Annotated in this window: 50 protein-coding genes (2 of these 50 cut by a window edge); 30 read left to right on the top strand and 20 right to left on the bottom strand. The window is 42.1% G+C overall.

Features of this window, described 5'->3' with window-relative positions:
• On the top strand, window positions 1-493 hold the 3' end of the coding sequence (serA, locus tag KA713_05700; GenBank protein ID UXE68080.1) for a phosphoglycerate dehydrogenase. The gene continues 1,412 nt to the left of window position 1, outside the view; the window shows 493 of its 1,905 coding nt (coding positions 1,413-1,905); its start codon lies beyond the left edge, outside the window; its stop codon occupies window positions 491-493.
• Here the strand turns inward: serA and KA713_05705 are convergent.
• On the bottom strand, window positions 477-1,244 hold the full coding sequence (locus tag KA713_05705) for a hypothetical protein (GenBank protein UXE68081.1): 768 nt from the start codon (window positions 1,242-1,244) through the stop codon (window positions 477-479). The two genes, serA and KA713_05705, sit on opposite strands and share 17 nt — an antisense overlap.
• A 440-nt stretch (window positions 1,245-1,684) precedes the next feature.
• Between KA713_05705 and KA713_05710 the strand changes: the two genes are divergently transcribed.
• From KA713_05710 to KA713_05740, 7 genes are all read left to right on the top strand, one after another.
• Window positions 1,685-2,752 (top strand): aminotransferase class V-fold PLP-dependent enzyme, encoded by a 1,068-nt coding sequence (locus KA713_05710; GenBank protein UXE68082.1) that lies wholly within the window; start codon window positions 1,685-1,687, stop codon window positions 2,750-2,752.
• 137 nt (window positions 2,753-2,889) lie between these two features.
• On the top strand, window positions 2,890-3,426 hold the full coding sequence (locus KA713_05715) for a sigma-70 family RNA polymerase sigma factor (protein UXE68083.1): 537 nt from the start codon (window positions 2,890-2,892) through the stop codon (window positions 3,424-3,426).
• A 49-nt stretch (window positions 3,427-3,475) separates the two neighbouring features.
• The gene (locus KA713_05720; protein ID UXE68084.1) at window positions 3,476-3,895 is read left to right on the top strand and encodes a hypothetical protein; all 420 of its coding nucleotides are present in this window, start codon (window positions 3,476-3,478) and stop codon (window positions 3,893-3,895) included.
• Between the two features lie 5 nt (window positions 3,896-3,900).
• Window positions 3,901-4,419: a hypothetical protein gene (locus tag KA713_05725; GenBank protein ID UXE68085.1), complete on the top strand. Its 519-nt coding sequence runs from the start codon at window positions 3,901-3,903 to the stop codon at window positions 4,417-4,419.
• Window positions 4,419-5,369, top strand: a complete 951-nt coding sequence (locus tag KA713_05730) for a hypothetical protein (protein UXE68086.1) — start codon at window positions 4,419-4,421, stop codon at window positions 5,367-5,369. Before KA713_05725 ends, KA713_05730 begins: the two co-directional genes overlap by 1 nt.
• A gap of 56 nt (window positions 5,370-5,425) precedes the next feature.
• Window positions 5,426-7,273, top strand: a complete 1,848-nt coding sequence (locus KA713_05735) for a M1 family metallopeptidase (protein ID UXE68087.1) — start codon at window positions 5,426-5,428, stop codon at window positions 7,271-7,273.
• Between the two features lie 34 nt (window positions 7,274-7,307).
• A complete protein-coding gene (locus KA713_05740) occupies window positions 7,308-7,757 on the top strand; it encodes a hypothetical protein (GenBank protein UXE68088.1) in 450 nt (149 codons plus the stop codon).
• 10 nt (window positions 7,758-7,767) lie between these two features.
• On the opposite strand, the gene KA713_05745 is transcribed toward KA713_05740, so the two are convergent.
• Window positions 7,768-9,558, bottom strand: a complete 1,791-nt coding sequence (locus tag KA713_05745; GenBank protein UXE68089.1) for a hypothetical protein — start codon at window positions 9,556-9,558, stop codon at window positions 7,768-7,770.
• Window positions 9,559-9,701: 143 nt separating this feature from the next.
• Between KA713_05745 and KA713_05750 the strand changes: the two genes are divergently transcribed.
• Together KA713_05750 and KA713_05755 are read left to right on the top strand one after the other, a co-directional pair.
• The gene (locus KA713_05750) at window positions 9,702-10,295 is read left to right on the top strand and encodes a hypothetical protein (GenBank protein ID UXE68090.1); all 594 of its coding nucleotides are present in this window, start codon (window positions 9,702-9,704) and stop codon (window positions 10,293-10,295) included.
• 516 nt (window positions 10,296-10,811) lie between these two features.
• Entirely contained in the window at window positions 10,812-11,459 is a 648-nt protein-coding gene (locus KA713_05755) for a TlpA family protein disulfide reductase (protein UXE68091.1), read from the top strand.
• Between the two features lie 45 nt (window positions 11,460-11,504).
• Here the strand turns inward: KA713_05755 and KA713_05760 are convergent, their stop codons facing one another.
• The 3 genes from KA713_05760 to KA713_05770 all read right to left on the bottom strand — a co-directional run bounded on the left by KA713_05760 (window position 11,505) and on the right by KA713_05770 (window position 14,814).
• Window positions 11,505-12,197: an NAD-dependent deacylase gene (locus KA713_05760; protein UXE68092.1), complete on the bottom strand. Its 693-nt coding sequence runs from the start codon at window positions 12,195-12,197 to the stop codon at window positions 11,505-11,507.
• 74 nt (window positions 12,198-12,271) lie between these two features.
• A complete protein-coding gene (locus tag KA713_05765; GenBank protein UXE68093.1) occupies window positions 12,272-14,308 on the bottom strand; it encodes a S9 family peptidase in 2,037 nt (678 codons plus the stop codon).
• 146 nt (window positions 14,309-14,454) lie between these two features.
• Window positions 14,455-14,814: a DUF3276 family protein gene (locus KA713_05770; protein UXE68094.1), complete on the bottom strand. Its 360-nt coding sequence runs from the start codon at window positions 14,812-14,814 to the stop codon at window positions 14,455-14,457.
• A 126-nt stretch (window positions 14,815-14,940) separates the two neighbouring features.
• Here KA713_05770 and KA713_05775 point away from each other — a divergent pair, with 126 nt between their 5' ends.
• Entirely contained in the window at window positions 14,941-15,846 is a 906-nt protein-coding gene (locus tag KA713_05775) for a DUF58 domain-containing protein (GenBank protein UXE68095.1), read from the top strand.
• 1 nt (window position 15,847) lies between these two features.
• Here KA713_05775 and KA713_05780 read toward each other — a convergent pair whose 3' ends face one another.
• Window positions 15,848-16,204 (bottom strand): 4Fe-4S dicluster domain-containing protein, encoded by a 357-nt coding sequence (locus KA713_05780; GenBank protein UXE68096.1) that lies wholly within the window; start codon window positions 16,202-16,204, stop codon window positions 15,848-15,850.
• A gap of 106 nt (window positions 16,205-16,310) precedes the next feature.
• On the opposite strand from KA713_05780, the gene KA713_05785 reads away from it, so the two are divergent.
• Window positions 16,311-17,330 (top strand): acyl-CoA reductase, encoded by a 1,020-nt coding sequence (locus tag KA713_05785; protein UXE68097.1) that lies wholly within the window; start codon window positions 16,311-16,313, stop codon window positions 17,328-17,330.
• Between the two features lie 216 nt (window positions 17,331-17,546).
• On the opposite strand, the gene KA713_05790 is transcribed toward KA713_05785, so the two are convergent.
• The 3 genes from KA713_05790 to KA713_05800 form a co-directional block, all read right to left on the bottom strand.
• The gene (locus KA713_05790; protein UXE68098.1) at window positions 17,547-25,472 is read right to left on the bottom strand and encodes a gliding motility-associated C-terminal domain-containing protein; all 7,926 of its coding nucleotides are present in this window, start codon (window positions 25,470-25,472) and stop codon (window positions 17,547-17,549) included.
• Window positions 25,473-25,489: 17 nt separating this feature from the next.
• On the bottom strand, window positions 25,490-25,807 hold the full coding sequence (locus tag KA713_05795) for a SprB repeat-containing protein (protein UXE68099.1): 318 nt from the start codon (window positions 25,805-25,807) through the stop codon (window positions 25,490-25,492).
• A 159-nt stretch (window positions 25,808-25,966) separates the two neighbouring features.
• The gene (locus tag KA713_05800; protein ID UXE68100.1) at window positions 25,967-26,563 is read right to left on the bottom strand and encodes a hypothetical protein; all 597 of its coding nucleotides are present in this window, start codon (window positions 26,561-26,563) and stop codon (window positions 25,967-25,969) included.
• A 248-nt stretch (window positions 26,564-26,811) separates the two neighbouring features.
• Here KA713_05800 and smc point away from each other — a divergent pair, with 248 nt between their 5' ends.
• A complete protein-coding gene (gene smc / locus KA713_05805) occupies window positions 26,812-30,354 on the top strand; it encodes a chromosome segregation protein SMC (GenBank protein ID UXE68101.1) in 3,543 nt (1,180 codons plus the stop codon).
• A 68-nt stretch (window positions 30,355-30,422) separates the two neighbouring features.
• Here the strand turns inward: smc and KA713_05810 are convergent, their stop codons facing one another.
• Window positions 30,423-32,576: a PQQ-binding-like beta-propeller repeat protein gene (locus tag KA713_05810; protein UXE68102.1), complete on the bottom strand. Its 2,154-nt coding sequence runs from the start codon at window positions 32,574-32,576 to the stop codon at window positions 30,423-30,425.
• 162 nt (window positions 32,577-32,738) lie between these two features.
• On the opposite strand from KA713_05810, the gene thiL reads away from it, so the two are divergent.
• From thiL to KA713_05830, 4 genes are all read left to right on the top strand, one after another.
• Entirely contained in the window at window positions 32,739-33,767 is a 1,029-nt protein-coding gene (gene thiL / locus KA713_05815) for a thiamine-phosphate kinase (GenBank protein UXE68103.1), read from the top strand.
• 149 nt (window positions 33,768-33,916) lie between these two features.
• Window positions 33,917-34,321 (top strand): hypothetical protein, encoded by a 405-nt coding sequence (locus KA713_05820; protein ID UXE68104.1) that lies wholly within the window; start codon window positions 33,917-33,919, stop codon window positions 34,319-34,321.
• A gap of 143 nt (window positions 34,322-34,464) precedes the next feature.
• Entirely contained in the window at window positions 34,465-34,689 is a 225-nt protein-coding gene (locus KA713_05825; protein ID UXE68105.1) for a DUF2281 domain-containing protein, read from the top strand.
• Window positions 34,689-35,024, top strand: coding sequence for a type II toxin-antitoxin system PemK/MazF family toxin (locus tag KA713_05830; protein UXE68106.1), 336 nt, complete (start codon window positions 34,689-34,691; stop codon window positions 35,022-35,024). The genes KA713_05825 and KA713_05830 overlap by 1 nt, the downstream gene beginning before the upstream one ends.
• On the opposite strand, the gene KA713_05835 is transcribed toward KA713_05830, so the two are convergent.
• Both KA713_05835 and KA713_05840 read right to left on the bottom strand, forming a co-directional pair.
• Entirely contained in the window at window positions 35,002-35,367 is a 366-nt protein-coding gene (locus KA713_05835) for a hypothetical protein (protein ID UXE68107.1), read from the bottom strand. The two genes, KA713_05830 and KA713_05835, sit on opposite strands and share 23 nt — an antisense overlap.
• Window positions 35,368-35,443: 76 nt before the next feature.
• Window positions 35,444-36,058, bottom strand: a complete 615-nt coding sequence (locus KA713_05840) for a DUF479 domain-containing protein (GenBank protein ID UXE68108.1) — start codon at window positions 36,056-36,058, stop codon at window positions 35,444-35,446.
• 94 nt (window positions 36,059-36,152) lie between these two features.
• Here KA713_05840 and KA713_05845 point away from each other — a divergent pair, with 94 nt between their 5' ends.
• From KA713_05845 to KA713_05865, 5 genes are all read left to right on the top strand, one after another.
• Window positions 36,153-37,394, top strand: a complete 1,242-nt coding sequence (locus KA713_05845) for a hypothetical protein (protein ID UXE68109.1) — start codon at window positions 36,153-36,155, stop codon at window positions 37,392-37,394.
• The gene (locus tag KA713_05850; GenBank protein UXE68110.1) at window positions 37,391-38,065 is read left to right on the top strand and encodes a response regulator transcription factor; all 675 of its coding nucleotides are present in this window, start codon (window positions 37,391-37,393) and stop codon (window positions 38,063-38,065) included. The genes KA713_05845 and KA713_05850 overlap by 4 nt, the downstream gene beginning before the upstream one ends.
• Before the next feature lies 1 nt (window position 38,066).
• Entirely contained in the window at window positions 38,067-39,380 is a 1,314-nt protein-coding gene (locus KA713_05855) for a HAMP domain-containing protein (protein UXE68111.1), read from the top strand.
• A 107-nt stretch (window positions 39,381-39,487) separates the two neighbouring features.
• The gene (locus KA713_05860; GenBank protein UXE68112.1) at window positions 39,488-39,883 is read left to right on the top strand and encodes a TerB family tellurite resistance protein; all 396 of its coding nucleotides are present in this window, start codon (window positions 39,488-39,490) and stop codon (window positions 39,881-39,883) included.
• 22 nt (window positions 39,884-39,905) lie between these two features.
• Window positions 39,906-40,799: a lipid A biosynthesis acyltransferase gene (locus tag KA713_05865; GenBank protein UXE68113.1), complete on the top strand. Its 894-nt coding sequence runs from the start codon at window positions 39,906-39,908 to the stop codon at window positions 40,797-40,799.
• Between the two features lie 34 nt (window positions 40,800-40,833).
• On the opposite strand, the gene KA713_05870 is transcribed toward KA713_05865, so the two are convergent.
• The 4 genes from KA713_05870 to KA713_05885 form a co-directional block, all read right to left on the bottom strand.
• Window positions 40,834-41,289 (bottom strand): DUF4199 domain-containing protein, encoded by a 456-nt coding sequence (locus KA713_05870; GenBank protein ID UXE68114.1) that lies wholly within the window; start codon window positions 41,287-41,289, stop codon window positions 40,834-40,836.
• Between the two features lie 132 nt (window positions 41,290-41,421).
• Window positions 41,422-41,649 (bottom strand): hypothetical protein, encoded by a 228-nt coding sequence (locus KA713_05875; GenBank protein ID UXE68115.1) that lies wholly within the window; start codon window positions 41,647-41,649, stop codon window positions 41,422-41,424.
• A gap of 113 nt (window positions 41,650-41,762) precedes the next feature.
• On the bottom strand, window positions 41,763-42,386 hold the full coding sequence (locus tag KA713_05880) for a CoA pyrophosphatase (protein ID UXE68116.1): 624 nt from the start codon (window positions 42,384-42,386) through the stop codon (window positions 41,763-41,765).
• 1 nt (window position 42,387) lies between these two features.
• Window positions 42,388-43,566, bottom strand: a complete 1,179-nt coding sequence (locus KA713_05885) for a tetratricopeptide repeat protein (GenBank protein UXE68117.1) — start codon at window positions 43,564-43,566, stop codon at window positions 42,388-42,390.
• A 306-nt stretch (window positions 43,567-43,872) separates the two neighbouring features.
• Here KA713_05885 and KA713_05890 point away from each other — a divergent pair, with 306 nt between their 5' ends.
• From KA713_05890 to KA713_05925, 8 genes are all read left to right on the top strand, one after another.
• Window positions 43,873-44,724, top strand: a complete 852-nt coding sequence (locus KA713_05890) for an ATP phosphoribosyltransferase (protein ID UXE68118.1) — start codon at window positions 43,873-43,875, stop codon at window positions 44,722-44,724.
• A gap of 131 nt (window positions 44,725-44,855) precedes the next feature.
• Window positions 44,856-46,127: a histidinol dehydrogenase gene (gene hisD / locus KA713_05895; protein UXE68119.1), complete on the top strand. Its 1,272-nt coding sequence runs from the start codon at window positions 44,856-44,858 to the stop codon at window positions 46,125-46,127.
• A gap of 10 nt (window positions 46,128-46,137) precedes the next feature.
• The gene (gene hisC / locus KA713_05900; GenBank protein UXE68120.1) at window positions 46,138-47,175 is read left to right on the top strand and encodes a histidinol-phosphate transaminase; all 1,038 of its coding nucleotides are present in this window, start codon (window positions 46,138-46,140) and stop codon (window positions 47,173-47,175) included.
• A 24-nt stretch (window positions 47,176-47,199) separates the two neighbouring features.
• A complete protein-coding gene (hisB, locus tag KA713_05905; protein ID UXE68121.1) occupies window positions 47,200-48,324 on the top strand; it encodes a bifunctional histidinol-phosphatase/imidazoleglycerol-phosphate dehydratase HisB in 1,125 nt (374 codons plus the stop codon).
• A 15-nt stretch (window positions 48,325-48,339) separates the two neighbouring features.
• Window positions 48,340-48,927 (top strand): imidazole glycerol phosphate synthase subunit HisH, encoded by a 588-nt coding sequence (gene hisH / locus KA713_05910; protein ID UXE68122.1) that lies wholly within the window; start codon window positions 48,340-48,342, stop codon window positions 48,925-48,927.
• A gap of 22 nt (window positions 48,928-48,949) precedes the next feature.
• On the top strand, window positions 48,950-49,696 hold the full coding sequence (gene hisA / locus KA713_05915) for a 1-(5-phosphoribosyl)-5-[(5-phosphoribosylamino)methylideneamino]imidazole-4-carboxamide isomerase (GenBank protein ID UXE68123.1): 747 nt from the start codon (window positions 48,950-48,952) through the stop codon (window positions 49,694-49,696).
• Between the two features lie 114 nt (window positions 49,697-49,810).
• Window positions 49,811-50,566 (top strand): imidazole glycerol phosphate synthase subunit HisF, encoded by a 756-nt coding sequence (hisF, locus tag KA713_05920; protein UXE68124.1) that lies wholly within the window; start codon window positions 49,811-49,813, stop codon window positions 50,564-50,566.
• 3 nt (window positions 50,567-50,569) lie between these two features.
• Entirely contained in the window at window positions 50,570-51,169 is a 600-nt protein-coding gene (locus tag KA713_05925) for a bifunctional phosphoribosyl-AMP cyclohydrolase/phosphoribosyl-ATP diphosphatase HisIE (protein UXE68125.1), read from the top strand.
• A gap of 125 nt (window positions 51,170-51,294) precedes the next feature.
• Here KA713_05925 and KA713_05930 read toward each other — a convergent pair whose 3' ends face one another.
• From KA713_05930 to KA713_05945, 4 genes are all read right to left on the bottom strand, one after another.
• Window positions 51,295-52,530 (bottom strand): hypothetical protein, encoded by a 1,236-nt coding sequence (locus tag KA713_05930; protein UXE68126.1) that lies wholly within the window; start codon window positions 52,528-52,530, stop codon window positions 51,295-51,297.
• A 31-nt stretch (window positions 52,531-52,561) separates the two neighbouring features.
• Window positions 52,562-55,078 carry a DNA gyrase subunit A gene (gene gyrA / locus KA713_05935; protein ID UXE68127.1) on the bottom strand — a complete coding sequence of 839 codons (2,517 nt, stop codon included), beginning with the start codon at window positions 55,076-55,078 and terminating at the stop codon, window positions 52,562-52,564.
• Window positions 55,079-55,212: 134 nt separating this feature from the next.
• Window positions 55,213-56,322 carry a hypothetical protein gene (locus KA713_05940; GenBank protein UXE68128.1) on the bottom strand — a complete coding sequence of 370 codons (1,110 nt, stop codon included), beginning with the start codon at window positions 56,320-56,322 and terminating at the stop codon, window positions 55,213-55,215.
• Window positions 56,303-57,671, bottom strand: the 3' portion of a protein-coding gene (locus KA713_05945; protein UXE69044.1) for a hypothetical protein. The gene runs 11 nt beyond the window's last position; the window shows 1,369 of its 1,380 coding nt (coding positions 12-1,380); the start codon falls outside the window, past its right edge; the stop codon is at window positions 56,303-56,305. The genes KA713_05940 and KA713_05945 overlap by 20 nt, the downstream gene beginning before the upstream one ends.

Below are 57,671 nucleotides of genomic sequence, written 5' to 3' on the forward strand. Positions count from 1 at the left end.
AAAAGCTTTACGCGAAAATATTTTGAATGGAAAAGTGGGGGGATGTTCGATTGATGTTTTCCCATACGAGCCTATCAGCAACAATGAAGAATTTGTTTCAGAATTGCGCGGATTACCCAATACCATCCTTACACCACACATTGGTGGAAGCACCAGTGAAGCGCAAGAGAATATCGGCAATTTTGTGCCCACCAAAATGATGGATTACATCAATACGGGCAGCACCAGCAACAGTGTAAACTTTCCCAACCTTACGTTACCAATACTTGAAAATGTCCATCGCTTGATTCACATCCACAACAATGTGCCCGGCATTCTGGCAAAAATCAACAAAGTACTCGCTGATAACGAAATCAACATTGTTGGACAGTACTTAAAAACGAATGAATTGATTGGTTATGTCATCACCGACATCAACAAAGAGTACAACAAAGAGGTGATTAAGGACTTACGTGCCATTGACAACACGATTAAATTTAGGGTGTTGTATTAGTGTTTTTGGGCACGTATTGTATATCCGCGATAAAAATCAGATTAGATGTTTTATTGCCGGAAATCTCCGTTTCTAAATTGATTGACTTTGGCAAAATATCATGGAGGTAATCGTACGAGTATCTATAAATCGCTTTGACCGTCAGTACCGTTGCATCAGAGTTTGTTAAGTTATTCCTTGAAAAAAATCTAGCTATTGCTCGAAGTTGACTTGGGTCTATTCCCCCTGCGGGAGAAATCAATACATCATACCAATAAACTTTATGCAGTGGATTTTCCTTTGAATCATAAGAGAAAGACATTGTAGTTGCTAATGCGCCCTGCCCTTGCTTTATGTTAGTCAGATTGCCATTTTGCATGGATACGTTGTAAATCCCGTTTCTATATTTAAAGAAACTTAATTCACTTCCTGCATATTCAAACATTACAGAATCTTTGTGCCAATTGCTATTTAGTCGCCACCTAATTTTTACCTTCTTCAGTAAACCAGCAGTAAAAACCAAAGTCGTATAATAATCGCTGTACTCATTAGTTTGAAATTGTATGTAGGTAGAGTCTGTGAAGTATTGATAATTTAGCGATGTATTATCTGTTCCGCCAATACTAGTTAGCTTAATGCCTTCGTAGTTGAATACATACTCTTCAAATTGACTATTGAGAATGCTTTTTACACTATACTTGGTTGGGTCCAAATCAGGGCCGCATCCAAAAAAAAGAAAGGCAACTCCAAAAAATAAAATAACTTTTTTCATTTTAAAAAAAGTAAAACCCACTATGGACCTGGTGGTGGTTTCTGAACCCCATAAAAGACAAGTTTTGAGCTGCTCGCTGGTCGCATTCTTCCACTGTTAACCTGATTTTTGGTCGAGGTACTGACGTTTTACCGTCAGTATGAGGCCTGATTTTGTCCGTGAGCTTAACTCGGTATTGTATAATTGTTAGGTTCAGCAAACGTGTCCCAAATCCAAGTGAGTTTCGATTCAAAAATACGTAAATGTATTGAGCTAACCACAAACAAATTTTTGGTTTTAGATAGGAGATTTTAGATTCCTTTCATTTCATGTTTTAACGAGCAGCAACCTTGCAATCATTCATAAATATCCTAAGACAAGAAAGTTGTAATTTTTAAAATGCAAATCATAAATCACAAATCCCCTAACGTTTGGTAGATTTGCCACTCAAATTGATTTCCATGACAAAAATTGATTTCGCACCCGGACCATCACAACTATATTTTACTGTTGAAGGCCATATGCGAAGGGCTTTCAAAGAGGGATTTCCTTCGATTTCGCACCGCAGCAAAAAATTTGAGGAGGCCTATCAACGCGCCACGCACAATCTTCGTGAGCTGTTATCGATACCAAATGATTTTCACATTTCGTTCTGCGGTTCGGCCAGTGAAGTATGGGAGCGCTCCATTCAAAGTTTGGTTGTTGAAAACAGTCTTCATTTAGTCAACGGGGCTTTTTCAAAAAAATTTTATGAGACGGCCATTCAATTGAAAAAAAAACCACTAAAAATTGAAGTGTCACTCGGTACAGGATTTACAGCAGTGCCTTCCTTAGAAGAACCCGAGTTGATTGCATTAACACAGAACGAAACCAGCACAGGAGTCTCTTTGCCTTTATCTTACATCTCAGACATGCGGGCAAAATTTCCTAATGCGATAATTATTGTAGATGCCGTTTCGTCAATGCCCTACCCTACTTTCGATTATTCTAAAATCGATTCGGTTTTCTTCTCCGTGCAAAAAGGGTTTGGAATGCCTGCCGGGCTAGGCGTATGGATTTATAATCAACGTTGCATCGATAAGTGCAAATCGATCCAAGCCAAAGGAATGTCGATAGGCTCTTACCACAGTCTGTTGAGTCTGCATGAATTCACACTCAAAAATCAAACGCCCGTTACACCAAACATGCTGGCAATTTATGTGTTGGGATATGTGGCGCAAGATTTTCTGAATCGAGGCATTGCTGCCATCCGCAAAGAAACAGAGTACAAAGCAGCGCTGTTGTATCAAACGTTGGACAAGCACGCACTCATCAAACCATTTATAATAGAAAAAGAGGCTCGATCTAAAACCGTAATAATTGCGGATTTTGGCGACAATATTAATTCTATAAAAGAAAAGCTTCAGGGCAAAGGTCTGTTTCCTGGCGAGGGGTATGGCGAACTCAAAAAAACACAACTCCGGTTTGCAAATTTCCCTGCCCATTCGAAAGAGCAGTATGAGTTGTTGGTGGATGTGCTTGGTCAATAGTCATTGGGACTTGGGCATTAGTACTTAGGCATTAGGCTCCTTAGCCCAAATACCCTAAGCAACAAGTCCTAAACCCTTGCTTACATTAAACCTTTTGACCTCTTTTTTGCCTAACTTTCGTTTTTGCAAAACATCGTTTGGAAGACAAAGAACTCTTGCTCAAAATCCGTAATCCCGATTCGCGGAATTACGGCTTTAATATGTTGGTACGCACCTACCAGCAGCGGGTGTATTGGCACGTACGCAAGATGGTAATCGACCACGATGATGCCGATGACCTCACCCAAGAAATCTTCATCAAAATCCACAAATACATTGATACTTTTCGAGAAGATTCACAGCTTTTTACATGGATTTACCGAATCGCTACTAACGAGTGCCTCAGTTTTTTGAACAAGAAAAAACGTAAGTTCTTTTTGCCCATCGAAGACGTAACACAGCAATTGATTGCTAAAGTGGACAATGACCCTGATTTGAATGGTGATGAAATTCAAAAAAGACTACAAAAAGCTATATTGCAATTACCTGATAAACAAAGACTTGTATTCAACATGAAGTATTTTGACGATATGCCCTACGAACAAATGGCCGAGGTGACCAAGACTAGTGTGGGCGCATTGAAGGCGAGCTTTCACCATGCAGTAAAAAAAATAGAAGAATATTTAGGCGAATGATTAAACTTAAAAGTAGAACTTTAGTCGAAGCACCAAACAAACCAATAGAATGAAACGCCTAGAAGACATCCCCAAAAAGCAGTCCTTTAAAGTGCCCGATGGCTACTTTGAAGACCTGCCCATGCGGATACAGGCAAGGATTGAGACAGAAAAACCAAAGTCATTGGTTTCATTCAGTTATGGAAAGTTGGCCTTGCGCTATGCGCTTCCTATCATACTGATTGGAATTGTATCGGTAGTAGTATGGAATAACTATGCTGCCAAAACCGAAGACCCGCTGGTAGCATTGGAGAATGTTGCAGCCGAGCAATTGGTAGCCTATTTGGAAAACGATGAAATCTCAGCTGACGACATTCTTGAAAATGCTTCGTTTAGCAATACAATGGTTGACGAAATGCAACAGCCTTATGAGGGAATATCAGATAAAGAATTAGATGAGTTAGCAAACGAATACAATATTAACATTTAGCAGATATGAAGAAGTTATTGGTCATTGGAGCGGTATTAATAAACTCGTTGCTGGTGCTGGCTCAAGGCGAGCCTGATCTTGAAAAACAAGACCCAAAGGCGCAAGAAAAAATACAGGCAGCCCGCATTGCACTGATTTCAGAAAAGTTAAAGCTTACACCCGCGCAAGCTGAAAAGTTTTGGCCCATCTATCGAGAGTTTTCAGAACAACGGATGGAACTGCGCAAGCAATTTCGGCAAGCAGAGCGCAACCCTGAAGCTGGAAAAACCCAAGCAGAACGCGAAAAAGCTTTACTGAATTTAGGTCTGCAGCTAAAACAGCAAAATGTAGACTTAGAAAAAAAATATTCTGAACGCTTATTGAATATCATCTCTGCACAGCAATTGCTTACCTTGCCCAAAGCGGAAGAAGAATTTCGCAGAATGTTGATACAACGCCTGCAGGACAGACAAGAATTGCGCGATCAACGAAGAGAAAACATGCGCAACCGACTGGAGCAGCGCCAACGAGAAAAGAATAATTGATGCGGCCTTCGATAAAAAAAGTCTATGCCATCCTTTTTGCGATGGCATTTGCTGTTATAGCAAATGCCCAAACACTCGACACTTTACAGAACAAATCACTTTCACTGTCTGATTTTCTATCCCTTTCAAAAATCGATAGTATTTTTAGCGCAGCCGATTCACTTTCTATTTTTACGATGATTGATAGTTTGCTGAACAGTCAGACAAGCCTTCCTTCATCCATGGTGATTCGGGCTGGTTTTAACACTAATATTGTATCGGCTGGCCGCACCATTGGCGTAAATCAATATGGTGCAACGGCCGGTGCATCTTACTATCATAAAACCGGTTTGTATGCCGATGTAACTGGTTATTGGAGCCAAGAGTATAAACCAAGTCTGTATCTCACCATTGCCTCCATTGGCTATTTAAAAGCCATCGGCTCACATTATTCTTTTCTTGCTTCATACGATCGCCTGATTTATAACAATAAAGACATCAATGTGGAAAACCCGTTGACCAACATGCTTGGGCTTTCCAATTTTTTTGATGTAAAACCATTCACCTTCCGGCTGGATTATTCCTATTACTTTGGTCAAGAGCAGGCCCATCGGATAACCCCCGGAGTCATGCTCACCATTCGCAAATACAATTTTATTGGTTTAGATAGAATATCCCTATCACCTTCTTTTCAAATGCTGTTTGGAAATGCGAATGTTACCAGCATTCAGTTTGCGCAAGAACCTACTGTGCGCTCAAGGAGAAAACTGCCTCAACTGAAGCAAATCGATAAAAAAGAATTTGGTTTAATGAATTACTCCGCCACTCTCCCCTTGCGTCTGTCAAAAAAAAGCTGGTCTTTTATTGCTTCTTACACTTATAATTGGCCTGTTGCACTTCCTGGTGAGAGTGAGATTCCACAAAATAGTTTTGTTTCCCTTGCCATCTCCAAAACCATCAACTTCAAGTAAATCCATTCGGAGGTGTCAGTTCTTTTGAATAATTTTCGAAGATTAAATCGATCCTCATGAAGTTTTTAGCACTTTTATTTTTAGTAGTGGTGTCCCTTCCATCCATTGGTCAGCGGGAATACTGGCAGCAACGCGTGGAGTATACGATGGAAGTATCGTTAGATGATGCCACCCATCGTGTAAACGGTAATCAGAGATTGGTATATTTTAACAATTCGCCCGATACGTTAGCAAAAGTATATTATCACCTTTATTTCAATGCCTTTCAGCCCGGCAGCATGATGGATGTACGATCACGCAACCTGCCCGACCCCGACAGAAGAGTGATGGATCGCATCTCAAAATTGAAAGAGCATGAAATTGGATATCAGCACATTCAATCCTTAAAACAAGACGGAAAAGATGTTTCCTATAAAGTCAATGGAACCATCCTAGAGGTAACGCTCAATAAACCCATCCTTCCAAAATCAAAAACTGTTTTTGAGATGAAGTTTGAAAGTCAGATGCCGCAACAAATCCGTAGAAGTGGCCGCAACAACCGCGAGGGTATTTCTTACTCGATGACACAGTGGTATCCCAAACTGGCAGAATATGACTATCAAGGTTGGCACGCTTATCAATATGTGGCGCGCGAGTTTCATGGGGTGTGGGGAGATTTTGATGTCAAGATTTCCATCCATCCGAAGTATGTAATCGGTGGAACCGGCAAGCTACAAAACCCAGAACAAATCGGTCATGGCTATGAAGGTTCCTCCACTAAAGTAAACCGACCCAACGGAAACCTAACATGGCATTTTTTAGCCAAGGATGTAATTGATTTTGCCTGGGCTGCAGACCCTGATTATACGCATGATAAGGCCAAAGTACCCAACGGACCAGAGTTACATTTCTTCTACCAAAAAAATGAAAAGACTGCTGATACTTGGAAGAAAGTACAAGATATAGCGGTCAAAGTCTTTCAACACTTGAATGAAAATTTTGGCAAATACCCATTCGATACCTATTCGATCATACAAGGTGGTGATGGCGGTATGGAATACCCCATGTGTACACTGATATTAGGTGAAGGAAGTTTGGATGGGGTAGCTGGCACTATGGCCCACGAGGTAGCTCACAGTTGGTACCAGATGACGTTGGCCTCCAATGAATCTTTGTACGCATGGATGGATGAAGGCTTTACTGACTTTGCCAGTGATGAAGCAATGGATGTCATTACAGGTTCTGAACCTAACCACCGAAGCAGCTATCAAAGTTACTTTGCGTTAGTAAACAGCGGGTTGCAAGAGCCAGCCAATCAACACTCGGATCATTTTAATACCAACCGGGCGTATAGCATTATGGCTTATAGCATGGGTGCAGTTATGTTAGAGCAACTCAAATACCTTATCGGAAATCAAAATTTTTACAAAGGCATGAAGTTGTATTATAATTCGTGGAAAATGAAGCACCCTGAGCCGAATGACTTTATCAGGGTGATGGAAAAGGTATCCGGGCTTCAACTTCATTGGTATTTGCGCTATTGGATCAACACCACCAAAAGAATTGATTACGCCATCAGCAGTGTGATTGAAAAGGATGGCATTACGCTAGTTGACTTACAAAGAGTGGGCGAATTTCCCATGCCGATTGATTTGATAGTGACACTAAAGGATGGTACAAAAGAACTCTACTATATTTCGATGAATGAATTGATGGGGAGCAAACCTTCAGAAGATAAAACAAAGCGAGCTATTGTTGAATCATGGCCTTGGGTGAACTCGAACTATACCCTTAAAATCAATCGGAAAAGCAACGAAATTGAAAGCATTGAAATAGACCCTTCGCAGCGTATGGCCGATATCAACCGCAAAAATAACAAGATTGTCATTTCAGAGTTAGAACCTTACACTGACCCAATCAAGTAGTCGGATTTCCGAAAAAAATTGCTAATCTTGAACCATGGAAAAGAAAGCCGACATTCAAAAAACCATCTACGACAACGCCAAATCTCACTTTCTTGGCAACTTCCCCGATTCATTGCCCATTGAGCAAGCCTATGTGCACATCGGCATGTATTTGGGATGGATAATCGAAACCGACCTTTATTCTGAATACTTTGAGGAAGAAGCTGCAGGGCAGATTTTCAGGTTTAAAAGACGTGAAATCTCATGTACTATATTAAGTGAAATCTGGGATGGATATTTAGGCTTTGAACTATTTAACCGTTTCGGCAACTTTTTTACCTATTACTATTATGGAGGGGGGCTTTACCGTGCCGATTACGATGATGTTTTGGTAAAGGGTTTACCTTCCATTTACCATGTTGTGGATAGTTGGGAAAATTATGAAAAAATGAAACAACGTATCAACTTGCGTTTTCTAGATTGGAAAAAACTAACCGGTAATTAAAGGGTAAGAATTAAAGTTGCTTTCCGTTTTTATCGATCACCATCACTTTATTTTCTCCGGCACTGTTAGTCATCTTGATTGACAATTCCCCTGATCCCGTGTTGAATATCAGTTCAGAAGGTGGCATATCCAGTTTAAAGTTATTGCTCCACGCCAAACCATCAGTTTTATAAATTTTTGCAATAGTGGCTGGTAATTTATCTTGTACCTTTTCTTCAGAGTAGATGACCACAAAATAAACCTGCCCTTGCCCAATGACCGATGTAATGCATTTAATTACTGGTAAACTCCTTCTCTTCATGTTCGGCTGATCTACTGCAAAACTTGTCTTTAAATCTGGAATGCGTGAAGGCGTTATTGAATACAAATAGCCAGTGGCCAGCGAATCTTTGTAGGCTAAACCTACCGTGTATCTATCCTCTACAATTGACAATGGTTTGAAGGGCAAATCGCGGTTTGACTCAATAAACAAAGGAATAGAATCAGTGCCTGAGATCACCCACTTAGAAGCCTCCATAGTCGCCTCCCATTCAATCTCCTTTTTCAAACGTTCACGCTTGGCAAAATTCTGAGTGGTGTTTATTAAACTAATCAGCACCGATTTGGTGCCGTAAGATTTGGTGACAAAGTGATTGAAGTTGGCCAGCTCCGTATCGATATCGCGCTTCATAATTCCTGACGATATGCTATCAATGGCTTTAAGATTTACTAATTCCACTTTCAGCGTATTTAATCTAATTTTTACATTAATTGAATCGCGTAAAGGCTTAAAAGCTATTTTATCCGACAGATACTCTAACTCTGCTTGCTTCATCCTGAATACAGCCAATGGCAAAGGGTCTTCATCGTATTTTTTCAATTGGGCGAAAAGTAAATTGTCAGAAAGTAGGCTCAGTTCATTTCTCACAGAAACAGAATCCCTACGAATTTTATCTCGTAATTTATTTAATGAGATATCGTAGGTAATCAGGTTATCGCGCATGGGGATAATCTCGGTTTTTACTTTTTCAGAGATCATATTTGCCCAACGCTTGTAATCCCACAACTTTAAATCATCGTCTAAAAAACTTACCGTAGTGGTGCCATCTTTTTTGTAATCCGAAATCTCCTTTAAGTCAACCACAGGGTTGTAAGAAGTTTTTCCAACTTGCTTTAAGGCAGATTTATAACTGGAAATAGCCGTTTGAGTAGAGTCAAAACACGAAGTTAAATTTACCAAACTAACAACCTCTTTTTCATCGGAGCGAAGAAGTAACTCCTTTTCTGATTGATAGGCAGATTGAAGCTGTGTGAATATCTCCAATGACTTTCCGTACAACCTCTTGCAATTCAAAAAATGTTTTTTGGCTTCCTTTACCTTTTCCTTTCGCTCTTTCAATAAACTTACGCGAGTTTCCAAATCCAACCGAACATCAGAGAGTTTAATGCCAAATTCACCCGTGCGCAAATCTCTTCGGCTGTACATCTGGTAATACTCACCGTTTTTCTTAAGCTCTTTTTCAGTAATAGTATTGTAAACCTTATCAAAGAAAGTAACAGCCGAGTCGCATTGCGCCACCATCAACTCTGTATTTTTCAAAACATCGTTGTTTATGGCCTTCTCTTGCAAGGTAATGCCCATAAACAAAAAGGCATTAGGATTGTCGGTGGTTTCCTTTAGATATCGCTTTAGAAAGGGTTCAGCTCTCGCGTATTGCTTGGCTTGAAGCAATACAACCAATTCTTTATACTTGACTTTTTGTGCTAGGCTGGCGATAGAACAAAACAAAATGACCAATAAGCAAGAAACTATTTTACTCATGAGTAGGTTTAATTGGTCGAAGTTATCAAAATCCGGCTTAATGGACATTTATTAGGCTGAAACCCTTGCAAATTATTGAATGCCATAGCTTTAGGTCAAATCAAAGCTATGAATAAAAAAACTGCATTCACTGCGGGTCTAAAATGACCAAAAAGAATGGTAAGGTCAAAGGTATTCAATTGTATAAATGCACTTCTTGCGGTAAGCAATTCTTAGGTGGTGAGCGATTGGATAGCCATTTGCTATGGCAAGAATACACCGAGGGGAAACAGACCTACCAACAGTTGAGCGAACAGTACGGCTGCTCTATCAAGACAATTCAACGAAGGTTGGATAAAGTGAATGTGAAAACACCAGCCCTGGAAAAAGCAGCGGTAGTGGTGTTGATGGACACGACCTATTTCGGACGGGCCTTTGGCGTGATGCTGTTCAAAGATGCCTATAGCGGCAAGAACCTTTATAAACAATACGTGAAGAATGAAACGAACAGTTTGTACGGGGCAGGGCTTTTGTTTTTGAAAGAGAGCGGACTTGACATAAAGGCCATTGTCTGCGATGGAAGGAAAGGGCTGCTCGCCTTAATGCCAACCGTACCCAAGCAAATGTGCCAGTTCCATCAAGTGGCTATCGTTACGCGATACCTCACACGCAAGCCCAAGGTGCAAGCGGCCAAGGAGCTACGTGAACATGCGTTGTTGCTATCTAAAACAGACAAAGAAAGTTTTGAAGGGGCCTGACCGCCTGGCATACAAAGTGGGAACAATTCCTCAATGAACGCAGCAAAGACAAAGCAGGAAAAAATCGGTACACACACCGCAAGCTCCGCAGCGCCTATAGAAGTTTGAAGACCAACTTGCCTTGGCTCTTCACATTTTACGATAATATGGAACTCAACATTCCCAACACCACTAATGCCATTGATGGCCACTTTGCAGATATGAAAAACAAACTACGAAACCATAACGGACTGTCTTTGAACAGGAAAATGAAATTCATTGATGAGTTTTTGAAGGCATGAGGGTTCTCCAAAATATCAACAGGCCACCCTTTGGATGACCTGTCAAAAGACATTTTGTCGAACCGTCAAGGCATCCCTGATAGGTTGCTCTCCAGCAGGGCCTACTTCCGTTTCACCATTGACACAACAAACTTAAGAACATCATACATTGGATGTGCAAATCAACCCAAATCCCAAAAATAAACAGCCTAATAAATGTCCATTAAAGACTATCGTCTAAAAAACAGCCTAATAAATGTCCATTACTCCCAAAATCCCGACATTTGGTAAACAATTACTAAGCCATTACTTGCAGATTATGCTAAAAGCCACTTTTTCTTGGATTAAATCAATTGCAGGAGCACTACTTATTTTGGTTGTTTTAAAATACACCGGGCTGCTCGGCTATGTTACCCAAGTATCCCAATCCATGGTCATTAAGACGGGGTTGCTAGATGCGTCAACCGATGACAAGGGCAGGGAGTTGTTTGATTATGATTTCGCCATAAAGAACTTGAGCGGTGAGAAATTTTCGTTTGATCAATACAAAAGCAAAGTTGTTTTCTTAAATCTTTGGGCGACTTGGTGTGGGCCTTGCAAAGCCGAAATGCCAGCTATTCAAAAATTATACGATGAAGTTGGAGCCGATGATATCTCGTTTGTGATGCTTTCCATCGATCGAGACAGAGATCAGCACAAAGTGGAAAAGTATGCAAAAGATAAGGCGTACACTTTTCCGATATTTATGCCATCCGGGTTTTTAACAGATCAACTAAACGTACCCTCCATCCCCACCACTTTTATTATTGACAAATACGGAAAGATTGTGGCCAAGGAGGTAGGCACCACAAATTTCAACACCCCTAAGTTTAAGAAGTTCTTGAAAGAACTGGCTGGTAAGTAGCTTTTTTAAGGAAATTAGTACTCGGTGATCGGTAAGTCGAGCAATTCAGAATCTTTCTTTCAACAGCATGGATTTCAACTTGGCCATGCCCACACTTGCCTTTTCGGTAATGAATTCAAGATTGACTAAATGTAAAATATCCGGTTTCTTTGGGTCAATGACGTACTTCTTTGTTTTATCGGGAACGTAATCAATTAAACTAGCCGCAGGGTACACCACCATGGATGTGCCGACTACCAAGAAAATATCAGCAGTAGAAGCAATTTGAGCGGCCACTTCCATCATGGGCACAGCCTCGCCAAACCACACAATGTTAGGCCGCAGTTGAGAACCTCTTTCGCATTTGTCGCCTTTCTTCAATTCCCAACCATCAATGGGATAAATCAATGTGGGGTCTAGCGTGCTACGTGATTCAAATAAACTTCCGTGCAAATGGATCACCTTTGATGACCCTGCCCGCTCGTGCAGATTGTCTACGTTTTGCGTGATGACGGTAACCTTAAAATCTTTTTCCAACTCTGCTAAAATCTCATGACCGCGATTGGGTTTCGCTGCTAATCCCGTTTTTCTTCGCTGATTGTAAAACTCCAGCACCATTTCAGGATTTTTTCTCCAACCTTCTGGCGTGGCAACATCTTCTACTTTATGGCCTTCCCATAATCCACCTGAATCGCGAAAAGTTGCAATGCCACTCTCGGCACTGATGCCGGCACCTGTTAGGGCGATTAGTTTTTTCATCTCCAAAAAAAGAAGTTAACTATAAGAAGTTAGAATGTTGAAGGAAAAGAAAATCTGTGAATCTCTGACAACTTTCACTTTAGTTTTCGATCAAAAAAATCCTTTGACGTTGCAAATACTTTCGCCCAACTTTCATACCGCAAAAATCCATGCACCTCATCGGGCAAAACCAAAAGTTCCACATCGATTTTTCTCTCACGGAGCTTTTCAACTAAATCAATTGTTTGCTGGAAGTTGACGTTGCGGTCATCATCGCCATGCACAAATAATACTGGTGCTTTCCATTTTGATAAATCAGCATTGGGTGATGACCTCAATGCTAACTCTCTTTCTTCTTTGCGAATGCCCCAACTATTGGTGGCATCTTGCCCATCAAAGGACCAGTCGTGCACGCCATGTAAATCAACACCCGCTTTAAAAATTTCCGGGTTGCGCGACAAACCCATTGCTGTCAAATATCCTCCATACGAGCCACCCCACAAACCAATTTTGGTTACCTCTACTTCAGGCAAAGTTTGCAAATACTTCGCGGCAGCTACCACATCTTGGTACTCACTCGCACCACGCGGTCCTTGGTTTTGAGCCATCCTAAAATCGCGGCCATAGCCCACACCATTCCGATAGTTAACAGCCAACACTGCATAACCTTGGTTAGCTAAAAAGTTATTGAAGGCGTAGCAATGGCTGTAATAATCGCTGTAATGAAATCCCAAGAGCATTTGACGAATAGGCCCACCATGCATATACACAATGCCCGCTCGCTTGCCTACCACATTGCGATTGATAAACAATTGCCCGTGAACACTTGTGCCATCGGCTGCTTTAAAGATTACTTGCTCTGGTTTTACAAAACCTACTGGAGAGAAATTGGTAAGCTTACTAGAATTGATAACTGCCACCGCTTTTCTTGCTTCATCAACACGCACCAACATTTTGGCCGCGTTGAAGGTAGCTCTAAAACAATACAATTCGCTTCCACCAAAGGCAGGAAACATCTCAATGCCTTCGCCTGACGTTACGGCCACTGGGCTTCCACTATTTACAGAAGATTTCCAAATATGCCTGCGGTCGATGTCTTCACGATTGCCATCAAAATAAATAAAGTCATGAGCGGAATTTAAAGTGTAGTTTTCTACTTCACCATCGCCCGGGGTAATATCTTTCACATCAGTGCCCTCGGGGGTGATAGAGTACACATGGTTCCACCCTTGGTGCTCGGATTGAAATAAAATCCGATTGGTAATTGTCCACGCCAGGGGCATTGAAACAGTTTGTGCGAAGCCACCATCGGCTGCGGGCGAATTCCAAATTGATTTTGCCTTTGCTGTCTCAACATCGGCCGTCATAATTGAGAACCTGGAGCCTACCGTGTAATTCTCTAGCTCCCCAATTTTGTTTCCCGGGAAGCGGAGAAAGGCAATACTCTTGCCATCGGGCGACCACACCGGAGAGCCATCGTTGGTTACGTCTGGTGCAATCCATTTTATTGTTTTACTGATGGTATGGAACACCCCAACAAAACTATGATCTCCCCGATTGCTGGTAAACAAGATTTCAATTCCACTGGGTGAAAACTTGGGGCCACTGTTAAAACCTCTTGCCGTAAAAAGCAGCTTTGGTGTGGCATTCACTTCCAAGGTAGATTCATAAATCTGACCTGCTTTAGCAAATAAAAATTTCAAGCCATCTCGATAAAAAAGAGGGCTACTGCCTTGCGTGATTTTTGTGGGCTGGTTTTTGGACGCAATGTCTTTGAAATAAATGGCCATGTCGGGCCAATCGGGCAAACTAGCCGGGTTGGGACTTTGTCCATTTCTGTTAGGGCCACCTCCACGACAGAATAACAACTTTAGTCCATTGGGTGAAAACGTCAATTGCGAAATCTCTTGCCCATCATCTTGCTGATAATCCGTAAATAGCTTTGGTAACTCGTTGCCTAATTTAATCATGATGTTGCGCTTGCCATGGTCGTTGATTACCCAGGCAATATTTTTCCCATCGGCAGAGGAAGCAAAGCTTGATTCTGTGGGGTGGCTCATAAATTGCTCAAGAGCAGTTTGGCAAAAAGCCTGCGTAGATAAAAGCAGCACTAGATAGAAAAGTTTTTTCATCTTGATGGAGAGTTAAAATCTGCGAACCCGTCCGCAGCTGGCGGGTCTTTGGTCAATTAATTCATTACCTAAAGTTACCAAATTGAGGACAAAGAAAAAGCCCTAGTTTCCCGAGGCCTTTTCTGGTTTAGGTATAGGTAAAATTGTTAATCCCACTTTAGGTCAGACTCACCGTTTGGCTTGCTCGCTTCTACGGTCAAGGCTTCGCGTTCTTCGCGCTGGTCGAAGGAATCAAAATCAACATCAGGCATCAGTTCTTTCACATGATTGACTGTGTTACCCAATGCTTCCAAAAACTTTTTGAAATCCTCTTTGTACAAAAATATTTTATGCTTTTCGTAGGTAAAGCCCTCGTCATCTTTGTTGAACCTTTTCTTGCTTTCCGTAATCGTCACGTAGTAGTCGTTGCTACGGGTCGATTTCACATCAAAAAAGTACGTCCTCTTGCCGGCCTTTACTTTCTCAGAATAAATCTCGTCACGGCCATTGTTCTTTTGGTCTTCCACAGGGTTTAGGTTTTGGGTTAGGTTTCGTATTTAGGTAGTTTTGGTTCATTCGAAGGTACTATTTTACCAATTTAATGCAAAGAATAGGTACAATTTTTACACATTAATCCGTTTATTTAGGTTCTAATGAGGTCAACTTTTGAAGATATCAGGCAAACGGGCAGCTTAGAGCTGATGGCCAAGCAATTGGTAGAGGGGTTTATTACTGGATTGCACAAGTCGCCCTATCACGGATTTTCGGTGGAGTTTGCTGAGCACCGACTTTATAATGAAGGGCAAAGTACCCGCCATATTGATTGGAAGGTGTTTGCCCGCACGGATAGGCTTTACACGAAGCAATACGAAGAAGAAACCAATCTTCGGTGCTTGTTGGTGATTGATGGTTCGCCATCGATGTACTATCCCAAAGAGAGTAAAGCTAAGATCAAGTTCAGTGTTTACGCTGCTGCTGCCCTCGCTTATTTGTTGCACAAGCAACGCGATGCAGTAGGCGTGAGTTTATTTAGTGATCGAATCGAAGAGTTGACTCCAATAAAATCGTCTTCCATCCACCTCAATAAACTATTTACGTTGCTCGAAAATCGGTTGGCTTTGCAACCGCCCATTGTTGGCACGCGCGTGGCCAATGTGCTGCACGAGATAGCTGAGAAAATTCACAAACGATCGTTGGTGATTTTATTTAGTGATATGTTTGAAGATACCAATGACCATGAAGGTATTTTCAAAGCTCTCCAACATTTGAAGCACAACAAGCATGAGGTATTGCTCTTTCACGTAACGGACCACGCCACGGAATTGAACTTTACCTTTGCGGAGCGACCGTATGAGTTTATCGATTTGGAGAGCGGAGAAAAACTGAAACTCAATCCTGCAGATATTAAAGAGAAATACGAAGTCGAATTGAATCGACTTCATGCAGAATTGAAAATGCGATGCCACCAATTGAAAATCGATTTTGTTTCGGTGGACGCACAAAAGGATTATTTTGAGGTGCTACAGGCGTATTTGATAAAAAGGGAGAAGGTGAGGTAAATCAAGCCAACTGCTCATTGTGCAAATAGGCCTTTCTCGCCATTAACACATCTTTTGATTCCACATGATCGGGATCGGGAACACAACAATCTACAGGGCAAACGGCTGCGCATTGAGGCTCTTCGTGGAAGCCTGTGCATTCGGTACACTTGCCCGATACGATATAATAAAACTCGTCTGATACAGGATTTTGGTTGTCTTTGGCATCGGCCACTGAGCCGTCCTCATTTTTCACTTGTGTAAGAGCCGTTCCACCCGCCCATGTCCACTCGCGACCACCTTCGTAAATGGCCGTGTTGGGGCATTCAGGCTCGCACGCTCCACAGTTAATGCACTCGTCTGTTATTTTTATTGCCATAAAGCCTTAATTCTAAAGTATTTCTATTAAATCGCTGCAAAAATACAGCCCTTGAATTACAGTTCAAAACACTTGGAGGGGGTTAATAGTTTAGCAAGAAAATCGAATGACACTTTTAGAACGAATAGATGGCTTTGCCGAGTTGGGCAACCGATTGCAAACCATGCCTGCTGAAACAAAAAAGGGGCTGTTTCTGAGGGCCAACCAAGAAAACCCATGGTTCACGGATAGTAATATTGCTTTAGCCTTAAATGGGATAGGCGAATTCTTGGAAAAAGAAAAATTGCAACGATGGCTTTCGGCTTATACGATTGAAAATACGCAACCCAAAAAAATTGGTATCGCCATGGCAGGCAATATTCCGATGGTGGGCTTTCATGATTTGCTGTGTGTGCTCGTTACCGGAAATATGGCGGTGGCCAAACTCAGTTCACAAGATTGCGTTTTGATGAAATTTGTATGTGAGCTGTTGAAACAAATCAACCCTTCTTTTACTAACCAAATTCTTTTTGAAGAACGTCTAAAAGATGTGGACGCTGTGATTGCCACCGGTAGCGATAACACCGCACGTTATTTTGAATATTATTTTCGAAACATTCCGCATTTAATTCGTAAAAACCGAAGCTCGTGCGCAGTGATCATGGGTGAAGAAAGCGAAAAGGAATTAATTGAATTGGGTAAAGATGTGTTTAGCTATTTTGGGTTGGGCTGTCGAAATGTTTCTAAGCTATACGTGCCAGAAGGCTTTGATATTAAACGATTGATGAAAGCGTGGGAAGTTTATCTCGAGGTAGTAAATCATCACAAATACTCGAACAACTATACCTATCAGCGAACGATTTTATTGATGAACCTCATTCATTTTTATGACAATGGAGCTGTGATTTTGATTGAAAATAATTCGTTGGTATCGCCTATCTCTTTGCTTTATTATGAATACTATCAATCACTCGATGACTTAAAAAATAAGGTTCACAAACAAACAGAAAAAATTCAATGCATCGTATCTGCAAATGGTTGGTACAATAAGGGAATTCCTTTTGGTCGAGCCCAGCATCCTCAGGTATGGGAATATGCGGATAACGTAGATACCATTAAGTTTCTTACTGCGGTGAGAAGCAAGTAGTATGGAATGATTTGTTTAGCTAAAGTACCACGCTTAATAGTTACTAGTGATAAGTTAAATGTATTATGACGTCATTTAAAAAGTAGGCAGTAGGCAGTCACCAGTAGGCAGTCACCGCCAGTCCTATAATGCACACTGTATCCTGCCCACTGCTGATTTTATAGCCCCGTACGCCAAAGTACAGTTAACATAACACTAGTTACAGTTACCGTTAACTCATCGTCCTCTTATAATCTCTACCCATCCCGTAAAGGTATTTCCACTCGTACTGATACGGTAGAAGTAAACACCATCGGGATAGTTATCGCCCGTCCAATTGTTTTGATAGCTTTTAGAAGAAAATACTTCTGCACCCCATCGATTTGAAATATTTACTTGCGTGTCTGGAGGAATATTTCGGATGTAGAACGTTTCGTTTGAGCCATCGCCATTTGGTGTAAATACGTTGGGAATTGAATTGGGATCGAAAGAAAAATCCAACGGAACCCTCACATCAAATTCAAGAGAGCATCCCTGATCTTCATTCACCGTGAGATGGTACCTACCAGCATGTAATGCCTTGTAGTTCTTAATAAATTGTAAGCTGTTGTTAAACTCATTTACTTCTTCGGTGCGCGGAGAAAAATCCAAGGGGTTAATTTGAGGGTTAGAGGCCGAATCAAATCGGATGGTTACAAAGTACGGTTTTTGACCCCCTGTAAAATTGATCAAATCAAACCCGCCCGTTGGCAAATCCGGGTAAGAGGACTTGATGTTTTGTACGCTCACTGCCAATACTCCGTTGTAAGTAAAGTCATAACTTGACGAAGCTACCGTACACGTGCCTTGTGTTTGAAGGATGTTAATGGTATAGTCTCCTTTCGTAGATGGCAACTCGTTTCCTTTGATCACGTACAAACTTCCTGCAGGAACAGTTGGTAAGATAATCGTACGGTCAGGCGTAACTAGTCCCTTCTTGGTAATCTGAATAGTCATCGCGCCAGCCGCAGCCTTAATATTTGTAATTCTTATCTCTGGCAAACCAGCGTTGCAGTTTAACTGTGGAGCAGCGAACGAAACTTGAGTTATGCTTCCCGTAATGGTTTGCACTGCAAGTTTAGTAGCACAGGCGGCTGTGTTCGGTTTAATCCATACATAGTAATCACCTTTCGATAGACCTTGAAGAAGAATGTTCAAGGTTCCATAATTTACAAAGGTGGTTGGTTGTGCTATTGGATCAGTGGTGTACCCTACTGTGAACGTACCCGCACTCAAAATGGTGAATGCAATCGTTCCGTTCGCGCCCTGTCCGGCACAGTCAGGTTGGGTTAGGATAGGTGAAGTAGTATTAACAAATCCAGGGAAGTTGACCACATACTTGAAATATTTTTCGCAGCCTACATTATCAATAACCGTAAATTTATGCGTGCCTCCTGTAAGGTTGGAGAATTTACTTCCTGTTGGTAAGGTAGCATAGGCAACACTATCGAATCGGAATGTATAAGGACCAACGCCTCCCGCAATCGTACCGATGGCAATAGCTCCATCATTGTTTGCACAAGTAGCATCGGTAATGGTTGGTGGCGCTACAGTGATGGCCGGATTGGCATCTTGGATAGTAATGGTCACCGCAGCAAAACATGGATCACTTGCATTTCTTCTAACACTAATTACACGCTGGAAAGTTGGAGCCAGCCCCGAAGGTATTCCAGTAATGGTATTACCAGCCGTAAAATTAGTAAAGGTAATACCGTCCAAAGACCATTGTAACAAATTGCCAGTTTCGCCTGGCACATCTAACTTGATAGAACCGGTAGCTGATCCTGCACATTTAGGGCCAACAATATTGGAAGCGATTGGTGCTCCGACCGTACCTGACTGATCAATTGTAACAAATCCTGTTTTAGTGCAACTCACATCACCATATTCAATCGTATAACTATAAAGCCCTAAAGGCAACAATGAAAAATTAGGGTTGTTCAGATTTGTACGAGCAACCGAACCGTTGGTAATTGATTGTCCTGTAACAGTAATCTTAACCCCCGTATTATTGACTGTTGGTGTTGCCGGAGAAATGCTAAAAAATATGGAGCCATTCGAAAGGGTGCAAGTTGCAGGAGTTGGAAGGGGAGTTATAACCACGGTGGCACAGTTACCTGTAACCGTGCAACTTGGATCCCCTGGCGGCAATAGCGAAACATTAATTGTGTTCGCTAATTGAGCACTGCATGAGCCTACAATAGCAAGCACATTAAAGCTGGTATTCAATGTTAAAATGGGCGTAGCTAAAGTGACTGTACCACCCGTTCCCACTACAGGACTACCAACATTTGTATTGGACGGGCTCAATCGAAGTTGGTAACTAACACCGTTTTCGGAGTTGGCAACTGTAATATTGGTAGATGTATTTGGACAAATTGCCGAACTGGGGCCTGCTATGGTTAAAGCAGCATTCGGTGGAGGCAGCACAACAATATTTACAATCGTAGTCAATTGAAGTGAACAAGTAGCATTGGTGGCAAGTACATTGAAGGAAGTACTAGTGGTAAGAACGCCAGTGGGGAGATCAATATTTCCTCCAGTTCCTGCAAAAGGAGCCCCAACTGCTGTATTGCCTGTGTTGTTCCTCAACTGGTAATTCACATTCATCTCCGAATTTAAAATACGGACAAATGTAAATCCGCCTGAGCAGAGGGTTCCTAGCAATGGAGCCACAGTCAGTCCAGCATTTAAGGTACCACCTACAGTTATTGTAGCTGTATTAAGAAGTATGACTGGCGGAGAACATCCATTGGCGGGATTATAGGTAGCTACTACGCTAAATGTGGTAGTGGCCGTTAGCGGACCCGTTGGTATAGAGATATTACCACCTCCCGCAACAGGGCTTCCAATCAACGAAGCTCCATCAAACAATTGATAATCCACCCCTGTCTGAGTTCCAACAATATCAATTGTAGTAGACCCACCGGTACACAAATTGGGAATAGAAGCCGACACCGCTAAGGAATTGTCAGGTGGTCCAATTACTGTTACATCTAGTTGGGCACGGAGACTCTCGCACCCGCTCACAGTCTGAGAAACAAAGAAACTGGTGGTTCCAGTACTGGATGTAGAAGGCGTAGGCGCAGTTGAACTTCCCGTACCGCCTGTTGACGCAGCATACCACAAGAGACCTGTGCCAGTTGCAGTTAAAGCGGTGGCGGCATCTCCAACACAGTAACTAACATTCGAAACTCCCGGTGCCGAGGGTAGCGAATTGATTGCTACATCCAGCTGAGCTCGTGGACTCTCACATCCACTAACGGTCTGGCTAACATAAAATGAGGTGACTCCAGGTGTCGTGGTTGAGGGTGTAGGTGCTGTGGCACTACCCACTCCACCGGTTGCTGCTAAATACCACAATAAACTTGTTCCGGTGGCAGTCAACGGCACCGCTATCGCACCTTGACAATAAGATATTGGAGATGCAATCGGAGCCAAAGGAACGGGATTCACGGTCATCGTGATAAGATTACTTACCGCTGGTGTAGATGTTACGCAGCTTAAGCTGCTAGTCATGGCAACCGAAACTACATCGCCTGTTATCAATGTAGCGTCCACGTAACTGGAACTATTGGTGCCCACATTCAATCCATTTTTTATCCATTGGTAACCTGGCGCACTACCCCCATTGGTTGGGATGGCTGTAAAAGTTACTGTTGTACCAACACAAACAGTCGTTCCAGGGGAAGCGTTAATTGAGACCGATGCAACAGGCACCGAAACGGATGAGTAATCGAACGTCAAGCGAGAAACTCCTATATTTTCATAATACTCGATCACTAAACTATGGACACCTGCCGTCAAGCAAACAGCATCTGAGGTGTAGGGAGTATATGAATGATCCGAAAAAGAATTGGCGGGGCTCAGCGTTATGGCCACACCATCCACAAAGAAGCGAACACCATCGTCCGAAATCAGATTGAATGTATAGACACCCGCTGTAAAGGTTTTTTGCATTTGAAATCTCAGACTGTAATTGTTGAGATAGCTTCCGCAAACATTCGTTCCCGCCAGCGGAATAGAATTTTCAAAATTTAAATCAAAAGCATCGGTAGAAGAATTATAAGTGGACGAACCAAATCCTGCAATATCTGCTTCTAAAATGTAACCCCTGTAGGTTGCTGGCAAATAATTTACTCCGTTTTGATAGGGTATAACCGCATTTCCAGCATCATTGTAAACATCGGCAATCCAGGTATCAGTGCCAGGAGCAATGCTGGGAGGAATTGGATTGACCGCTACTGTAGCGTTGCCCGATCCAGCCACTGTGCAGGAATTTGCATCGGTCACCAGTCCACTCAGCGAATAGGTTGTTGTAGAGACCGGAGTTACCGGGATAGGCGTGTTCGAAATATAATTCGTGACAGAACCAAATCCAGTAATTGTGAAATTATAGGGAGGCGTCCCTCCGACAATTGTCACTGCCAAATTAGAAGTGGCTCCGGCACAAATCGTAGCCGTACCCGAAAGGACAGCCGAGGTAATTGAGGGATTCACTGTCGCAGTGGCTGCTGGCCCAGATATAGTACCTGGGCAACTAGTACCGTCCGTTACGGAAGTAATGGTGTAGGTGGTGCTCACCGTTGGATTTAAATTAACCGTATGCCCATTTAAAATCCCTGCCAGATTGAAGGTGGTTGTCCCGTCACTATAAGAAACGTTGAAAGGTGCTGTTCCCGTTAGGCTGAAGGTTAGGGTATAAGTTGAACTTGGACAGATAGGAGAAGGCGAACCCGAAACGGAAGCGTTTGGAGCTTCATTAACAGTAACCAGTGCCGTACCACTGCCTGTTGCCCCACAGCCATTAGCATCGGTTATGGATCCTGAGATTGTGTAGGTGGTGGTAGAGGAAGGTGTAACAGGAATGTTGGTTCCCGAGGTGTAATTGGATACCAACCCTAATCCCGCAATGGTGAAACTGTAGGGACTCGTTCCCCCAACAATCGTAACTGCTAAATTTGTGCTTTGACCATTGCAAATCGTGGCATCACCAATGAGCGTTGCGGAGGCAATAGCGGTATTTTCAATTACTGAAGTAGGAGTACCCAAACTGGTAGCCGCACATCCATTCTGGTCTGTTAGTGCGGTGACTGAATACGTGCCAACCGCGGCATTCGTGATCGTAAAAGTTGATGAAGGATGATTGTTCACAGTAGTTAGCACAACTCCATCGCTCCATGTAAAGTTAAACGGTGCCGTTCCCGTGAAGGTGAACGTGACATTCGGGAGCGGTGTGCCAAAGCAAACTATGCCACCGCCTGATACCGAAGCAGTCGGAAGTGGATTGACAGTAACAGTTGCTGTTCCAGACCCAGCCACAGTGCATCCGTTCGTATCGGTAACCAAACCCGTTATTGAGTACGCAGTGGTCGTTGCCGGTGTAATGGGGATCGGGGTTCCTGACACATAAGAAGTAATTACACCCAACCCTGCAATTGTAAAATTATAGGGACCAACGCCACCTGTAATAGTAACAAGAATGTTACCTGTCCCTCCTGCACAAATAGCCGAGTTGTCGCTCAAAATGGCTGACGTAGGTGATGGATTTACCGTCACTGTGGCGGAAGAACCACCTACCCCAACACAACTTGTTGCATCAGAAAAGGAAGTAACAGTATAGGTGGTAGTAGCGGTAGGAGAAATGGAGACCGTATGACCTGACGAAATACCGGTCAAATCAAAATTGGTAGTACCATCTGAATACGATACGTTGAATGGAGCAGTCCCTGTCAACGTAAACGTCAAGGTACTACTTCCGCCTGAACATAAGGTGCCTGGCGAGGAGCTTATGGATGCAGTTGGGGTGGGATTTACAATTACTAAAAAACTACCAGAGCCTGCTACTGAACATCCATTTGCATCTGTAACCGTACCGCTAAGCGTGTAGCTGGTTGACGTGGCTGGGCTAACTGGTATTGGGCTACCAGAAATATAATTTGCAACCGGACCAAAGTTTGTAATATTGAAAGTAAAGGGGGCTGTACCGCTTGTGATGTTCACAAACAGGTTAGCAGTACCCCCCGGACAAATTGGCCCTGAGCCAGACAACACAGCAGATGTAGGCGTTGGATTTACAGTAACTGTTGTAGAGGAACCAGGCAAACCAGTGCACGTGGTGGCATCGCTGATATTTGTAATGGCATAGCTGGTAGTAGACGTTGGTGAAACCACAACAGTATGATTAGTACTAATCCCCGTAAGATTAAACGTAGATGTTCCGTCTGTATAGCTCACGTTGAAAGGTGCAGTGCCCGTCAAGTTAAAGGTTAGGGTGGAACTACCACCCGAGCAAACCGTGCCCGGTGATGAAACAATGGCAGCGGCAGGGCGTGGGTTTACTGTTACGATTGCCAGGCCGCTTCCAACAACAAAACAACCATTTGCGTCAGTAACGTTACCTAAAATGGAATAACTAGTAGTGGTTGCAGGCGAAACAGCAATAGCACTACCAGTAGTATAACCTCCAATAGGTCCAAAATTAGCAATTGTAAAATTATAAGGAGGCGTGCCATCTGTGATATTGACCGACAAGTTGGTTGACTGTCCGGAACAAATGGTCGCAGTACCGATCAGTTCTGCAACTGTTGGAGGTTGATTCACTGTGATGGTAACATTGGAGCCGGGTGTGCCAATGCAGCCCGATGCGTCAGAAATTGCAGTAATGGTATAGTTACGAGTGACCAGAGGGGTTACTAAAACCGTGTGTCCATTCGAGATACCTGATAAATTAAACGATGATGCCCCATCGGAATAACTAACATTAAATGGACTGGTTCCGGTAAGGTTAAACGTAAGGGTGCTGCTGTTGCCTGCGCACAAAGTGGCTGGAAGAGCACTAATGGTTGCTGTTGGGGTTGGGTTAACAGTAACCGAGGCAGTGCCTGTCCCTGTTACTGTACAACCATTGGCATCTGTCACATTGCCAATCAACGTATAGGTTGTGGTAGTTAGTGGGCTAACTGAGATTGGTGTCCCTGCTGCATACCCTGTTACCAATCCATACCCTATAATGGTGAAACTGAAAGGTGCTGTGCCGCCTGTAATGGCAACGCTTAGATTAGTAGACTGCCCAGAGCAAATGGAGGCGGTAGGACTAGACAAGACGGCAGAGGTGGGCGAAAATGCAATGCCGAGCGTTACGGAACCTGTCATAATTCTTGGGGTGCAAAATCCGTTTGAAGCTCGAACCGTTAACACATCTCCATTCGTAAAACCAGCGGTTGGAAAATTCATATTAAACGGCCCTGCACCGGTTCCTGGAAATGTCAATCCTGTGGGGTTTCCATTGCGTTGAATCTCATAAACTCCACCCGGATCAGGAATAGCACCGTCTGATCCATTGAGCGTAACTGTAAAATTGCTGCCAAAGCATGCCGTACCAGAACCAGATATAATATTATAAAGCGTGGGAGATGGATCTGTAATTGTAAAATTTCTTGATTGCAAACACGAAGAATAGTTGTCCTGTATATTGAGGGTATAGGTACCTCCTGGCAACCCAGCCAAAGAAAGTTGTGTAGCCAAATTTAGATTGGTGGTTCCATCGTAAGTTCCTGTTAAAGGTAACCCGGCAAGCCCGTTGCTACTCGTCCATGTATAAGTGAAAGACCCAGAAACGGCAAGTGCAGGTGTTCTTGACCCACCAGAAACAGAAGCAATGACTGAGCCATTCGGTGTCAAACAACTGGAGTTATCTATTCTGGTAACTTCATTAACCACCAAGTTGGGCAATGAAGTTAGTAACACCGGGGGAGGCGGCCCGAATGTATTAATAATGTCTGTGTTAGGCGTGTCTATTATGATAAAGTCGTACGAGTCGGCTGGCAACCCTGATCCAACATTATTGAAAACGAAACTGGAGCCCACCGGTATAAGCTGCGGGCCAAAAAAATTCGGATTGCCACCTATAGCCGGCAAAATAACCTGAAGAATTCCAGGCTGACCGTCACTCGTCTGCAATACGGTAAATCGAATAAACCCATTATCGGATCCGTTGCACGGATTGGAAACGAATACTGCTACGCGAAGGCTGCCTTGTATGTAGGTGTTCGTTTGCGCACTTGATTCAAACGCAAAAAATGAGGTTAAAGAAACAATAAAAATGCTTTTCCAAAATTTCATAGTTGAAAAAATTGCGCTCACTTTAATTGGATTTCAAGTTGTTCTTTACAGCCATTTGCGTCTACCACAATAGCTTGGTAGGTGTCCGCGTTAAGATTCGTAAACTTATGCTGGGAAAAATCCTCGGTTAATAAATGCCCTGAACTTTTTTTATAAACTACGTATTTGTAAGGGGAATTGCCACCTGAGGCTGTCAACGTAATTTCACCGTTTGAACCATTTGAATCCTTTGTCTCCAATTCAATCTTAAATGAATTACAACTGAGCGGCTTAGGCGGTTTCGAGTTAAACCCGAAACAAAACAAACTTAACAAAACAAAAAGCGTCCCTTTCATCTCACTTCGTTTAGGTTAAAAAATACCAATCATAAATACCTTCCAAAATCTATTGTAACCCACTTTTCCAATTGTAAATATCAACAAATCCTAAAAAATCGCCCCTTTCAAAAGGCTGGTTACAACATCCTAGTAATATTTAGTTCAAAAAATAACTTTCTAAAACTTCCTGTTCAATATCTCGCTCAATATAAATGCCTTCTTAAAGCCTTCTGGATCTTGTAAGTCTTTCACATAAGTACTTGCCACACTTACTTGCGTATCTTGTTGATATCCTTTGAATTGACCAAACTTCACAACAGTATCTTCCAATCTCATGGTTTCTTCGAGTGAAGCCCTATTGAAGGCCGCCAACTTCGCTTTCTCATACGCCTCGAAAGTTTCGTCTTGATCTCTTTTTTTGTAGTCAACTCGCTCGGCCTCTTTTGCTTCTACCTCTATTTCGTCATAATAATCTTCGTAATCGGCAACGGGGGCGGGCTGTAGAAATGGTCTTTGCTTGCTGGTGGCAGGGGAAGTCACGGTTGGCTCTGGCGACTTCGTTGCCTGAATCTCGCGCAACAAGTCTTCAAACGAAATCGGTTTTGATTGCGGTTCACTATCGTATGGCTCACTGGTAGTAGTGGGTTCTTTCGGCTTCTTTTTACGCGCCAGATAAGACACCACTGCAATGATGACCCAAATCCAAAATGAAGGACTATCCCACATAACGGTCAAATGTAGGCAAAATATACTGAATAACACAGATTTTGGCATGGCAAGTTAGGTTTTAATGAAAGGTTTCCGCAATCTTTTCGGATTTTGGCTATTGATAAAATGTGCATGAAATGGGAACATCTACCTTTCCAAAAGACAAACCGAACACTATCTTTGCCGACTTTAAATTTTAGGACTTAAGTATTGGGTGTTAGGGATTAGGTATGGGGGATTAGAGTCAAACCAGCATCAAGTATCCAGAAACCTGTCAAACCAGCATCAATGTATCCAGTAACCAGAAACCAATTATGCAGTTATCGAAGTTAGAGATCAAGGGGTTCAAAAGTTTTGCTGATAAAATCATTATCAATTTTGATGAGGGGATTACCGGTATTGTGGGGCCAAACGGTTGCGGAAAATCGAATGTGGTAGATTCCATCCGTTGGGTATTGGGAGAGCAGAAGACCAGTGCACTACGTTCTGAAAAAATGGAGAACGTCATCTTCAACGGCACCAGCCAACGCGCGCCACAGCAAATGGCGGAAGTTTCGTTGACCATCAACAACACAAAAAATATTTTACCAACCGAGTATTCGCAAATCACCATCACCCGCAGGTTATACCGATCTGGTGAAAGTGAATATTTGCTAAACGGTGTTGCCTGCCGACTTAAAGACATCACGAACTTGTTTTTGGATACGGGCGTGGCCTCTAACAGCTATGCGATCATTGAATTGGGCATGGTGGACGATCTATTGAACGACCGCGACAACTCGCGCAGAACGTTGTTTGAAGAAGCCGCTGGCATTTCAAAATTCAAAAAGCGCAAAAAAGAAACGCTAAAAAAATTGGAAGATACCGATGCCGATTTGGAGCGTGTAGAAGATTTGCTTTTTGAAATTGAAAAGAACATGAAGAGCTTGGAAAAGCAAGCCAAGCAAACCGAACAGTACTATAAAATCAAAGAAGACTATAAAGAAAAGAGCATTCAGTTGGCCAGGGTGGTGGTGAATAAACAAAAGGATAAGTTCAGCGCCATCACCAAACAAATTGAAACCGAAAGTGACCGCAAAACAAAACTCACGGCCGAAGTGGCGGAAAAAGAAGCGACCATTGAGAAATCAAAAGCCGAGTTAATTCTAAAAGAAAAAACACTTTCGTCTCGTCAAAAATCCATCAACGAATTTGTTTCTAAAATCCGGCAATATGAAAGCGAGAAGCAAATCAAAAACGAACGACTGCGTTTTTTGAATGACCGCATTGCCAACTTAAAAGATCAAATCGATCAAGACAAAAAAAGCAATGAACGTGCGCGCTTCAGCATCCAAAGTTTGGAGACGGAACGCGATTCCGCTCAGGCAATATTAAATGAGATCACTGCCAAAGTAGATTCACTGCGCACCGAATACGAATCGCAAAAGGCAGCTACTTATACCCTACAAGGGGAATCGGACGCGCTTCGCCAAGTGCATCGCGCCAAGCAAGAAGAATCTTTCCAATTAAACAAAGAATTAGAAATACGTGAAATTCAGCTTGCATCGTTCAAGCAAGAACTCGAGCGTACCGCTACGGACAGTAATCAGCAAAGTGCTAGCCTAGCGGAGTTTGAAAAGAAATTTGCATTGCTTTCAGAAGAAATCGCGCAAAAGAATTCGTATTTAGAAAAACTGAAGCACGAAGAAGAAGATGTGTATCAGCGCATTGCCTCGCTGGAAAAAACCATCGAGATGATTCGTGACGAGATGACGCAGAACAGTCGCAAGCTGGATGCGCGCCAAAACGAATTTCAGTTAACGAAATCATTGGTCGAAAATTTAGAAGGCTTTCCGGAAGCCATTAAGTTTTTGAAAAAGAACGTGGGCTGGACAAAAAATGCTCCGCTTCTATCCGACATTATTTCTACCAGCGAAGATTATCGGGTGGCCATTGAAAATTACTTGGAGCCCTATCTCAATTATTATATTGTCGAGCACGAAGCAGAGGCTTATGAGGCCATCAATATTTTAAGTGATGCCAGTAAGGGCAAAGCAAACTTTTTCATTCTGGATAGTTTTGAAAAGTTTACGCCCTCTCCTATTCAAATGTATGGCGATGCTTTCCCAGCTACCAAAATCATTGAGTTTGATGCGAAATACACCAAACTCATGGGGTATATTTTAGATAAAGTGTATGTGGCGGAGGGCGACATCAAAAACATTCCCGCCTCAGATGACAATACCTTCATCACCAAAAGCGGAAAAGTAACCAAACGCAGGTTTAGTTTATCTGGTGGATCAGTTGGGCTGTTTGAAGGAAAAAAAATCGGTCGTGCGAAAAATTTAGAAAAGTTGGATGTTGAAATCAAAGACCTTACCAAAAAGGTTGATGACATTCGCTACTCGTTGCTCGATCGCCAACGTGAACTGGAAAAGCTGCGCAACAATACCCTGAAGCAGCAGATTGAAGAAGCGCAGAGCTCCATCAAAATGGTAAACGATGAGTACATCTCGGTACGCACCAAGCAAGAGCAGTTTTCGAGCATGCTCAGCAGTGCCGACTTGCGCAGAGAAGATATTTTGGAAAAAATCGATACGCTTTCGCACGAATTGGAAGATTTAAAACCGAAAGCCAGTCTGGCACTTTCTGAAGTAACACAGCATGACGAAAAAATCCGCAACATCACTGCCGACCTCACCATTCAAAATGATTTTCTCAGTCAGAAATCATCGGCTTACAACGAACAAAATATTTTCTTCCACCAGCAAGAGAACCGTGTAAAGAGCGTTGAGCAAGAAATTCGCTTCAAGCAAGAATCGATGGAACAAAGCAGCCAGCGCATCGGTGTCAACAGTGAAGAGTTGAAAAAGAATGAAGAAGAATCGAAAACGATTATCGAAACCACGCAAAGCAACGATAGCGATCTGATTGGCATGTATGCCGAAAAGGAAGAAATGGAAAAAGGGCTGAGCGAAGCGGAGAAAGAATACTACAATGGTCGTGGTGAAATAGATCAGTTTGATAAAGATTTGCGGGAAGTGCAGCACCAACGCCAAAACATCGATACTATGTTGATGGAGTTGCAAAATCAATTGAACGAAAGCAAACTGCAATTGAACTCGATAAAAGAACGATTATCGGTTGAGTTTAATGTGGATTTGGATTCGGTGATTGGCGAACCAACACCAGAAGAAGCAGAGCAGCTTTTGAAAGCCGATGATGAACAACTTCGTGCGCAGGTAACGAAGATACGCGAGAAGCTAGACAACATGGGCCCCATCAACCCGATGGCGATGGAAGCCTATAACGAAATCAAACAGCGCAACGATTTCATCATTGCTCAGAAAGAAGATTTGTTGAAAGCAAAAGAGTCACTTTTCAGCACCATCAACGAAATTGAAGGCGTGGCTAGCGAAACCTTTATGCTGGCTTTCAATCAAATCAAAGAACACTTTATTCGCGTGTTCCGCTCATTGTTCAATGAAGGTGACGATTGCGATTTGAAATTGGTGGACCCTACCAAACCATTGGATTCTGAAATTGATATCATCGCAAAACCCAAAGGCAAACGCCCGTTGACCATCAATCAACTTTCGGGTGGGGAGAAAACATTGACAGCAACCGCTTTGTTGTTCTCGATGTATTTATTGAAGCCTGCCCCGTTCTGTATTTTTGATGAGGTGGACGCTCCGTTGGATGATGCCAACATCGACAAGTTCAACAACATCATCCGTAACTTTAGCAAAGACAGTCAGTTTGTAATTGTAACGCACAACAAACGTACAATGACCACTACTGATGTTATTTATGGGATCACAATGGTGGAGAAAGGAATTTCGAGAGTGGTGCCAGTGGATTTGCGGGAGTTGGCATAAGTGGAAAATTGGGTAAAAGCTAGTTAGGCTTAGAAAGGCTTTGGTTTAGATCAAAGCCTTTTTTTAAGCTATGGCAACCCAAAAGCAATGTAATAATCCCCCGACTTCGTTTTCATTTTTCCGCCACCGCAGGCAATCACTAAAAATTCTTTTCCGTCTACTTCATAAACGGAAGGAGTCGCAAAGGCGGGCACGGGCAGTGTGTACTCCCACAGCAACTTTCCTGATTTTTTATTGAAGGCTCTTAACTTACCATCACTTGTAGCGGCAATGAAGAGAAGGCCACTTTTAGTCACCACCGAGCCACCATAGTTTTCTGTACCAGTGACAATCCCTTTCTTCTTCCATTCAGGAAATTCCCCAAACGGAATTTTCCAAACAATCTTTCCGGTCTTCAAACTGATGGCATTCAAAGTTCCCCACGGTGGCTGAATACCTGCATAGCCTTCAGGGCTTAAGAATTTATTGTAACCGTTGATATTGTACGGAAGGTGAGTGAACGAATTGGTATCGGCTTTCTGCAGCAATTTTTTCTGTTGTAGGCTTTTGTCATTCAAAACAAACGAAGCAATGGCATCCACCTCTTGTGAAGATAAATTTTGAAAGGCAGGCATCATTCTTCTACCGCTTCGGATCAACGCCTCAAAATCTTTGGTATTGTATTTTTTTTCTACGTCTATCAACGATGGATTATTTCCTGAACCTTTTCTATCTGCTGCATGGCAAGCCATACAGTAGGAAGTGTACAATTGTTTGCCGCCATGTAAATAACTTTCTTCCTTCGTCAATCGCTTTTCTACCTCTACCATCTGAATGTTCCAAGGCATTTCGTTTGCGTTCACATATAAGTAATGGGTTTCCGGGTCGAACGAAGCACCGCCCCATTCGGCTCCGCCATCCAAACCCGGAAAAAAAATGGAGCCACGTAAGGTCGGTGGCGTAAACATATGCCCCTTGTCCACTTTCGAAAAAACTAATTCAATTTGCTGGCGCGATGAATCGGGCAGCCACCTGTTCAAATCACTTTCTGAAATCGACTGGCGCATGAATGGCGCTGGCCAAGTAGGGTAAGGTTGGGTGGGCGACAACTCCTCTCCTTCCAATTCCGAATTCGTTGGAACGGGGCGTTCCTCAATTGGGTAAACGGGCTCCCCTGTTTCACGATTCAACACAAATACAAACCCGTGCTTAGTGGGCTGCGCCACGGCATCAATCTTTTTTCCATCTTTTTCTATGGTAACCAAACTAGCAGGTGTGGGCAAATCGCGGTCCCACACATCGTGATGGATGGTTTGATAGTGCCATTTGTATTTTCCGGTAGCGGCATCGAGTGCCAAGATAGAATTGGCAAACAAATTATTGCCCAAGCGCTTGCCTCCATAAAAATCAAATGAGGCGGAACCCGTGCTCGCATAGACAATTCCTCTTTCCTCATCCAAACTAAAACCGCTCCACGCATTCGCACCGCCAATATATTTGTAGGCGGTCGTATCTTTCCATGAATCAAAACCAAATTCTCCAGGTTGCGGAATGGTATGAAAAATCCATTTCATTTTTCCCGTGCGCACATTGTACGCACGAATATGTCCGGGCGCGGCCTCACTGCCCTCATTCACACGCGAACCCATGATGAGTAAGTTGTTAAAAATTATGCCCGGTGAAGTGGCCGCCACATACATCTTGCTCACGTCACGACCCAAATTATGGTGCAAGTCAACTTTGCCGCTATCGCCAAAAGATAGAATTGGTTTTCCGGTAACGGCATCAATAGCCCACAAGATGGCGCCTGCTGTAAAAAATATACGTTGGTCATTTTCTTTATTCCAATAAGTAACACCCCGATTGTTGTTGAGGATAAATCGAGCGGTAGCGTTTACGTTTTCTTTTTCCGCTTGCGGATCGAAACGCCATTTCGCTTTTCCAGTCTTTGCATCCAATGCCATTAACTTAAGTTGGGGGGATGTGCCATACAACACACCATTTACAATGATTGGGTTACATTGTATCTGTGAAGAATGAACGGTGTCTGCATCGCCCGTTCGGTATTGCCACGCTACCTTCAACTGCTGAACGTTAGTGGTATCAATTTGGGTAAGTGTACTGTATCGGATATTTTCCTTAGAGCCACCCGTTACTTTCCAATCGCGGTATTTATTTTCTGTGCAAGAGATTGACAGCAGTGCGATAGAAAAAAGAGGAAACGTAAAATTTCGGCAATTCATTACTGTTTTCTTTTGAGAATACAAGATAGGGAATGGTTTCAAAAGAATGGTAAATAAAATGCTTGCGCTCAGGCTTTAGGAAGCTTAGGCAATCATTAGCATGGTGTGGTCTCCAAATTGTACTTTTGCAAATTAAACGACAACACCAATCGACATTACCTTATGGATGAAACACGAACAGAGCTTGCCAATCTGGGGGAATTTGGCCTTATCGACCGTATACAAAAACAATTTTCTGCGCAAAACCTTACGTCTGTAGTTGGGATAGGCGATGATGCAGCCGTGATTGATGGAGGCGCAGACGCGCTGTTGGTAACCACTGACATGTTGCTGGAAGGCATTCACTTTGATTTGAGCTACATGCCGCTGAAGCACTTGGGCTACAAAGCGGTGGCGGTGAACGTGAGCGACATTGCTGCGATGAATGGCAAGCCCGAACAAATTACCATTGGCCTTGCTTTGAGCAACCGCTTTTCGGTGGAGGCCATTGATGAATTGTTTAGTGGCATTAAAGCTGCATGCACCGATTATGGTGTGGACTTGGTGGGTGGTGATACGACATCATCGGCCGCTGGTCTTGTGATTTCGATTACCGCACTCGGCAGAGCGCCAAAAGAAAAAGTGGTGCTGCGCAGCACGGCCAAGGTCAACGATATTGTTTGTGTGACGGGCGATTTGGGTTCGGCCTATTTGGGTTTGCAAGTATTGGAGCGCGAGAAGCAAGTGTTTTTGACTGACCCCGAAATGCAACCAGACCTAGAGAAATATGAGTACATGGTAGGTCGGCAATTAAAACCTTCGGCAAGGATGGATATTGTGCATGAGTTGGCAGAGAAAAACATTGTACCTACTTCGATGATTGATATCTCGGATGGGTTGGCTTCTGAACTTTTTCATATCAGTAGGGCATCGGCTGTGGGCATAAAGATTTTTGAAGACAAGGTGCCGATTGATAGTATGGCATTTGAAACGGCCATTGAGTTTAAGTTGGATCCAATTACGTGCGCACTCAATGGTGGCGAAGATTATGAATTGCTCTTTACCATTAAGCCCAGCGATTTTGAAAAACTAAAAAACCACCCCGACATTCATTTTATTGGCCACACGCACAACGACCCCAAACAAAATGTGATGGTGACCAAGCAAGAAACGGTGGTGCCGCTGAAGGCGCAAGGGTGGAGGCATTTTTAAAGCAACAGCTAAATAATAGAATACCAATGAAAAGTCGTTTTTTGTATGTGTTAATTTTTGCTTCAATAATTTCGTGAGCCCAAAAAAGCAATCGAGACGAAGCAATTAAATACTACAACTCATTTTCAGAGATTTTCGAACCTTTTAAAATGGGAACCGAAAGGTTTATGCGCGACTCCAAAAGAATAGTCGAAAGTAGAATCAAAGGACCGCCTGGTGTTTTGACAAGAACGGATAGCATTGAAGCAATTAGATTAATTAAGGATTTCGAATCTCTATCGATAACTACGGCAACAAATCTCCAATCTTTGAAAAACTTTGATGGCAACAATCTTAATGTTGATGCATTGAACTTTGTTAATTCTAGTACTAAATTAATTAAGGATGCATTTGGGAAAGTTCTATTTAAGGATGGAGATTCGTTGGCAAAGGACAAAGCTAAAACAATTGAAGAGCTCAGCCTTGGGGTAGAAAACCTTATTAATTTGAATAGTGAAATAAGAAAATCTCAAACTGATTTTCTAAAAAAGTACGATATTCCAATAGCAGACTAAAGCTCATTGGCGCTAAGGGTTAATTTTTCAATCCTCCGGATACGGAATAAAAACAATTGGGTGACGGCTCTGCTCATCACAAGAATGCAGCAAAATCATTCAACATTAAAATTAATCACTAAATTCGATAAAAATTTGAAGGCATGAGTCGTGAAGCATTGATTAAAAAAACTATTCAGAGTCTTGATAAACTTCCAGACCATCGGGTAAAGGAGGTGTCAGATTTTGCCGAGTTTTTGCTAAGTAAAATTGAGAATCAAATCTTGACAGAAGGCATTCAAAAGCTAGCTGCCAACTCTAAATCCTACCAATTTTTGGAAGATGACCCAGACCTTTATTCTGTTAGTGACTTAAAGGAGCGCTATTGATGAAAAAAGGGGACGTTGTTCTAGTGCCTTTCCCATTCACAGATTTGTCGGGATCTAAAAACCGTCCGGCATTGGTTCTGGTAGTAACAGAAAATGATGTAACCGTTGCGTTTATCACTTCTCAAATGAAATGGCTAGAAGAACTTGATGTAAAAATCGAACCAGCGTTTGAGAATGGCCTAAAGCAATCTTCGTTGATACGGATAGGAAAACTGACAACGCTTGATAAAAACATGGTGATTGGAAAACTTGGAAGTATTGGCATAAATGAGTTGCAGATTGTTAATCAAAATCTTATTCAAATCTTTAAACTCAATCCTCCGGATACGGAATAAAAACAAAATTGGTAAAGGCTTTGTCCACTACAAAGAGGCAGCAAAATTCATCGGGGTCTTTATAGGTGCTTTTAAAATCTTCGGTGCGATCTTCGGCCACCAATTCGCGCTGTTGAAATTCGTTGAGGAAAGAAGCGAAATAATTCCAGTCGAGGCCCAACGAAAGTTTATCGACCAACAATTGCCCAATGGGAATCACCTCCTTTGAGATGGCAAAAATCGGGTAGTCAAAACCTGCTTTGCGGATTTGGTAGGAAGCTTCTTTGAGTGTGTCGGATACTTTGATAAAATCGGCACTAATGGTGCCCAAGTATTTTCCGTTTAGTTCGGGATCGTTTACCATATTAGCTGCAAAGTTAATGGTTCGAGGTTAGAAGTTAGAGGTTCGAGGTTAGAACTAGAAAGTCGATAAATAAGGTTCAATATCCTGGGTTAGTTCCTAAGCTCGCTTGCCTTCGAATCCATTCATCACAAAAATTCTTCAACTCAGGAAAGAACGCCTCAAACTCATTTTTGAATTCTGTATAATGCAATCGCAAATCTTCGGCAGCTTCTTCCATGTGCGAGATGTGGCTCGTGCGCCTGGATAATCCCGTAAGGGCTTTGTTGATTCCCTCGATGCTGGCGTAGTTCAGCAGCCAATTGCCCTTCATCATGTAGGGCATCATGTTTTTTACTTGCTGGGGAACGATGGCCTTGTTATTTTCAATCAACTGATAAGCTGCCTGTGCATATTCGGCCAAGGGTTGGGTATGATAATGGTTCCATAAGTTGGCGAGGTAGTGGTCGTAATATACGTCCACAATTACAGGCGCATAGTGGCGGTACTTGGGTCGGAGTCGGTCTTTACTTTTTTTAACGGTTGCGTGTTTGTCGGTATATTGGTCAATAGCACGATGAAGCTCAATCCCTTCGGCAAGTGCTTCTCCAAATTGCTCTACTAAATTGCGGCCGCGCACAAAGTCACCAATGAAATTGCCCAACTTGCGCTGCGGGTTATTGCCGGAGAGGTAGAGATGGGCGAGGAAGTTCATGAGAAGGTAAGTTAACAAAAACGAGCTTAAGAAAAATTAAGGTCAACTTTAGCTCGAACTAATACTGCTTACCGAGTATTGTTGAAAAAAAACGATGAAAAAAGTTATTTTCTATTTCTGGTTTTGGGTTAGCACTTGGCCGATGCTCAATGCGCAAACAAAACGGATTGTTGAGCAACGTCCATTTCAAGGAATCGTTGTTGAATATGTTCCTTCTGTGGGCATTGCTTACGATGTTATGGTGGTAAAGGATGGAGAAAAAACCATGTTAATTCGATTTAACTCCATCCAAGGGAAGGAAATAACAGAAAAGTTTCCTGTCGGAAAATCCGTAACTGGCATTAGCAAAGGTCGTCTAAAAAGGTTTGATGCCGTGACTCCTAGTAAAATGAAAAGTGAACTGAACGATTTCTTTCAATTTTTTTTGGCAGATTCATTGGTGAGTGCCAAGTCTGACGATTTAGAGATAAAGAGCAATTGGGACAGCACAAAAAAAAACAAGAGTGTTTTGAGCGCTAGTCGAGAAGATACCTACGTGTTGTTTGATCAAGAGGTTGTTCAAGTTATTGAATTATCAAAAACAAGAAGGGTATTCTTATTATCTGACAAAACACTTCTTATAAAAAATGGGCTCTTTTCTTTCGGTAAGAAGGTCAAGACAATTCGTAAAGGAGATAAAATATCTTCTATGGGTTTTGAAATTAGTAGACTAGAAGGTGAAGTTTACCCTATTTCTGGTTTTGAGAAAGTCAAAAGCATCAATCTTTTAGAAAAAACGGAGGGCATCATTGAGTCATTCTATTTTAAACAAAATGGCGCTTGCATAGGGTTTGCCGTCTCTACCCCCGTTGGGAAACTGCAACTTAATTTTCCTGCTGGGTTTGCAAAAAAAATCATGGAAATAGAAAAACGAAAGGAACCAGTGAAATTATACTATGATGGATTTAAAGGTGATCAAAGAAATTTGCTATTTCCAACCATTCACGGACTAATAAGTAAAAGTGATACGCTGCAAATGACAGGATTTTATTATGGCGATCCCGATGGCAAACATGAATATAAAGACATCAGTAGTTTTGGAACTATCTCGAAAGTCAATTTTTCAGAACGCAAACGAATCGTTTCAGTCATTGTCGATGACAAATATCTCATCGAAATAGATCAACGCACAGAGATGCAATTACGGAGTCTATTTAAAAAAGGCTCGTCAATAAAGTTCGAAGGCGATCAGCGAATAAAAAAAGAAGGTGAGGTATATCAATTTAATTACGAAATTGTAAATCCGAAAAAACTGATTTTAGATGGTCGGGAATTTTTATTGTATTCGAAAAAATGAAAATACTATTGGTTGAAGACGAGCCCAAGCTAAACGAATTTATTCGGAAAGGGCTGGAGCAACAAGGGTATCGGGTAGATGCTGTAAGCAATGGTAGCGAGGCATTGGATTTAGCAGCAACCGAAAAGTATGATTTAATCATTCTCGATATTATGTTGCCGGGTATCAGTGGCTTTGATGTGTTGGAAAATTTAAACCGATTTGGTATTCAAGTGCCGGTAATTATCACCAGTGCGCTTAGCAGTTCGGAGCGTGTGGTAGAAGGCCTCGACAAAGGAGCCATAGACTACATCAAAAAACCATTCGAGTTCAACGAATTTCTAGCACGCATTCGAGCCGTTACCAGAAAAGGCCATGGAAAAAACATAAGCCGCTACCAAGTTGGTAACCTATCCATGGATTTGCTTTCTCGAAAAGTGTTTTACCAAGAAGAAGAGGTAATTCTGACCAAAAGGGAGTTTTCTCTTTTAGAACTCTTGCTCAGCAATTGTAACCGAATTATCTCAAAAACTGAAATGGCCGAGAAAGTGTGGGAAGTAAATTTTGATATGGGAAGCAACGTAATTGAAGTGCATCTTTCGCAATTGCGAAAGAAACTCGGAAACGGAGACTTTATTCAAACAAAAGTGGGGATTGGATATTATATTGAAGGTGAATTAATTAAAAATTAACTTGACTCGGTACATCAGCATTGCTTCCAAAACTGCTTTTCTGTTCATCGCAGTATTCGCCATTATCATCCTTCCTGTCAATTACATTATCTATCAACGAGTAAGCAAGCTCCTAACTGAGGCCGATAGTAAAGAGCTACTAGCAGAGGGTGAAAAATTGATAAGTGAGGTTAAGTTAAATCCTACTACCATACCCTTGCCACCCAGCGGATATTTGCTCAATATTCGGTTAGGCTCTGACTTGTCTTCCGATGTTTTGTTTCTTTCACCTGCGTTTCCGACAGCAACCGAAGAGCTGTTGTATGCAAACGAAATCGAAATCGATACGTTTCGGATTGTAACGGTCAATCGGCCATTGGAATATTCTGAAGCGGTGTTGTCGCTATCTGTTGCCCGAAGTAATCAGCGGCTGCAAGCTAGTTTGGCTCAATTAAAAGTTTATTTATTTCTGGCCAATGCAGTGTCCATTTTGTTGGCTGTGCTTTTGGTTTATATCGTTACACGCTACACACTTCGTCCGATTCAAAAAATAATTCAAGCAGCACAAACCATTAATGCCGATAAAAGTATTGAACGGGTGCCTGTTTCCACTTCATCCGATGAAACACAATTGCTTTCGCAAACCATCAATGCCATGCTTGCGCGGATCGAACACAGTCTTCACCAGCAAACGAATTTTTTCGCCTCGGCTGCTCATGAATTAAAGACTCCACTGGCTGTCATGCAAACGGAACTGTCTGTATCGTTGTTGAAAACAGAAGATGAATCTGTAAAACAATTGTTGCAAAGTCAGTTGAATGAGGTGCTTCGGTTAGATCGGGTAATCCAAGATTTTTTATTGATCAGTCAATTGAAAAGTGAAACATTGCAACTGAAAACGACAGAAGTAAAATTAGATGAGCTGATCTATTCGTCATTAAAGCGAGTGCGTTACCTTATAAAGGATCGAGGCATTCAAATCAAGATTACCATTGCTGAATCCGATCAACTGCATCTGTGTTTGGTTGATGAAGATAAATTTGAAACCGTGATTACCAACCTGATTGAAAATGCCGTCAAGTATTCGCCAGCAAAAAGTACTGTTACTATTCGTCTTTATTCTGAAAGTGGCCGCATTCGGCTAGAGGTTAGCAACCCGTTCTGTCAATCAATTGATAATATCGAATCACTAAAAGATGGTTTTAAGAAATCCAATCAACTTAGCACCGGGCTTGGCATGGGCCTTTGGATTTGCGACCAAATCATTACGCTGCATAGAGGGTTATTAACGCTTACACACTCCGATAACACATTTATTGCAAGGGTTTCAATCTAGGGCTTGAACCTACTTTTTACCATTCAATTTATACACATGTAAGTTAATCAAGCTCAAACTATTTTTATTAGCCAATTTTTTGCCATTTTTGGACAAATAAAACCCGTATGGCTTTACTTGAGCAGCTCAAACTTTTGGTTAACCTGGCACGCATCGATGGCGATATGGCCGAGCGAGAGAAGAGTTATATCATGAACATCGGCAAAGCCAACGGTTTCCCCGAGTCATCGGTGACTACCTTGTTTTATGCTTCTCACGAAATCATTATCCCTGATAATTTAAGTGAAGAACAACGGTTCAATTACATTTTTAGCCTCGTTCAACTAATGAAAATTGACGAGCGACTTTACCAAGAAGAAATCAAATACTGCTCTAGAATTGCTTCTCGACTTGGATATAGCCAAGAGGTAATGTTTGAATTGCTCATACATGTAAAAGCCACCTCTTACAACGAGGAACAAAAGACATTGCGGCAGTTGGTGCAAAAATATATTAAAAAATAGCTTACCATCTGGCCTTGTCTTTATGCGGTTACTTAATCACCTGTTGTATTACGGTTTCATTATCCCCATCTCTTTATTGCCTTTCCGACTTTTGTACATCGTGTCTGACGGGCTCTTTGTTTTATTTTACCGAATTATGGGGTATCGCAAAGCTGTAGTGGTCACCAATCTAAGGAATTCGTTTCCTGAAAAATCAGAGCAAGAAATTGAAAACCTGACCGAACAATTCTACCGTCACTTTTGTGATTTGGTTTTAGAGAGTCTGAAAGTATTTACCATTTCAGAAAAAGAAGCGAAGGAACGCATGACTTTCAAAAACCCAGAAGTAATCAATCGCTATGTAGATGAGAACAAAAGTGTAATGCTAGCGGGTGGCCACCTGAACAATTGGGAGCTATTTGCCGTGGTGGTGGCCAGTGTGATCAAACACAAGGCCGTGGCCATTTACAAACCCTTGTCCAGTGCTTATTTTGACGAACGCATGAAAGCCACGCGTGGAAAGTTTGGGTTGCAGATGATCTCTATAAAAAAGGTCAACGAGTATTTTCAAGCGGAAGCATCTAACCTAACGGCCACCATTTTTGGGGTAGATCAATCTCCATCCAACCCAAGCAAGTGCTATTGGACTACTTTTTTGCATCAAGATACGGGTGTGTTGTTTGGCTGTGAAAAATACGCCAAAGAGTATAACCATGCCGTGGTATACGGAAGAATCAATAAAGAAAAACGTGGTTATTACAATTTTGAGTTTTTAGATGTGACTAGCGAGCCGAGGCAAACCGCAAGTGGCGAAATAATGGAAACGATAACACGATTGCTTGAGAAAGATATAATTAAATCTCCACAATTTTGGTTATGGACGCACAAGCGCTGGAAACACAAACGCCCTGTTGAATTGCTTCAACCCGCAGTTTAACCTTTAAATAATTTAGGATGCCGCTTGGCATGTTTTACGCGCCACCTACTTCATCGGTTTGGATATAGTTGATCAATACGAAGGTTACCAACAAACCAGAGAACACACCCTCTAAAGCCACAATAAAGGAAGCCATGTACGCATTAAGATAGTGACCCATAGGTTCGGTGTCGATAATGTGCTGCATCATGTTGGCATCTACTTTCATCCAAACAAATAAAAACAAAGCAAATACAATTGAACCAATAGCACTGGTGGCCACACCTGTAACCAACGCCAAAAAGTAATTTAGATGTTTGCCGTGTGTCTCTTTGTACTTTTTCAAGGCAAAAAATACACCCGCAACCAAGATTAGTAAATTTAATAACCGAAGTTCAACGTGATCGCTAAGGTTAATTACCTTCATCAACAAAAAATACGCAATCAGACCGCCAGCAATACGAAGGCCGTAGCTCTCCGGAATTCGGTTTGGATTATTAAAAAAGCTCATGTGGATTTGGTTTAGTACCAACAAAATTCAAATTTTTGAGCAATCCCACAACGTTTTTGATTGTAATTATTTACCATATCAGCTAAAACCCTTGCAAATTATTGAATGCCATAGCTTTAGGTCAAATCAAAGCTATGGATAAAAAACTTCTTTCACTACGGGACTAAAATGACCAAAAAGAATGGTAAGGTTAAAGGCATTCAATTGTATAAATGCACTTCTTGCGATGATGAATTCTTTGGTGGTGAGAGATTTGTGGCAACCAACAGCCGTGGTAGTATCATCTTGTGTTTTGCCCACATTTAAAAGCCCGCCAATCACATACCCTTGCTCTTGGCCAAGTTGTTTATATTTTGTCATTGCAACTCAAGTTTAATATAATTGGTTGATTGAAAGGGGGAGAAATCCTCCTTTCTTTCAACCTATTGTTTTGTACTTAATACTTTAACTTAGACATAAACAAAATTTTCAAATTATCTAATCAGCATCCTTAATTCATTCAACATCATTGCCGTTGCCCCCCACACCACTTCGCCATCAATCAAAAAATGAGGAGCTAACATGGGATACATTTTAGCAGCTATTATTTCTTTCGTGCGGATGGCATCTTCTGCAATCAAATCGTAAAGGTCACCTTCTAAAATTTTCTCCACCTCACTTGCCTGCGGAACAAACAAAGGCTTTTCATTGGTGTAAGCTAGCACAGAGGCAACCATAAAGTTGCTGGGTATCACAAAAAAATCGCTCAACCGCCCCAGCACCTTCATTTCTGCTCGGCTCACTCCTATTTCTTCTTCACCTTCGCGCAGAGCGGTTTGGATATAATCTTCGTCTGGTTCTGCTTTTCCACCCGGTAAGCTAACTTGTCCGCCATGCGCACCTAAGTAATCGGGGCGTTTTGTGAGTGGAAATTTTATTCGTCCATTATCTGGATACAATAATATTAAAACACTTCCAGGCTTGGGTGGGAGCTTGTGCTCAAACTTTGGTTTGATCAAACCCGTTGGGGTAGCGCGCATTAGTTCATGCGCCTTTGCTCCCGGCAAGGGCTGCTGGAGGCGTTCCTCAAGTTTTTTAATCAAAATTCCGAAATCCATATCAGTCACATTGCATTACCAATGGAGCGGTTAAAATACTATCTTTTCTTTCTATTGATTTCTTGAAAGCGCGACAGGCCTCTATTTCATTCCCATCTTTCATATAAGCACTTGCTAAGTAAAAATAAATTCTGTCAATAAAAGAATCCATGCTTTCAGCTTGCTTCAGCAATCGAATGGCAGATTTATAATCCTTCTTCATCAAATAATAAATTCCTTTGTTCCGGTAGGCCCAACCATTGTAAGGGTCAGCGGCAATGCTTTGGTTAATGTCCGCTTCGGCTTTCTCAAGCTCGTTCAATTGCAAATAAATATAACCACGGTTGTTAATAAAGTAGGGTTGATCGGGTGCCAACGCAATTGCTTTGTCTATCATCCGCAATGCATCCACCAGCTTGCCCTGTTCTAAATCAATTAGCGAAAGCGTATTATAAATATTTGGCTCATCCGTTTTCAACTTCATAGCCGATTCTAATTCTGCTTTAGCTCTATCAAAATCCTTTCGATAGAAATTTACAGTAGCATGGTTCACCATGCAATCCACACTTTTCGGGTCTAATATTTGTGATTTCTCAAACGCGGTCAACGCTTTATCAAACTCGCGCATTTTGGTGTACACCAGGCCGCGCGTAAAATATGCGAGAGCCGTATCTGGTTTCATTGCAATTACTTTGTCCAAGTCCTCCAATGCTTTGTAGTATTCTTTCAACTCATACTCGGTGTTCGCTCGGTTAAAAAGTGCATTCAAAAAATTTGGTTTGCACTCAATTGCTTTATCATAACTCGGCAACGCTTGCTCATAGCGCTTTTGTTGAAAATGTACTGTGCCTAAATTGTTGTGCGCATCGGCAAAACAAGGCTCCAACTGAATAGCCTCTTGGAAATAATTTTCAGCTTGCCCAAAGTTCCGCTCCTTCGCGGCCAAATTTCCCTTTAGCAAAAACTGCTGCACACGGGTCTCCTTCGAGTTGCATGAAAACAATAAAACCAAACTCAAGAGTCCAATTACGTTGGGGGTCTCTCGCATCGCCCACGCAACCCGTGTGGCCAATCCTTGCTCCACATGCCCTCGCTCCAGCCCACAATTCTCGGCAGGTTGCGGGCTTTCCGCTCCTATCCCCGGCCGACCCGTGCGCCAGCCAGTCAATCGCGCTATAACTATCCATTGTTTACCCATCATCTTACCACTCGTTAGCATACAAAGGTAACAATGTTGCAAATTTTATGTTCGCCCCTTTGCGTTTTAAAAATCTTTCCTTTTCTTTGAGGCCAGATATGAAAAGCACTCAAAACATCCATGGTCACCATCATTCAGCCCGAATGAATGGCAGCTTTGTGTTTTGACAATAAATAAAACAACAATAAAAAGGCTTGCCAACACTTGGTAAGCCTTTTTTGTTTGGCAACGTTTGTTTATGAGGCAATGAAGTAATGTATAGTGTTTAAGAGATGACCTAAGAACTAGAGAATAACTAACAAGAAAAGAATGCTACGAATCGCCATCCAAAAATCCGGTCGACTGCAAGAAGACAGTTTGAAGCTGTTAAAAGAGAGCGGTCTCATTTTTAGCAACGGCAAAGACCAATTAAAAACCCAAGCCAGAAATTTTCCTGTTGAAATTTTGTTTTTAAGGGATGATGACATTCCACAATATATTGAAGACAACGTAGCCGATGCGGGTATTGTTGGTGAAAACGTTTGGATCGAAAAACAGAAGAAAAATGATTTAGTAAAGCGACTGGATTTTGCCAAGTGCCGTCTTTCCATTGCCGTACCACGTTCTGAAAATTACACGAGCGTAAATTATCTCGATGGAAAAAACATTGCCACCTCCTACCCTGTTATTGTGCAGCGGTTTTTAGATACGCACAACATCAAAGCGGGCATCCACGAAATCAGTGGCTCGGTAGAAATAGCACCTGGCATAGGCTTGGCCGATGCCATTTGTGATATTGTAAGTACCGGCAGCACTCTCATGAGTAACGGGCTAAAAGAAGTTGAGACGGTAATGCAAAGCGAAGCGGTGCTGATTGCATCCCCTCAATTGGCTCAGAGCAAAAAAGAAATTTTAGATAAACTCATCTTTCGATTTGAGGCTGTTCAATCCGCGAAGAATAACAAATACATTTTATTGAATTGCCCAAACGAATCAATCAAACTCATTACTGATGTAATTCCCGGAATGAAAAGTCCCACTATCATGCCATTGAGTCGCGCAGGATGGTCATCGCTGCACAGCGTGGTAAATGAAAACGACTTTTGGGAAAAAATTGATTTACTAAAGTCATTTGGAGCCGAGGGGATTTTGGTAATTCCAATAGAGAAGATGATTGCTTAATTTGAAAATGTTTTAATTTGAAAATGAACAGAGCTTTTATACTGCACATCAACAATCAATCGCTAACCTAAAAAATACAGTCACTCTCTTCTTTCGGAGAAGTGCCGGAGGTAGGTCTTAACATCAAAATAATGAAAATCATAATTGAACCTAATAAACAAGAATGGCCTGCACTCTGCCAACGGCCACAGCTGGAGACTGACTTTTTAGAAGGGAGCGTAAAAAATATCTTGAATCGCGTAAAGCAATCGGGTGATGCTGCGTTGCGTGAATTGAGTTTGCAATTCGATAAAGTAAACATCAACCAACTACAGGTTAGTGAAGCAGAAATCAATGAAGCTGTTGCTGAAACCCCAACCGAGCTAAAAGAAGCCATACAAATAGCAGCCAACAACATTCGAAAATTCCATGCTGTACAAAAGAGAGAAACGCTCTCTATTGAAACCATGCCTGGTGTAACATGCTGGCGCAAAGGTGTAGCCATTCAAAAAGTAGGCATCTATATTCCGGGCGGTTCTGCTCCACTTTTTTCTACGGTGTTGATGCTGGGCATACCCGCCACACTGGCTGGCTGTGAAGAAATTGTATTGTGTACGCCACCCTCTGCCAATGGAAAAATAAACGCAGCCATTTTATTCACGGCACAATTGGTGGGCATTAAAAAGATTTTTAAGGCTGGTGGATCACAAGCTATCGCTGCCATGGCGTACGGAACGGAAACCATTCCACAAGTGAGCAAAATTTTTGGTCCCGGAAATCAATACGTGACCAAAGCCAAACAATTGATCAACACCGAGGGGGTTGCAATCGATATGCCTGCTGGCCCTTCTGAGGTTTTGGTGTTGGCCGATGAAAGCGCTGCGTCTGCGTTCTTGGCTGCAGATTTACTCTCTCAAGCCGAGCATGGAGAAGACAGTCAGGTGGTATTGGTTGCCACGCATAAAGCTATTATTGAAAATGTCATTAAAGAAATAGAAAAGCAGCTAGAAAAATTACCCCGTAAAACGATAGCAGAGGCCGCATTAAAAAATAGTTTGGCGGTTGTCATAAAAGACAAAGAAGTATCCATCGACTTCATTAATCACTACGCGCCTGAGCATTTGATTATCAATTCAAGTAATTGCGATGAAATTTCTGAAAAAATAGTCAACGCAGGTTCTATTTTCCTAGGCCAATACTCGCCTGAATCAGTTGGCGACTATGCATCTGGCACCAACCATACGTTGCCTACCAACGGATATGCAAAAGCATATGGAGGTGTGTCATTAGAAAGTTTTGTAAAATATATCACCATTCAAAAGCTGTCGAAAGAAGGATTGAAAAACATTAGCAAAGCAGTGACAACTATGGCGGAAGCTGAGCAATTGCAAGCACACGCCAACGCAGTTTACGTTCGACAATAATGTAACCGAAATGAAATTAGATATTGATTCGCTCGTTCGAAAAAATATTCAGCGCCTAAAGCCGTATTCATCTGCGCGTGACGAATTTCAAGGCACGGCTTCGGTTTTTTTGGATGCAAACGAAAACCCCAACCCATCTCCTTACAATCGTTATCCAGACCCATTGCAAAAAGAGTTGAAATCAAAACTCAGCTCTATCAAGAAAGTTACTCCTGAGAATATCTTTTTGGGAAACGGAAGCGATGAGCCCATCGATTTATTGTTTAGAGCCTTTTGTGAACCAGGCATCGATAATGTAGTCATTCCACAACCCACCTATGGCATGTATTCGGTGAGCGCGAATATTAACAACATAGAGATTAAACAGGTTTCGCTAACACCAGATTTTGACTTGGATGTAACCGCAATAAAAAATTGCTGGGACAATAACTCGAAACTCCTTTTCCTCTGTAGTCCCAATAACCCCTCGGGAAATTTGTTAAGCCGTGAAAAGATTATTGAGCTGGTAAATTCATTTCACGGGTTAGTGATTGTTGACGAAGCCTATATCGACTTTACTAACCAGCCCAGTTTTAGTCAACGGCTGAATGAGTTTAACAATCTAGTTATTCTTCAAACCCTTTCAAAAGCATGGGGACTTGCGGCCATACGTTTGGGAATGTGTTTCGCAAACAAAGCCATCATTCAAGTGCTGAACAAAATAAAATCTCCTTACAACATCTCCATCCTCACGCAACAAATCGCCTTGAAAGAACTTGAAATGGAAGAGAGAAAAGAAAAGTGGGTGAAAGAGATTTTGGACGAAAGGGAGAATCTTATTCAACAACTCAAATCGATAAAGTCGGTTATTACCGTTTATACATCCGATGCCAATTTTGTGTTGGCAAAAATGAAGGACGCGAAACTGATGTACCAAAAATTAATTGAGCGGGAAATAGTCGTCCGCGACCGTTCTTCCGTAATTTTATGCGATAATTGTTTGCGCATCACCGTAGGCACAAAAACGGAAAATCAAAAGTTACTAAACTCTCTAATTGCCATTGACTAGTGACCAATGCCTAATCCCCAAGTTATGAAACGCGTTTTATTCATCGATCGAGACGGTACTTTGATTCACGAGCCAGCCGATGACCCCCAAATTGATAGTTTGGAAAAACTTTTGTTTATACCGGGTGTATTTACATGGTTAGGGAAATTGGTTCGCGAAATGGATTTTGAATTAGTGATGGTAACAAACCAAGACGGGCTGGGTACCAAGAGTTTTCCGGAAGAAACCTTTTGGCCGGTTCAGAATTTGGTTATAAAAACATTAGAAGGAGAAGGAATCAAATTTTCATCGGTGTATATCGACCGTTCCTTGCCTGAAGAAAATAAACCTACTCGCAAACCGGGCACGGCTATGCTCACGGATTTTTTCTCAAACAATTACGACTTAACCCATTCCCTTGTTATTGGTGACCGGCTTACGGATATTGAACTTGCAAAAAACTTAGGTGCGCAAGGTGTTTTACTTAATGATGGAAGTTTGAAACAGCGATTAGAAGCTTCCTCTTTCGGTGATGCTTGTGTGGCGGTTGTAGAATCCTGGAAAGAGATTTACGAAGCGATTAAACCCAAACGTGTTGCTTTTGTTGAGCGAAAAACAAACGAAACCACTATCCATATCGATATCAACCTCGATGGCTCGGGTAGATCAAACATCAAAACGGGGCTAGGCTTTTTCGACCACATGCTGGACCAAGTATCACGGCACGGGTTAATCGATTTAGACATTTATGTAAAAGGCGATTTGCAAGTTGATGAACACCACACCATTGAAGATACAGCCTTGGCATTGGGAGAAGCATTTAACAAAGCACTAAGCGACAAAAGAGGTATCGAACGCTATGGTTTTTTTCTGCCAATGGATGATTGCATAGCTCAAGTTGCGATTGACTTTGGTGGCAGACCTTGGTTGGTTTGGGAAGCGGAATTTAAACGCGAGAAAATCGGTGAGATGCCAACTGAAATGTTCTTTCATTTCTTCAAATCATTTTCTGATACCGCAAAGTGTAACCTCAACATTAAAGCAGAAGGCACAAACGAGCATCACAAAATTGAAGGTATCTTTAAGGCTTTTGCTAGAGCAATAAAGATGGCTGTGCGAAAAGACCCCTTTAGCAATCAATTACCGAGTACAAAGGGAACATTGGAATAAGATAGTGAAAACGAAATGAAGATAGCCGTTATCAAATACAATGCAGGCAACATCCGCTCGATAGCGTTTGCTTTGGAACGATTGGGCATCGACTATTCAATTACGGATGATGTTGAAAAAATAAAATCGGCCGATAAAGTTATCTTTCCTGGTGTGGGTGAAGCAAGTACAACCATGCGTTATCTCACCGAAATGAAAGTAGACAAATTGATTATCAATCTGAAACAACCTGTCTTGGGTATTTGTTTAGGAATGCAGTTGATGTGCAAATACTCAGATGAAAACAACACACCCTGCTTGGGCATATTTGATGAAACGGTGAAACTTTTCAAGCCCGTTCAAAACCAAAAAGTACCGCACATAGGTTGGAATTCACTCACACTATCAAATGGCTGGCTTGATTCAAAACTTGATGATGAATTTGTTTACTTTGTACACAGTTATTTTGTTCCTGTCAATCAGGATACTGTAGCCATTACCAATTATATTCAACGTTTTAGTGCTGCCATGCAAAAAGACAATTTTTATGCGGTTCAATTTCACCCAGAAAAATCTGCTGCTGCGGGGGAATTAGTCTTGAAAAGTTTTTTGAACCACACCTAACCCATTTATCGAATATCTACTCATGAGAATCATCCCTGCTATTGATATTATTGACGGTAAATGTGTTCGCCTTACCAAAGGTGATTACAACCAAATGAAAGTCTACAACGATGACCCGGTGGAAGTAGCGCTTGAATTTCAAAATGCCGACCTAGAATATTTGCACTTGGTAGATTTAGATGGTGCAAAAGAAGGTAAAGTTGTAAACTGGAATGTCATTAATAAAATACAAGCAGAGACTGCCCTTCTCGTTGATTTTGGTGGGGGCGTAAAAACCGACAAAGAGGTTAGTGAGTTGCTGGATTTGGGCATCAGCCAAATAAATGTCGGCAGTTTGGCGGTGAAAGAACCTGAAAGATTTATCAAGTGGCTAAAGGATTTTGGTGCTGAAAATTTTATTTTAAGTGCGGATGTAAAAGGTGAAAATGTGGCCATTAACGGTTGGCTGGAAGAAACTGAATTTCGTTTGTTCGATTTGGTTAGCAAGTTTGAAGCGCATGGATTGGAGTACCTTACTTGCACCGACATTGAATCGGATGGCACAATGAAGGGACCTAACTTTGGACTCTACAAAAAATTAAAAAAACGTTTCCCTAATCTAAAAATTGTAGCAAGCGGAGGCATTAGCTCTCTTCAAGATTTACGAGAACTTCAGCACATAAAAGTGTTCGGTGCCGTTGTGGGTAAAGCTATTTATGAAGGCAAAATTAAACTGGAAGAACTCCGTGTTGCGTTTGGAAATCAGGGATCGGTGCTTGGTGAGATTTAGTTGGAAATAGGTAAGTGGCAAGGTAATCAGTAGTCGGTATTCAATGTTTTTCCAAATTCTATCTCCTAACTCCTACATGCTGACTTCTACATTCTAAATTCATTTCAAACGAAAGTGTTAACCAAACGCATCATACCCTGCCTCGATATAAAAGACGGACGAACCGTAAAAGGCATCAACTTTGTTGATTTGCGTGATGCAGGCGACCCTGTTGAATTGGGTGCAGCGTATGCTCAACAGGGCGCAGATGAATTGGTCTTCTTAGACATCTCCGCCACCAACGAAAAAAGAAAGACACTCTCGAATTTGGTAAAAGAAATCGCCACACACGTAAACATTCCGTTTACCGTGGGCGGAGGCATCAGCTCAATTGATGATGTTGCTCCGCTATTAGAAGCAGGTGCTGATAAGGTGAGCATCAACTCTGCGGCTGTAAAGCGACCGGAACTAATCAATGAACTGGCAAAAGCATTCGGTTCGCAGTTTGTAGTGTTGGCGATTGATGCACGAAAAGTTGATAACCAATGGCTGGTGCATACGCACGGTGGCAAAGTTGGTACTGATAAAAAACTCTTCAGTTGGGCTAAAGAAGGTCAAGACCGAGGCGCAGGCGAAATATTATTCACCAGCATGGACAACGATGGCACCAAAAAAGGTTTTGCAATCGACCCCTTGGCAAAGCTCAACCAACTTTTGCAAATCCCCGTCATCGCTTCGGGTGGAGCCGGCAAGATGGAGGATTTCTTAGAAGCTTTTGTTATTGGCAAAGCCGATGCCGCACTGGCTGCTACACTATTTCATTTTGGTGAAATAAAAATCCCAGACCTAAAAAATTATTTAAAGACCAACAACCTCCCTATCCGTATTTAAATTATGCTTGACATAAACGCACTCGATTTTAAAAAAAGCAACGGGCTTCTGCCCTGCATTGTACAAGACAGTTCCACCCAAGTGGTGCTTATGCTCGGATACATGAATGAAGAAGCGCTGCAAAAAACACTGGCCGAAAAAAAACTTACCTTCTTCAGTCGTACTAAACAACGCCTTTGGGCGAAAGGTGAGACTTCTGGCAATTTTTTACATTTGGTAGATGCCTTCCAAGACTGCGACAACGACACGCTGCTGTTTAAAGTTAAACCTGCTGGCCCAGCTTGTCACACCGGAGCCGACACCTGCTTCAATCAAAAAAATGAAACGCAAGGGCTGGAGTTTTTAGAAACCATCATTCAACAACGAAAGCTAAACCCAAAAGAAGATTCGTACACCAATCAATTACTCAACTCAGGGATTAACAAAGTGGCTCAAAAAGTAGGCGAAGAAGCAGTGGAGCTAGTGATTGAAGCGAAGGATAACAACCGTGACTTATTTCTGGGCGAAGCCGCAGACCTCATTTATCATTATCTTGTATTGCTGGCGGCCAAAGGTCATTCGCTTAGCGATGTGGTTTCGGTATTGAAACAGCGACATAAGTAAATCATTGGCAGCTGGCTACTGCCTGCCGCAGGCAGGTCAGCGCCACTTCGCGATATTTCAGAATTCTTGTAAACAAAAAGAGATTGCCATTGGCAACCTCTTCCTATATTCACGAAATCAAAATCTTAGTCCACTTCCAATTTCAAACCTCTCATCTTGGCTTTCAATTTCTTTTCTTTAGCCTCATAGGTCTCATCATATCCGATCAAGTCGCCATAAACAGCCAACAAACCGTACAATACATTTTCTTCAGATGGTTTTAACTGTTCACACTTTTCCCAGTAAGGCAATGTCTCCAATAATTGCGCCTTAATGGCTTGGAATAAGTCAGCACGCTTTTTCAAATCCGCATCTTTTGTTCCAGAAATTTCATTTCGCTCTTCGCGTAACTTGCGCACTTTTTTATACTTCATATCCGCTAATTGCGCGTACGAATCAAAGTCTTCCTTATCCAAAGCTATGGCATCTTTGAAAGCTTTTTCAGCAGCGGCTTCATCATTCAATTTCAAACAAATCACTCCAAGATTATAATACATTCCCCTGTCACCTTTACCAGCAGCTATTTTGCTTTCCAAATTAGCTTTTGCTTCCGGTAATCTGTTCAATTCATACAACAAGGAAATTTCGGTTTGCGCCAAATCCGTTTCGCTTGGGTTCTTCTGTATGGCTTCACGTGTAGCGATTAACGCGTCTTCACTTTTCTTCTGCTTCACCAATACCGAAATCAACTGACGATACGAATCAATATTCTTTCCTCCTTTTGAATGATAAGCTTTTAAATAGGTTACAGATTTGTCATACTCTTCAGCCGAAGGAGCGAAATAAACGCCTGCATTCATTAACATGGCCGTATCAGTAGGGACAAAATATAACACCCGCTCCATTTGCGCAAAGGCGCCTTTATAATCCTTTTTGTTAGAATAAGAATCCAAAGCCTTATTCAAGTATGCATTTGCCAACTGAGAATTGTATTGAGAGTTAAATACGGGTAGCCCGTTTGCGTCAGAAAAATAGGATGGGGTAGCATCTTTTTCAAGTTCCTTGCTTTTCTCAAATGCTTCTTTCGCAACTTTGAAGGGCTCAGCTTCTAGCGCCTTGAACTTATCAACTTTAGTAGTATCGATACCAGCATAAATAAGGCCTTTCAAGAACCACGCTTTGGCAGCATTTTTAGATGAGTTGCCTTTTTTATCGACCATAAATTCTTGGCTAGCAGTGGTAACATCAATGATAGCTTTTGCTTCATCAAACTTACCTTCTTTTAAGGCTTTCTCGGCTTTGCTTACACTAGGTTTTATCTCCTTCTGTGCAGCAACGGCAAAAGGGAGAGCGAGTAAAAATACAATTGCAATCTTTTTCATTTTCAATCAGTTTAATTCAAGTATAGTTGGTTTAAGTTGTAGGATTCTCATTTATGGGATTTTCACCTTCTGGCGTATCAATAGCACCTTCTATTTGTTGTATTTTCTCTACGGAAGAAATAGCATCGTCCTCATTTAACTTGATGAGGCGCACACCTTGCGTGGCCCTGCCCATTACACGCAATTGTTCTACTTTTATGCGAATGCTAATGCCCGATTTATTGATAATCATGAGGTCGTCATTGTCAACGACTTCCTTGATCGCAACAAGCTTGCCAGTTTTTCCGGTTATGTTGATGGTCTTTACACCCTTGCCGCCTCTGCGTGTAATGCGGTAGTCGGTAATGTCTGAACGCTTGCCGTATCCCTTTTCAGAAACAACCAATAAATTGGCGTCTTCGCGGGAGATGCACACCATACCAATCACTTTATCTTGATCAGATTCAAGCGTTACACCGCGTACACCTGCTGCTGTCCGACCCATTGGGCGCACATCGCTTTCGTTAAAGTGTACGGCCTTGCCTTCGCTTTTGGCTATGATGATATGATTCGTTCCATTGGTCAGCGCTGCATTCAACAATCGATCACCATCATGCACCGTAATCGAGGTAATTCCATTCGCACGTGGGCGCGAATAGGCTTCCAATGAAGTTTTCTTGATCGTACCTTGCTCCGTACATAAAATCACAAATGTATTGTTGATGTACTCTTGGTCTTCTAAGTTTTTAACATTCAGCACGGCACAAACCCGGTCGCCAGCATCGATATTCAATAAATTTTGAATGGCACGACCCTTTGAAGTCTTCGCTCCTTCCGGAATTTCATATGCCTTTTTCCAATACACTTGTCCCTTCTCGGTAAAGATGAGCAAATAATTGTGAGCCTGCGCTACAAACAAATGCTCGGTAAAATCATCTTCTTTGGTGGACACCGCTTTCGATCCAATTCCTCCTCTACCTTGCGTTCTATACTCCGACAATGAAGTGCGTTTGATGTATCCTTGGTTAGAAATGGTGATCACCATCTCTTCGTTGGGAATCATATCCTCCACAGTAATGTCATCTTCGCTGTGCACGATTTGCGTTCTCCGCGCATCGCCATAGCGTTCTTTCATTTCCAGAAGTTCATCTTTAATGATGCCCATGCGCACAGGCTCGCTGGCCAATATTTCATTCAACCGATCGATCAACGCTTTTACTTCTTGGTATTCTTGTAATATCTTATCTCGCTCCAGACCAGTAAGGCGTTGCAGCCTCATTTCTAAAATAGCTTTGGATTGAATTTCAGATAAAGAAAAACGTTCGATCAAACCTGTTTTTGCTTCCTCCGGATCTTTGGAATTGCGGATCAATGAAATGACTTCATCCAAATGATCTAGCGCAATCAAATAACCCTCTAAGATATGGGCACGTTTCTCCGCCTCATCTAATTCAAACTTCGTTCTGCGCACAACCACTTCATGGCGGTGATCCACAAAATGAACAATCAAATCTTTCAGGTTGAGCGTCTGTGGACGGCCTTTTACAAGTGCCACATTGTTTACCCCAAACGAAGATTGAAGCTGCGTATATTTGAAAAGATTGTTCAGTACGATATTTGGAATAGCGTCTTTCTTTAGATCGTACACTACCCGGAAACCATCGCGATCGGACTCATCGCGCATATCACTAATTCCTTCGATCTTCTTTTCGTTGATGAGCACAGCTGTGCGCTCTATCATTTGCGCTTTGTTAACTTGGTAAGGGATTTCGGTGGCTACGATCTGATCTTTGCCATGGGCATTGGTAACTATCTCCGCCTTGGCACGGATAACGATTTTGCCCCTTCCCGTAAGGAAAGCTTCTTGAATCCCTTGGTATCCGTAAATTATTCCTCCTGTAGGAAAATCTGGCCCTAGCACAAACTTCATCAGTTCTGCTATTGTTATATCACGATTATCGATGTAAGCGATAATACCATCCACCACTTCTGTCAAATTGTGGGGTGCCATATTGGTGGCCATACCCACCGCAATACCGCTCGATCCATTGATCAACAAATTCGGAACCTTAGCCGGAAGAACTGTTGGCTCGGAATTTTGATCATCGTAAGTAGGTTGAAAATCAACCGTATTTTTATTGATATCCGAAAGAAGTTCTTCGGCAATCCTACGCAAACGTGCTTCTGTATAGCGCATGGCAGCTGGCGGATCACCATCTACCGAGCCAAAGTTTCCTTGGCCGTCTACCAACATGTAGCGCATGCTCCACTCTTGTGCCATGCGCACCATGGTATCGTAAATAGAGGCATCGCCATGGGGGTGATACTTACCCATTACATCGCCCACAATGCGGGCTGATTTTTTGTAGGGGCGGTTGTAGTTAACACCCAATTCTAACATGCCGTACAATACTCTTCTATGAACGGGTTTCAATCCATCGCGCACATCTGGCAAGGCTCGGGAAATGATGACGGACATCGAATAATCGATGTAAGCGCCACGCATTTCATCTTCAATATTAATCGGAATTATGTTCTGTCTCGCAGGTAGGTTAGAGTCTTCGGCCACGGTTTATGATAAGAGTTAAAACGGTGTGCAATTTAACTAAAATTGTGGTGTGAAAGTAGCTTTTTGCAAACTTGAAAGTAGTGTTTTTAGGAAAAAATAAGGTTTTGGTGTTCTAAAGAAAGTTTCTCCTAAGCTTAATAAGGATTCAACTTTTTCTTGTTCTTTCCGCGGTACTTGATGAGGGTTTTGTCATTCTCTCCATACCCCGGATTCTGCTTTTTATAAAAAGGATGCCTTCGGCTTCGGTATTCTTTGTTGCCATGGGCATGGTCAATTTGGGCATGGCAGTCTTTTAGAAAACATTTGGGTAATTGCGGTATGCGATAGGTAACACCCACACTTACATACAAGGTGTTCATGCTGTGGTTGATGGACTTGTTACTCTCCGGAACATTAATTGCGTAGCTTTTAAAATCAAAGGAAGGACGGACAAACACATTGAGATATTCGGAAAGTTCACGCTCAGCAGTAACAGCCAAATTGAAGTACATATTCGTGGAAACCAATGATGAATTGAAATTGGTCGATGAGAAAGAGCCGATTTGTACATCGCCTGTGAAAAGATATTCGTTCCATCGATAAAAAGAATAACCTAGCATTCCATAAAACTTACCTACAAAACCTGAGGAGGCGGATGGCTGAAATTCAGAAATCTGATCAGTCAACGCGGTTGGCTTCATGATGCCTATGCTCATTAATTCATAAGAATACCCGAGACCAAATCGATATTGCTCTTTGAACTGGTAAAAAGCAAATAGGTTAAGCGGAATGGTTAAGGCATTGCCTTTGAAGCCAAGGTTGGCCGTACCTGGGTTTGCCACAAACGCGCTTCCGGAAACCGCTGTTTTATCGGTGATCACATCGTTCACCCAATTGCTATAGCGTGTGGCGGTGGTGGCAGAGAAGATTTGCGGGCTACCTCCAGCTACTTGATAAACGCCAAAGTCATCTAATCGATGACTAAAGTAGGTATTGCCATACCCGGTGCTAAAACCAAAACTAACATTTTTTAAAATCCGTCTCAAGGCACTTCCTCCTGTGCGATCGGTGTAAAATCGCTCGAGCGGAATAACATCTTTCTTCTCGTCTTGAGCCAATAGTTTTACGCTGCATAGCACCGAAGCAACGGTAATCAAACAAGCTATTTTATAAAACAATCGCAGAACGGCAGTATTTAAGAGCCTAAAGATAAGAATTAACGCAAATTGAATGGAAATCTTGTTTTTAATACTGAAGGCCTCCACTTTCCAGTGAAGTATAGGTATGGAAATACATCTTACCCTTGTTTACTTGATAGGTAAAAGTTCTGTCTGCTTGTTGTTCGCCATCCAAATTAAAGGAAACCTTACTTTGCCCTTCGGGCAAGGGAACTCTTGCATAGTAAATGCTATGGGGTAACGTTTGCCAATTGCGCGTATCAGCTTTTTCAGTCATGGCATTGAACAAGCCCAACAATGCGCCCATGCCTTTGTCTTCTTTCTTCATTGTATACTCCGATGCTTTTTTTAATGCAACTCGAATGAGGGCCTTGCCAAACTCTAAAGCCATTCGCTCTTCCAATACCTTGAAAGCGATTTTATTGATGTTCTCCGTAAGTTCAAGAGGATAGTGGGCACCCTCCACTTGCAGCTCCGCATGCTGAAAATGCGGTCTGCGTTCTACATATTTTGGAAATGCCACCCGAAAGACCTCCAATCGCGAAAGACCCCTTCGATCGTTCTCACTGTAATTGCTGGTAGGAAAATTGAAGGACATGCCTAACTCGCGGTTATAAAACGTAACCATTCCATTTCTGCCATGGTCTACCAAAAAATTCACTCCCCACTCTGCTTTAAATGGTGCTAGGCCGTTGTGCCAAAAGAAAACCAACTCCCCTCCTTCTATTGGCTTATATTCATAGTCTGGCATGTTGAATTCGACTTTATACTTTTCAAATTCATCTTTGAAGCCACTGAGCCACGCGGTGCGAAGCAAGTCTAATTTTAATTGCCTTGGTGCACTTAAACCGAACATCTCTTCATACTCATTCTTGTATGTATTTATCGAATTGCGGTAAGCAATAAAGGCGTTGTTGTAATCTTTATCGGAATCGTAAATAATACCCATCAGATTGTTGATGAAAGCATCGTGCTTGTATTTGTTGCTATCGCTGTAACGGTCGCTCAACTGCTGCAACCGAATTCCCAGTCTTCTGCATTCTACCAAAGCTTCTTCTTCTTTCCCTAATTTCAAAAAGTTCAACGCCTTGTAATAGAGTAAAATCAGATGTTCGTGATCTTCACCCCGATAGACGGTGACCATCGGATTGGTCAGGTAGGCCGCTCCTTCTCTAAAGTAATCGATCTTGTAGTCTTCCCAAAAAAGATAAGCCTCTTCAAAAAATTTATTGCTCTCGTCATACTGGCCCATCATAGAGAGCACCAAGCCCTTGTTCACAAAATAAAGAAACCGGTCTTTGCCAGTGGCTTGCCCTGATTTATTCTTAAGTGTTTGCAAAGCCTGTTTCAGGTTCCCCGATTCAAACTCTTTATTGAATTGATAATTGGTTTGATAGTAGGTAGCGCAGGATGTTAATAAGTAAATTGTAAGGAGT

The sequence above is a fragment of the Chryseotalea sp. WA131a genome, from assembly GCA_025370075.1.
Classification (GTDB): domain Bacteria; phylum Bacteroidota; class Bacteroidia; order Cytophagales; family Cyclobacteriaceae; genus ELB16-189.

Excerpts from the sequence above, each read along its gene's own strand:
- KA713_05705 (UXE68081.1), bottom strand. The coding sequence starts at position 1,244 with ATGAAAAAAGTTATTTTATTTTTTGGAGTTGCCTTTCTTTTTTTTGGA.
- KA713_05710 (UXE68082.1), top strand. The coding sequence starts at position 1,685 with ATGACAAAAATTGATTTCGCACCCGGACCATCACAACTATATTTTACT.
- KA713_05720 (UXE68084.1), top strand. The coding sequence starts at position 3,476 with ATGAAACGCCTAGAAGACATCCCCAAAAAGCAGTCCTTTAAAGTGCCC.
- KA713_05725 (UXE68085.1), top strand. The coding sequence starts at position 3,901 with ATGAAGAAGTTATTGGTCATTGGAGCGGTATTAATAAACTCGTTGCTG.
- KA713_05730 (UXE68086.1), top strand. The coding sequence starts at position 4,419 with ATGCGGCCTTCGATAAAAAAAGTCTATGCCATCCTTTTTGCGATGGCA.
- KA713_05735 (UXE68087.1), top strand. The coding sequence starts at position 5,426 with ATGAAGTTTTTAGCACTTTTATTTTTAGTAGTGGTGTCCCTTCCATCC.
- KA713_05740 (UXE68088.1), top strand. The coding sequence starts at position 7,308 with ATGGAAAAGAAAGCCGACATTCAAAAAACCATCTACGACAACGCCAAA.
- KA713_05745 (UXE68089.1), bottom strand. The coding sequence starts at position 9,558 with ATGAGTAAAATAGTTTCTTGCTTATTGGTCATTTTGTTTTGTTCTATC.
- KA713_05750 (UXE68090.1), top strand. The coding sequence starts at position 9,702 with ATGACCAAAAAGAATGGTAAGGTCAAAGGTATTCAATTGTATAAATGC.
- KA713_05755 (UXE68091.1), top strand. The coding sequence starts at position 10,812 with ATGTCCATTACTCCCAAAATCCCGACATTTGGTAAACAATTACTAAGC.
- KA713_05760 (UXE68092.1), bottom strand. The coding sequence starts at position 12,197 with ATGAAAAAACTAATCGCCCTAACAGGTGCCGGCATCAGTGCCGAGAGT.
- KA713_05765 (UXE68093.1), bottom strand. The coding sequence starts at position 14,308 with ATGAAAAAACTTTTCTATCTAGTGCTGCTTTTATCTACGCAGGCTTTT.
- KA713_05775 (UXE68095.1), top strand. The coding sequence starts at position 14,941 with ATGAGGTCAACTTTTGAAGATATCAGGCAAACGGGCAGCTTAGAGCTG.
- KA713_05780 (UXE68096.1), bottom strand. The coding sequence starts at position 16,204 with ATGGCAATAAAAATAACAGACGAGTGCATTAACTGTGGAGCGTGCGAG.
- KA713_05785 (UXE68097.1), top strand. The coding sequence starts at position 16,311 with ATGACACTTTTAGAACGAATAGATGGCTTTGCCGAGTTGGGCAACCGA.
- KA713_05790 (UXE68098.1), bottom strand. The coding sequence starts at position 25,472 with ATGAAATTTTGGAAAAGCATTTTTATTGTTTCTTTAACCTCATTTTTT.
- KA713_05795 (UXE68099.1), bottom strand. The coding sequence starts at position 25,807 with ATGAAAGGGACGCTTTTTGTTTTGTTAAGTTTGTTTTGTTTCGGGTTT.
- KA713_05800 (UXE68100.1), bottom strand. The coding sequence starts at position 26,563 with ATGCCAAAATCTGTGTTATTCAGTATATTTTGCCTACATTTGACCGTT.
- smc (UXE68101.1), top strand. The coding sequence starts at position 26,812 with ATGCAGTTATCGAAGTTAGAGATCAAGGGGTTCAAAAGTTTTGCTGAT.
- KA713_05810 (UXE68102.1), bottom strand. The coding sequence starts at position 32,576 with ATGAATTGCCGAAATTTTACGTTTCCTCTTTTTTCTATCGCACTGCTG.
- thiL (UXE68103.1), top strand. The coding sequence starts at position 32,739 with ATGGATGAAACACGAACAGAGCTTGCCAATCTGGGGGAATTTGGCCTT.
- KA713_05820 (UXE68104.1), top strand. The coding sequence starts at position 33,917 with ATGGGAACCGAAAGGTTTATGCGCGACTCCAAAAGAATAGTCGAAAGT.
- KA713_05825 (UXE68105.1), top strand. The coding sequence starts at position 34,465 with ATGAGTCGTGAAGCATTGATTAAAAAAACTATTCAGAGTCTTGATAAA.
- KA713_05830 (UXE68106.1), top strand. The coding sequence starts at position 34,689 with ATGAAAAAAGGGGACGTTGTTCTAGTGCCTTTCCCATTCACAGATTTG.
- KA713_05835 (UXE68107.1), bottom strand. The coding sequence starts at position 35,367 with ATGGTAAACGATCCCGAACTAAACGGAAAATACTTGGGCACCATTAGT.
- KA713_05840 (UXE68108.1), bottom strand. The coding sequence starts at position 36,058 with ATGAACTTCCTCGCCCATCTCTACCTCTCCGGCAATAACCCGCAGCGC.
- KA713_05845 (UXE68109.1), top strand. The coding sequence starts at position 36,153 with ATGAAAAAAGTTATTTTCTATTTCTGGTTTTGGGTTAGCACTTGGCCG.
- KA713_05850 (UXE68110.1), top strand. The coding sequence starts at position 37,391 with ATGAAAATACTATTGGTTGAAGACGAGCCCAAGCTAAACGAATTTATT.
- KA713_05860 (UXE68112.1), top strand. The coding sequence starts at position 39,488 with ATGGCTTTACTTGAGCAGCTCAAACTTTTGGTTAACCTGGCACGCATC.
- KA713_05865 (UXE68113.1), top strand. The coding sequence starts at position 39,906 with ATGCGGTTACTTAATCACCTGTTGTATTACGGTTTCATTATCCCCATC.
- KA713_05870 (UXE68114.1), bottom strand. The coding sequence starts at position 41,289 with ATGAGCTTTTTTAATAATCCAAACCGAATTCCGGAGAGCTACGGCCTT.
- KA713_05875 (UXE68115.1), bottom strand. The coding sequence starts at position 41,649 with ATGACAAAATATAAACAACTTGGCCAAGAGCAAGGGTATGTGATTGGC.
- KA713_05880 (UXE68116.1), bottom strand. The coding sequence starts at position 42,386 with ATGGATTTCGGAATTTTGATTAAAAAACTTGAGGAACGCCTCCAGCAG.
- KA713_05885 (UXE68117.1), bottom strand. The coding sequence starts at position 43,566 with ATGATGGGTAAACAATGGATAGTTATAGCGCGATTGACTGGCTGGCGC.
- KA713_05890 (UXE68118.1), top strand. The coding sequence starts at position 43,873 with ATGCTACGAATCGCCATCCAAAAATCCGGTCGACTGCAAGAAGACAGT.
- hisD (UXE68119.1), top strand. The coding sequence starts at position 44,856 with ATGAAAATCATAATTGAACCTAATAAACAAGAATGGCCTGCACTCTGC.
- hisC (UXE68120.1), top strand. The coding sequence starts at position 46,138 with ATGAAATTAGATATTGATTCGCTCGTTCGAAAAAATATTCAGCGCCTA.
- hisB (UXE68121.1), top strand. The coding sequence starts at position 47,200 with ATGAAACGCGTTTTATTCATCGATCGAGACGGTACTTTGATTCACGAG.
- hisH (UXE68122.1), top strand. The coding sequence starts at position 48,340 with ATGAAGATAGCCGTTATCAAATACAATGCAGGCAACATCCGCTCGATA.
- hisA (UXE68123.1), top strand. The coding sequence starts at position 48,950 with ATGAGAATCATCCCTGCTATTGATATTATTGACGGTAAATGTGTTCGC.
- KA713_05925 (UXE68125.1), top strand. The coding sequence starts at position 50,570 with ATGCTTGACATAAACGCACTCGATTTTAAAAAAAGCAACGGGCTTCTG.
- KA713_05930 (UXE68126.1), bottom strand. The coding sequence starts at position 52,530 with ATGAAAAAGATTGCAATTGTATTTTTACTCGCTCTCCCTTTTGCCGTT.